At 45.7% G+C, this 43,045-nt stretch carries 31 protein-coding genes, 1 tRNA gene, 1 pseudogene and 1 CRISPR repeat array; of the genes and pseudogenes, 15 read left to right on the top strand and 18 right to left on the bottom strand.

Annotation, left to right across the window (positions count from 1 at the left end):
* Positions 1–606: 606 nt before the first annotated feature.
* Positions 607–2,718, bottom strand: coding sequence for a CRISPR-associated endonuclease Cas3'' (locus RIE73_RS36460; protein ID WP_446405815.1), 2,112 nt, complete (start codon positions 2,716–2,718; stop codon positions 607–609).
* A gap of 124 nt (positions 2,719–2,842) precedes the next feature.
* Between RIE73_RS36460 and cas5c the strand changes: the two genes are divergently transcribed.
* The 3 genes and pseudogenes from cas5c to cas7c all read left to right on the top strand — a co-directional run.
* Complete coding sequence (gene cas5c / locus RIE73_RS36455; RefSeq protein WP_446405814.1) at positions 2,843–3,460, top strand: type I-C CRISPR-associated protein Cas5c; 618 nt, start codon at positions 2,843–2,845, stop codon at positions 3,458–3,460.
* A gap of 426 nt (positions 3,461–3,886) precedes the next feature.
* A complete protein-coding gene (gene cas8c / locus RIE73_RS36450; RefSeq protein ID WP_446405813.1) occupies positions 3,887–5,527 on the top strand; it encodes a type I-C CRISPR-associated protein Cas8c/Csd1 in 1,641 nt (546 codons plus the stop codon).
* A gap of 22 nt (positions 5,528–5,549) precedes the next feature.
* Positions 5,550–6,383, top strand: a pseudogene (gene cas7c / locus RIE73_RS36445) (type I-C CRISPR-associated protein Cas7/Csd2); the annotation flags it as partial.
* Positions 6,384–6,418: 35 nt separating this feature from the next.
* Positions 6,419–6,959: direct repeats of the CRISPR family, unit length 37 nt; unit sequence GTTTCAATCCTCAATCCCCCCGAAGGGGAATTGTTAG.
* Positions 6,960–7,511: 552 nt separating this feature from the next.
* On the opposite strand, the gene RIE73_RS36440 reads toward cas7c, so the two are convergent.
* From RIE73_RS36440 to RIE73_RS36425, 4 genes are all read right to left on the bottom strand, one after another.
* Positions 7,512–7,922, bottom strand: a complete 411-nt coding sequence (locus RIE73_RS36440) for a hypothetical protein (RefSeq protein ID WP_446405812.1) — start codon at positions 7,920–7,922, stop codon at positions 7,512–7,514.
* 184 nt (positions 7,923–8,106) lie between these two features.
* Entirely contained in the window at positions 8,107–8,640 is a 534-nt protein-coding gene (locus tag RIE73_RS36435) for a Uma2 family endonuclease (protein ID WP_446405811.1), read from the bottom strand.
* Between the two features lie 247 nt (positions 8,641–8,887).
* Entirely contained in the window at positions 8,888–10,759 is a 1,872-nt protein-coding gene (locus tag RIE73_RS36430; protein ID WP_446405810.1) for a DCC1-like thiol-disulfide oxidoreductase family protein, read from the bottom strand.
* Positions 10,760–10,991: 232 nt separating this feature from the next.
* Positions 10,992–11,936: a hypothetical protein gene (locus tag RIE73_RS36425; RefSeq protein ID WP_446405809.1), complete on the bottom strand. Its 945-nt coding sequence runs from the start codon at positions 11,934–11,936 to the stop codon at positions 10,992–10,994.
* Positions 11,937–12,295: 359 nt separating this feature from the next.
* On the opposite strand from RIE73_RS36425, the gene RIE73_RS36420 reads away from it, so the two are divergent.
* The 3 genes from RIE73_RS36420 (at position 12,296) to RIE73_RS36410 (ending at position 15,805) form a co-directional block, all read left to right on the top strand.
* Complete coding sequence (locus tag RIE73_RS36420; protein ID WP_446405808.1) at positions 12,296–14,104, top strand: LA_3751/LA_3752 family putative glycosyltransferase; 1,809 nt, start codon at positions 12,296–12,298, stop codon at positions 14,102–14,104.
* Positions 14,105–14,185: 81 nt separating this feature from the next.
* Entirely contained in the window at positions 14,186–14,641 is a 456-nt protein-coding gene (locus RIE73_RS36415; RefSeq protein WP_446405807.1) for a hypothetical protein, read from the top strand.
* A gap of 6 nt (positions 14,642–14,647) precedes the next feature.
* A complete protein-coding gene (locus tag RIE73_RS36410; protein ID WP_446405806.1) occupies positions 14,648–15,805 on the top strand; it encodes a DegT/DnrJ/EryC1/StrS family aminotransferase in 1,158 nt (385 codons plus the stop codon).
* Positions 15,806–16,249: 444 nt separating this feature from the next.
* Here the strand turns inward: RIE73_RS36410 and RIE73_RS36405 are convergent, their stop codons facing one another.
* The 5 genes from RIE73_RS36405 to RIE73_RS36385 all read right to left on the bottom strand — a co-directional run bounded on the left by RIE73_RS36405 (position 16,250) and on the right by RIE73_RS36385 (position 21,749).
* The gene (locus RIE73_RS36405; protein WP_446405805.1) at positions 16,250–17,038 is read right to left on the bottom strand and encodes a polyprenol monophosphomannose synthase; all 789 of its coding nucleotides are present in this window, start codon (positions 17,036–17,038) and stop codon (positions 16,250–16,252) included.
* Between the two features lie 394 nt (positions 17,039–17,432).
* Positions 17,433–18,752 carry a DUF2330 domain-containing protein gene (locus tag RIE73_RS36400; protein ID WP_446405817.1) on the bottom strand — a complete coding sequence of 440 codons (1,320 nt, stop codon included), beginning with the start codon at positions 18,750–18,752 and terminating at the stop codon, positions 17,433–17,435.
* Between the two features lie 137 nt (positions 18,753–18,889).
* Entirely contained in the window at positions 18,890–19,744 is an 855-nt protein-coding gene (locus RIE73_RS36395) for an RnfABCDGE type electron transport complex subunit D (protein ID WP_446405804.1), read from the bottom strand.
* A 170-nt stretch (positions 19,745–19,914) separates the two neighbouring features.
* Positions 19,915–20,886: an alpha/beta fold hydrolase gene (locus tag RIE73_RS36390; protein ID WP_446405803.1), complete on the bottom strand. Its 972-nt coding sequence runs from the start codon at positions 20,884–20,886 to the stop codon at positions 19,915–19,917.
* 137 nt (positions 20,887–21,023) lie between these two features.
* Complete coding sequence (locus RIE73_RS36385) at positions 21,024–21,749, bottom strand: hypothetical protein (RefSeq protein WP_446405802.1); 726 nt, start codon at positions 21,747–21,749, stop codon at positions 21,024–21,026.
* A gap of 578 nt (positions 21,750–22,327) precedes the next feature.
* Here RIE73_RS36385 and RIE73_RS36380 point away from each other — a divergent pair.
* The 4 genes from RIE73_RS36380 to prmC all read left to right on the top strand — a co-directional run bounded on the left by RIE73_RS36380 (position 22,328) and on the right by prmC (position 25,142).
* The gene (locus tag RIE73_RS36380; RefSeq protein WP_446405801.1) at positions 22,328–22,864 is read left to right on the top strand and encodes a GNAT family N-acetyltransferase; all 537 of its coding nucleotides are present in this window, start codon (positions 22,328–22,330) and stop codon (positions 22,862–22,864) included.
* Positions 22,865–22,923: 59 nt separating this feature from the next.
* Positions 22,924–22,997, top strand: a tRNA-Pro gene (locus RIE73_RS36375).
* A gap of 442 nt (positions 22,998–23,439) precedes the next feature.
* Entirely contained in the window at positions 23,440–24,174 is a 735-nt protein-coding gene (locus RIE73_RS36370; RefSeq protein WP_446405800.1) for a Tic22 family protein, read from the top strand.
* A 38-nt stretch (positions 24,175–24,212) separates the two neighbouring features.
* Positions 24,213–25,142: a peptide chain release factor N(5)-glutamine methyltransferase gene (prmC, locus tag RIE73_RS36365; protein WP_446405799.1), complete on the top strand. Its 930-nt coding sequence runs from the start codon at positions 24,213–24,215 to the stop codon at positions 25,140–25,142.
* A 328-nt stretch (positions 25,143–25,470) separates the two neighbouring features.
* Here prmC and RIE73_RS36360 read toward each other — a convergent pair whose 3' ends face one another.
* Positions 25,471–26,337, bottom strand: coding sequence for an SWIM zinc finger family protein (locus RIE73_RS36360; RefSeq protein WP_446405798.1), 867 nt, complete (start codon positions 26,335–26,337; stop codon positions 25,471–25,473).
* Between the two features lie 329 nt (positions 26,338–26,666).
* Here RIE73_RS36360 and rsmD point away from each other — a divergent pair, with 329 nt between their 5' ends.
* Entirely contained in the window at positions 26,667–27,305 is a 639-nt protein-coding gene (gene rsmD, locus RIE73_RS36355) for a 16S rRNA (guanine(966)-N(2))-methyltransferase RsmD (RefSeq protein ID WP_446405797.1), read from the top strand.
* Positions 27,306–27,445: 140 nt separating this feature from the next.
* On the opposite strand, the gene petG is transcribed toward rsmD, so the two are convergent.
* Positions 27,446–27,559, bottom strand: coding sequence for a cytochrome b6-f complex subunit V (gene petG, locus RIE73_RS36350; RefSeq protein ID WP_006106132.1), 114 nt, complete (start codon positions 27,557–27,559; stop codon positions 27,446–27,448).
* A gap of 295 nt (positions 27,560–27,854) precedes the next feature.
* Here petG and RIE73_RS36345 point away from each other — a divergent pair, with 295 nt between their 5' ends.
* Positions 27,855–28,229: a c-type cytochrome gene (locus tag RIE73_RS36345; protein ID WP_446405816.1), complete on the top strand. Its 375-nt coding sequence runs from the start codon at positions 27,855–27,857 to the stop codon at positions 28,227–28,229.
* A 22-nt stretch (positions 28,230–28,251) separates the two neighbouring features.
* Here RIE73_RS36345 and RIE73_RS36340 read toward each other — a convergent pair whose 3' ends face one another.
* The 3 genes from RIE73_RS36340 to RIE73_RS36330 all read right to left on the bottom strand — a co-directional run bounded on the left by RIE73_RS36340 (position 28,252) and on the right by RIE73_RS36330 (position 37,278).
* A complete protein-coding gene (locus RIE73_RS36340) occupies positions 28,252–29,601 on the bottom strand; it encodes an O-antigen ligase family protein (RefSeq protein WP_446405796.1) in 1,350 nt (449 codons plus the stop codon).
* A 141-nt stretch (positions 29,602–29,742) separates the two neighbouring features.
* Complete coding sequence (locus tag RIE73_RS36335) at positions 29,743–35,841, bottom strand: CHAT domain-containing protein (RefSeq protein WP_446405795.1); 6,099 nt, start codon at positions 35,839–35,841, stop codon at positions 29,743–29,745.
* A gap of 225 nt (positions 35,842–36,066) precedes the next feature.
* The gene (locus tag RIE73_RS36330; RefSeq protein WP_446405794.1) at positions 36,067–37,278 is read right to left on the bottom strand and encodes a M20 family metallopeptidase; all 1,212 of its coding nucleotides are present in this window, start codon (positions 37,276–37,278) and stop codon (positions 36,067–36,069) included.
* Positions 37,279–37,441: 163 nt separating this feature from the next.
* Here RIE73_RS36330 and RIE73_RS36325 point away from each other — a divergent pair, with 163 nt between their 5' ends.
* Positions 37,442–38,518, top strand: a complete 1,077-nt coding sequence (locus RIE73_RS36325) for a LamG domain-containing protein (protein WP_446405793.1) — start codon at positions 37,442–37,444, stop codon at positions 38,516–38,518.
* A 393-nt stretch (positions 38,519–38,911) separates the two neighbouring features.
* Complete coding sequence (locus RIE73_RS36320; protein WP_446405792.1) at positions 38,912–40,102, top strand: WD40 domain-containing protein; 1,191 nt, start codon at positions 38,912–38,914, stop codon at positions 40,100–40,102.
* A 73-nt stretch (positions 40,103–40,175) separates the two neighbouring features.
* Here the strand turns inward: RIE73_RS36320 and RIE73_RS36315 are convergent, their stop codons facing one another.
* Both RIE73_RS36315 and RIE73_RS36310 read right to left on the bottom strand, forming a co-directional pair.
* Positions 40,176–40,778 carry a hypothetical protein gene (locus RIE73_RS36315; protein WP_446405791.1) on the bottom strand — a complete coding sequence of 201 codons (603 nt, stop codon included), beginning with the start codon at positions 40,776–40,778 and terminating at the stop codon, positions 40,176–40,178.
* A 184-nt stretch (positions 40,779–40,962) separates the two neighbouring features.
* On the bottom strand, positions 40,963–41,337 hold the full coding sequence (locus tag RIE73_RS36310; RefSeq protein WP_446405790.1) for a DUF1257 domain-containing protein: 375 nt from the start codon (positions 41,335–41,337) through the stop codon (positions 40,963–40,965).
* Between the two features lie 342 nt (positions 41,338–41,679).
* Between RIE73_RS36310 and RIE73_RS36305 the strand changes: the two genes are divergently transcribed.
* Positions 41,680–42,156: a hypothetical protein gene (locus RIE73_RS36305; protein WP_446405789.1), complete on the top strand. Its 477-nt coding sequence runs from the start codon at positions 41,680–41,682 to the stop codon at positions 42,154–42,156.
* Here RIE73_RS36305 and RIE73_RS36300 read toward each other — a convergent pair.
* A complete protein-coding gene (locus RIE73_RS36300) occupies positions 42,142–42,780 on the bottom strand; it encodes a response regulator (RefSeq protein ID WP_446405788.1) in 639 nt (212 codons plus the stop codon). The genes RIE73_RS36305 and RIE73_RS36300 overlap by 15 nt on opposite strands.
* Positions 42,781–43,045 lie beyond the last annotated feature (265 nt).

The following is a 43,045-nucleotide window of genomic DNA, read 5'->3' as shown; positions in this document are numbered from 1 at the left end:
CAATCCCCAATTTATCCCGACCGATTTGGGATGCGATCGCGCCTAAAAATCGCCTAGGTTTTGTTGTCCAGTTTAAGCTTAATCTATAAATCTGATATTGGCACAATAAATCCAATGTAGGGGCGGGTTTAGGGATAAAATTAACCCAGAAACCAATAACCTTTCAACAAAACCCGCCCTTCCCCACCATCTCAGCCAACGGATTACCTCAATCCCCAATTTACCCCGACCGATTTGGGATGCGATCGCGCCTAACAATCGGCTAGGTTTTATTGTCCAGTTTAAGCTTAATCTATAAATCTGATATTGGCACAATAAATCCAATGTAGGGGCGGGTTTAGGGACAAATTAACCCAGAAACCAATAACCTTTCAACAAAACCCGCCCTTCTCCAACCGTTCACCTCAATCCCCAATTTACCCCGACCGATTTGGGATGCGATCGCGCCTAAAAATCGCCTAGGTTTTATTGTCCAGTTTAAGCTTAATCTATAAATCTGATATTGGCACAATAAATCCAATGTAGGGGCGGGTTTAGGGATAAAATTAACCCAGAAACCAATCCAATAACCTTTCAACAAAACCCGCCCTTCCCCACCATCATCGCCTATTCGGTAACAATACCAAAATTAGGATTATAGTCGCCGATCCAAACTCGTAAGCCGGGGAATATTTCTTGAGAGTAAGCATTGGCTAGCTTGGGAGTGACGCCGACGGCATAGTGCAGCAGGAGTCGCCATTCTTTTTGACTCAATCTCTGTTGCTTTTGCGCTAATTCAATCAGTTGTTTGGCGGTGTCTTCTAGGGGGATAATCACATTGACGTTATTATCCTCAATCATTTGGAAGTGAGTATCGATATCTTTGAACATAAAGCCTTCTCTTCGCTTTTGAATATCCCGCTGATCTAAATTAACCGCAGGATTGGCTAAAAAGCTTTTGAAATAGTCTTGACAACTGGCTTCATCGTGTAAAGATTGACCCGCTTTGAGTAAATTGCGGGTGATTTGAATTTTGTCCCTGTCTTGCTGCGGAAACCCTTGATTTTTGAGTTCAAATATAGTAAGATAAGCGTGATTTAATATATGATTCCGGTTCACTCGTCCTGCGGTTTGAACGATAGAATCTAAACCCGCGATCGCACGATACCCAGCCGCGAAGTCTATATCTACTCCGGCTTCGATTAACTGGGTGCTGATCAGATAAACAGGCAAATCCTGATTCAAGCGATCGCGCACTTGGCTGAGTACCCGGCGACGGTGGGCGGCGTACATATTCGTACTCAGGTGAAAGGTATTTCCCAGTTCCGATAATACCTCAAATCCCTGACGGGCATCGATTTTAGCACTAACAACGACAAGGGCATTCTTCAGGGAACGTTGGCGGATATCCTGGAGTAAATCACGCCAATCCCAGGCTTGTGGCTGATAGTGATACTCGACTCGCTGGAGTGTTTTGGCGTGGTTTTGACGCTGATTTAACGGTACAATATCGCGAATTTCTGGCAGATCAAGAATCCCATACCAGGGTTGAGTTGCTGAACAGAATACCACAGAACAATTCCACTTGTCCACCAATCCCCGTAACATGGACATGATTGGATTGAGGTAGTTTGTCGGTAATGCCTGAACTTCATCTAAAATAATCACACTATTGGTGATGCGATGCACTTTCCGGCATTGGCTGGGGCGGCGACTAAACAGACTTTCAAACAGTTGAACGGTTGTGGATACAATAATCGGATAATCCCAACGTTGGGCGGCGAATTGGTAATGGTGTAATTCGTCAGTATGGGTATCGAATACCACACCACTATGATGTTCTAATACCGCATTTTCCGAGAAACTCTCTCGATAAACTTGGGCGGCTTGTTCAATAATACTGGTGAACGGTGGACAGTAAATAATTCGTTTTTGCTGGTAGTTTTGGGCATGATGGAGGGCAAATGCCATGACACTTAGGGTTTTCCCTCCACCCGTGGGCGTGGTGAGGCGAAAAAATCCTGGTTTTAGGGTGGCGGCGGCTTGACAATGGTGATAAATGTCCCGGCGAATGGCGTTGATGGGGGTATCTGCTGCATTTTGGATCAGATGGTGATAGTGGGTTTCAAATTGGGGGATTAATTGGTCTAGAGTTGGAGGGGTAACGGTATCCCCGTCACCCAAAAATCGGGCAGCACTTTCTCGATCTGCATCAACTAACGCCGAGAAAATAATCCGAATTAATAACTCTTCGGTGAGAGGATGTTCCGGATGATGGGAAGGACAAGTAAAGAAATTATCGCCTAATTCATCTTTAGCGATCGCCTGGATAGATTGCCAATGCTGATCCCCTTTCAGCTTCTGCTGGATACCACCTGCGCCACCGAGATTATGTAATCCAGAATGATGTCCTAAAATGGCAAATGCTACGCCATGAAGTCCTTTTTTCCAGGCTAACTCTGCACCATGAATAGCATGTCCAGGAGATTTACATTTATTCCCAGCAATACTAGCTTGTAAATACTGCTGCCAAGCGGGGTCAAATTTACCTAAATCATGCCATTTTCCAGCGATTTCAGCTAGGGGGTGAACAGAAGCCGCGATCACGCCTGTTTCTTCTAAATGTTCTTTAACCGTTTGAACAGTTCCATCTTGACGAGGAGGGCGAGAAATCCGGATGTTAGACTGAGGCGATTGATCAGGCATTATAGAATGAGTTTGTGGAGAATCTGAAGTCATGGTTGGGTATTTCTAATTCATTCTTACTCCCCTCTCCCCTGGTGGGAGAGGGGCTGGGGGTGAGGGGGTTTTCATTTATAAATGCTATAAAGGTAATCATACTGAATCCTCAACGGAACAGGAGATGAGTAGCCAAGCCAACGAAATCACCTTCAAAATTTGGGGCGATCGCGCTTTATTTACCCGCCCCGAATTTAAAACTGAACAAGTCAGCTATGATGTAATTACCCCCTCCGCCGCCAAAGGAATCGCCGAGTCTATTTTCTGGAAACCTGAAATTCAGTATCAGGTGATTCAGATTAGTATTCTCAAATCCATTCAGAAAGCTTCGATTCTACGGAATAGCCTAAAATCGCGCCAATCTTATCGTACTGCCCAAAGTGGAGGAATCCTAGAAATTGAGCGCGATCGCACCCAGCGACATGCCCTAATTTTAAACGATGTCGCCTATTTAGTCACGATTCAGATGCAGCGTCAGTCTCATGCAACTGATCCCTTAACCAAATATCTGGAAATATTTAAACGCCGATTAGCCAAGGGGCAATGTTTTCAGCAACCCTATTTAGGCTGTCGAGAATTCGTGGCGTATTTTAGTCAGCCAACGGATAATGAACAGCCCATTGATTTAACTACCGATTTAGGATTAATGCTGCATCATATTGAGTTTACATCAGAAGGAGTAAAACCGATATTTTTTCGCGCCTCGATTCAAAAGGGTGTGATGGATTGTCGGGTAGGTTGATGAATCTGGCGACTGGAAGTCGCAGCTACACAAACCAAGTCCGCCTGCGCGGACTGGATTAGAAAGTCCCCCTTATAGATCCCCCTTCCGTCCCCCTTCAAAAGGGGGAGACCAGATGTTGCTTCGCATTTTTTGCATGGGGATTTAGGGCGATCGAACAGTGACATTGAGACAATCCAACTGACAACAAAACAATGACAATACTCCCGGAATCAGTCCAACTCTATCACAGCATTCAAAGTCCCCCTTTTTAGATCCCCCTCCCGTCCCCCAACCCCCCTCATTCCCCCCGACAAGAGGGGGGAGACCAGATGTTGCTTCGCTTTTTGTTTCATGGGGGAGACCAGATGTTGCTTCGCATTTTTTGCATGGGGATTTAGGGCGATCGAACAGTGACATTGACAAACTCCAACTTATAATAAAACTATGACCATACTCGCTGAATTAGTTAAACTCTCCCACACCCTTAACCTTCCCGCCAAAGCCTACGCCGAATCGACAATTTACTGGCAAATTATTCTCAATTCCGATGGCAGTTTTAATCGTCTTATTGAACTCACTACCCCCCAATATGACCGCAAAGGTAAAGCCAAAAAGCCGAAATCGGGTCAAAAAATATCCTGTCCCCATATTCGCCGCAATGCGATTCAGCCTAAATTAATTACCGATACCGTTGACTATATTTTCGGTGATGGAGAAAAAGCTCAAGCCTATCGCGCCCTCTTACAACGCTGTTATCAAGCCACACAAGAACCAGCGGTTCAGGCTATCTTAACCTTCCTCAATTCTCATCCTCAACTCGAAGAACTTCAACCCAAGCAAACCGTCACTTTTACTATCGATCAAGTCCCTGGCTATATTCATGATTTACCCGCCGTGCAACAATTTTGGGCGCGATATATAGATGAACTCACCGCCAGCGATCGCCCGGTGATGCAGTGTTTAGTGACGGGGGAAGAATTACCCGTAACCACGAAGTTTTCCTTGCAGATTAAAGGCGTACCGGGGACAAATTCGGCGGGGGCTTCTTTAATTAGTGCCTATGATAAATCCTGTTCGTCTTACGGGTTATCGGGTGCATTAGTTTCACCAATTAGCGCCGAAGCTGATGAACAATTTTCCCAAGCCCTGAGTTATCTGTTACGGGACGACAATCATCATATTAATATTGGCAACACAACCTTTGTTTTCTGGGCAGATTCTGGGGGAATGACGCGGCATTTATTTGAAACGCCAAGTGTAGAAACCGTGCGAGATTATCTGAATCTATTCCACAAACCGCAACAAATCAACCCGGATTGGGAGTTTAATATTTTGGCATTATCCGGTTATACCAGTCGATTAGTGGTTCGGGATTGGATTCATGGTAAAGAACCGGAGTTTGTTAATCACTATGAACAATGGTTAAAGCGTCAAGAAGTGATTGGCTGGAATCAGTTTGATCATCGCGGATATTTGGGCGTCTGGCGGTTGGCGGCGGCGGGGTATCGGGAAGCGAAAGAAATCCAAAGTCGCACGGTAACTGCATTGATGCGAAATGCGGTTTATGGTGAAGCTTTGCCCATGGATTTAATCCAACGAGTTTGTAGTCGAAATCGCATTGAGCAAACCGTGAGTTATCCCCGTGCGGTGCTATTAAATATGTATAGTGAAGGAGTGAAACAAGTGAGGAAACAGCAAGGGAAAAAGGTGATCACAGAAGAAGAAGCGATCGCGTTTCAGTATGGGCGACTTTTAGCCACCTACGCCAAGTTACAACGGGCGGCTCAAAAAAGCGATTTAGCTAATACCAATGCGGTTAAATGTTATGCCACAGCCGGATTTTCTCCCGTTCCCATGAGTCATCGCCTCGCATCGGGGGCAAAAAATCATTTAGCTGTATTAGAGGGTGGATTAGCCCAGTGGTTTGTCTCCCAGCTTGCCCAGATTAATGGCGCGATCGCAGAATTGGCTCAAACTACAGCTATTCCCACTACGTTTAGTATTGGCGCTCAAGCTTATTTTGATTTAGGCTTTTGGAGTGAGTTGAATACGAAGAAAAGCAAAGCGGAAACAACCGATGAATGATGTCACAAATGACCAATAACCAATGACGAAGGACAAAGAACCAATGACGACTCACCTTGACCCCAGCAAAAAACATGACTTTATCTGGCTATTTGACTGCACCAATGGCAATCCCAATGGTGATCCCGATGCCGATAATACACCCCGAACCGACTTACAAACCGGACATGGATTAGTCACCGATGCTTGTCTAAAACGCAAGATTCGCAACTTTGTCACCCTGGCATCAGATCAGCGGATTTTTGTCAGTGAAGGCGCTATTTTAAATGAGGCAATTGATGAAGCGGTTTCGGCTAAAGGGTTGACCGATAAAGTGGATGCCAAGAAAAAAAGGCTAACCAATCCCAAAGATGTTGACGAAGCACGGGATTGGATGTGTCAGAATTTCTATGACATTCGTATGTTTGGCGCGGTTTTATCTACGGGGAAAAATGCCGGACAAGTGCGTGGTGCGGTACAATTAACCTTTGGGGAATCTCTTGATCCGGTGCTACCGATGAATTTATCAATTACCCGGTGTGCCGCAACGGATAGCAATGAACAGGGGAAAGAGAATAAAACCATGGGGCGGAAAAATATTATTCCCTACGGATTGTATAAAGCCCATGGGTTTTATTGTCCCCAATTTGCCAAACAAACCGGGGTAACGGAGGCGGATTTAGCGTTATTTTGGCAAGCATTAGTCAAGTGTTTTGAGTTTGATCGTTCCTCCGCCAGGGGAATGATGGCAACTCGTGGGGTATGGGTGTTTAGTCACGAGTCGGCGTTGGGAAATTATCCGACTCATAAACTGTTTGAGTTATTGAAGATTGAAAACCGCACACCGGAAAAACCACCACGAGTATATAGTGATTATGATGTGCGGATTGTGGGTGATATTCCAGAAAATGTGTTTCAATCCTCATTCCCCCCGAAGGGGAATTGTTAGTGGGCGATCGCGCCTGGATAATCCCGGTGTATTTGTTTCAATCCTCAATCCCCCCGAAGGGGAATTGTTAGATTTGGCGTACTTCTTTCTCGGTTATATTTGACATGTTTCAATCCTCAATCCCCCCGAAGGGGAATTGTTAGTGTACGGTCAAAATCAAGCCTGAAACCTTCTGGTGTTTCAATCCTCAATCCCCCCGAAGGGGAATTGTTAGCTCCCATTCTGGATGTTCGCAGCTTTGATACTCTAGTTTCAATCCTCAATCCCCCCGAAGGGGAATTGTTAGGTATCGTCGATATTTTGTCCTAGATTAGATGTTGTTTCAATCCTCAATCCCCCCGAAGGGGAATTGTTAGCTTAGGTGACGGCAACGTAATGTCGCGGATATTGGTTTCAATCCTCAATCCCCCCGAAGGGGAATTGTTAGCAAGGACAGCCGTCACTCTTGCCGCTACCGTATAAATATCGTTTCAATCCTCAATCCCCCCGAAGGGGAATTGTTAGAGCCGCATCCTGAAAACTGCTCTGGGTAAAGATTCCAGTTCACGAATGCGCGGCTGACCTATTTTACCTATCATATCTACCCCTGTCAAAGAATGAAAATCGCTGAAACCCTTACCCTGTAAGGAGCGCGGCTGCCCTTCACCGTCAAAACCTGCCAAAGCCTTACCCCCACTGCATTACAGCCAAAAATTTGGGTTCGCTCAAAAAAACACCTACCCCTTCGCGCAAAATCCGGCTCCAACACCCTTTATTCTCCGAGAGTGAATTATATTGAGTAAGTAGTCGGACTGGCATAAAACAGTACTGTATTAAGTGCAAGTAAATCGTCCTCAAACCCTTGCTGTTCCCTGTTCCCTGATCTTAACTTTTAACTTTGATGAAAGTCCACCTACTTACAGCGCTTTTCAAGTAAGTGAGGTACACAGACAGATCCCCGACTTCTCCAAGAAGTCGGGGATCTTGCTTAAGGCTGTACCTCATCAACCTGAAATCTGCTGTATAACTCTTGCATTAATTAGATATCGATAAATCAGCGCTAATAACTGTACTTAATTACGCTCTGCCAAATGCTCGTTTCACACTTGTTTGATTCAGGTAATATAAAATCACTCCAGCAATGATGATGGAGATAATCGAACCCACAATATTACCTTCTGCAAATCGCCCATAGAGAGCGTTAATGATGCTAGTGATTTGGAATACAATCGTGAAACTCCACGCCCATTGTTTTAAAGTAAACAAGCCATAAGCCACCACTAGATACAGTACGCCAAGGATAAGCGCTATAATAACACCAAAGATCACCACGCCTGCACCAACAACTTCTGCTTGCGCCTCACCCTCCACATTACTCACGAATCCGCCAAGCACAGTCGCTCCCAATCCGGCGAGAATATACAGGATACCTCCAATGATACTGAGAACAGCGAGAATCGTCACCCCAGTCGGTCGTCCATTCGCCATGACAATTTCTACTCTGATTCTATTGTTGATGTTTTTAACAATCTCATTACTGGGCTGAGTCGTCAAGGGATACGCGATGGTGTGCGTTGGAAAATTCCCATGTCTTCATTGATTAACGAAGTTGGCGCTCGATTCTGTTGAGTTTCCTTACGTCAACCCAACCGACACCCTGACAGCTTGCCCATTATAAGCGGCGAGTCATTGCCATGACAGCATCAACAGTCAATTGAGGCAAATTACCCAAAATAGGCAAAGCCTCTGAACCTGAACAGATGGTTGGTAAATTATCTCCCTGCCATACCCAAACCTGTTCACTTCCGGAGTCAATTAACCAAGCTAATTGTGTACCATTGCTGAGACAATGGAGAATCTTTTTCTGTAAATCTAACGTACTTTGGTCAGGTGAGCGAATTTCAATCAACCAATCGGGTGCGCCATCAAAAGGTCCATCCTCTTCCGACAGACGATCAATCCTAATAATAGAGATATCTGGGACTGGAGAATAGGGCGGAACTAAACAACGTAGTTCTTGTACCGCTTCAAACCTATCCGTATGACGGTTAATATAATTAACCAGATTGCGTTGTAGCCGCGAGTGAAAAAGGGTTGGCATCGGCTTTTGTATCGCACACCCATTGATCAATTCCCACGCTGGAGACGACTCAATATTAGGTTGAGACAGAAATTCAGTGAGTGGGGTAGTTAGGATTGAACTCATTAGGGTTGGCTGAATCAGTATTGTGGTGAAGGGAGGGAACAGGAAACAGGGAACAGGGAACAGGGAACAGTAAGGATTTGAGGTTGATTTACTTGCACTTAATACAGTACCGTTTTATGCCAGTCCGACTACTTAACTTACCCTTAATACCAAATCCGGGTTAGCCACCCCTATTATAATTCAGTCCGCGTAGGCGGACTTTGCTTGTGTAGCAGCGATTTCAATCGCCCTGGCAAAAAAAGGGTAACTAATCCGAACAAGATTGCTCAAATCTCTTAACCTTCTCTACATCTTGAGGTTCACCAGGCGGTACAGTTCTCTCATCCATAAAATACATCTCAAAACTCTCCAATTCCTTACCGCCTTCATGGGTAGCATTCCACGTCCGACAGAGATACTGTCCATAATAAGGATAAAGCTTTTTCCCGATCGCTCGATTTAAATTGATGAAATAAACCCGCCATTGCTGATTCCCATAAATAGCCTTTAGCTGCTTAGGAGTCGGCTTTTCCCAATTCACCGCACCCCCACCGAGAAGAACATCGATTTCACTGCCATTCTTCAGTTTACCTTCAATCACATGCCAACCATCATCGAGAGGCGGTGACGGCGCAAAAATACTCCACGACTGATCCAATCGCGTCAAACGACTCACCGGATCAATGCGCTGAAATGTCCGGCGATTCAAAAACTTATGCGTCGCACTAATCCAGTCATCTTTCTCAACCGGTCGTCGGGTAAAGGTTTGAGCCGCAAAACTGCGAAGATTCCAAATAAATGTAAACATTAGTAAAATTAACGCGATCGCATTCAGCAGCCGTGAAGGACGCACCTCAATCGGGCGAAACTTGAGCGGCTTCGTCAACATCCCCGCCGTGCGTCGATTAGATGCTATTGTCTCATAAAACCTTGTCCCTGCTGCCATGACTGGACGCCATCTCAACACCCTAGCCAAGAACCCAAATAACGGCGACAGACTAACCACATAGGCGATAGCTTCAAACTTAAAATGTCGATTATCTTGCCAATCCACAACCACCCAAGAATTTTGGGCTTCCATATCCGCACAAATCGACGCATCATCTTGAGCCATTCGTAACGGAGTTCTCGGCAAAATTAAGACCGTGCGAATTAGGTGGACAACCTTCTTACAAAAGCCACAATCGGCATCATAATAAATCCTTAACCCGCGACGTTTATCGGTATTCAACCGCTTAGCCAGTCCATCCCAAACCGGACTCGGAAGCAGCGCTAGCCACGTCGCCATACTCAGAAACGATAAAACCCCCAGTTCAAAACTTAACTCAAACCCAACATGTAACAGAATAAACGAAACAATCGCCACGCAGCGGAAAAAGCTATTCCGGAAGGGAATAAATATCATCAACGGTCCAATCCATTCAAACCAGAGGGCGCTGAATGTAATTGCTTTTAACAGGAGTGGCGGAAAGCTCAGTAAAAATAGACCAAATCCCGATACATACTGATCGAAACTTAAAGAATAATAAACCGCATCGCCTTGGGGCCACCAAATCTCACTCTGGGTTTTATATGCCGCCGACCACATATAAATAAAGCAGAGTTGTACCATCAAGGCAAACGTCGCACCAGAGACAACCCGCTTCGGTAACGGTTGGGTTGATGTATTCAGCGCACTATCCACCGAATAACAGGCACCCAAGGGTAAAAACATAGCCCAAAATAGGATGGCTCTCAGCACATCATCGGCGGCAAAAATTAAAGCCGGATTACGGTTTTGTAGAGAGATAACTAACGCCCACGTCGCAATTGTTGCGAGTCGGGTGCGATATCCCACCAACATCGCCAAGGCGATAAAAAATGCCAATAAAAAAAGTAGCCCTTGGACAAAAGGCTGACCGCTAATTAAATGGATCGAAAAGTACCAGGAATTGAGGAATTCGTCAATTAGGGCGCTACGCGGGAGAATCCCATAATCCGTATAATGAGCATTTAACCCTTTAACCCGGATGATTAAATCCCAAATCACCATCAACGCCAGACCGATGCGAAAAACTGCTAGCGATCGCAGGTCAAGCCCAAACACTTCCTCTATCTTAGCGGCTAAAGGACGTTTAGTTTTTACTTTATCACCAACCATAATCAAATAAGTAGGTGGACACAATTAAAGTTAGCGGTGGAGATTAGGGAACAGGGAACAGGGAACAGGGAACAGTAAGGGTTTGAGGCTTGTTTACATAACTTAATCTAGTTAAATTTATTTCCACCAACCTACTTACACCTTCTTTGGTATCGAGAAAACCCGTTCAGCACTTGAACCCGTTTTAAGTTAGCCCGATGAACTCCGAAAATTCGACATTTCCTGACTTGACTTACTTCGCCCCGGTGCGGTCTTTCTTAACAAAGGGTTCTAATCCTTCAGCCAGTTCTCTCGCTCTAATTTTCCGACTGTCCGGTAAAAGGTGGTGGTGCGTATCCGCAAACAAACTCGAATCACTTTTTAAGTTAAACGTTTCTTGATCATAGGCGATTACAGGGGCAATTTTTTCTAACTCCGTCGCAATCTTTCTCATATTCGCGATCGACTCTTGCTCGGTACTCGCATAGACCCACGGTAAGGATAAAACTAAAGTAGCGCCTTTGGCTTCCACCTGCTCCCGAAATTCCGTGATTCGGTCTATGGCATGAGCAGAAATCGGTTGCTTAATTTTCCATTTCCACCACTTACCATGGCGGACTTTTGTCACTGTGGGGTCTCCTCGGTCAGTAAAGGGATCGGAATAATATCCCGTCATTTCGCCTTTTTCAATCAAATCTATTGTCGATTTCGTCAATCCTCGTAGAGTCGGTGTCCCCACCAGCAATAGGTTTTCAGCAAGCTGCTGAGGCGGAACATCACCCAAACCTGGTCGTCCAATGGCAATCCCAAATGGCACCGAACGGTCTAACAATCCATCATCATCTAAAAGAATTAAATCTTCAGGAATCAGTAAAACAATATCTCCAGGGCGCACTTGCTCTAACGTACTAGGCAGGATTACATTCAGCCCCACCGGTCCATCCAATCCCAGGTTGAACACCGGAATACCCAGTTCCGCTTCTATCGCCGCCGCACTCGTGGCATAATTCGCTCCTGACCCCCCCACAATCAGCACTCTCGTTGGTGCTTGTACTTGTTCAGCAACTGCCATCTTGTGTTCATACATTTTTCGCAGGAAGCTTAATTCACCGCCATGGTGGACGTTATAAATGTAACCGAGTGACCAAGCGACACCCGCCGTGATTAACCAAGATCCGAGCTTAAAGGGTTTCCACATAAAATTAAAACTATATAACTATACAACCGTTAATTGTAAAGGTTAGGTGAAGGATACGCCATCAACGTGCCGGAGTATTTTACGTTTTGTAAATAAATATGAATATAATCCTCTAAAGACTACCAGGGTTATCAAGCTGTATTGGTCAAAAACAATGGTTTTCCTAGAATAAACGAAATTTTCGGTGGTTGCCACAGATTTTTAAATAAATGTAAAATAAATGGCAGCCATTGCAAATCACGACGCTGCCAAGGAACTCAGTTATATAATGATCAAGTTGTTGCTTGACGCCACGTCGCCTAAACGACTCTGCTAGAGACAATGTTCGGGTTGATGATTAATCGCCACCATACACACTCATGAAAATCAAGCTTGAGCCGATTCCTCTAGGGATCATTGTCATTGGAGTTTTATTTTCACTCTATTTACAATTTCAAATTCCCGAAGATACCTATTTTAGCGGCGATGCTGCGCTCAAATCCTTACTAGCACAGCAGTTAAGTACGGGTGAATGGCGCTTTGATCTTTGGCAACCCACAGAAGCCTGGGTGCGAAATCTTTGGCAGGATGGATTATATCCTTATGCACCACCGTTTGTCTACAATGTAACGGGGCGCTATTACATTACCTTTCCCTTTACGTTTCCCCTAGTCACCGCACCATTTTATGCACTTTTTGGCTTCAGAGGTCTTTATCTGGTTCCGTTAGTTGCTACATGGGCAATCTGGGGTACTTTCTATCTTACCTGTAAACGTTTAAAGGTTAGCGCATTTCATACCTCAATTGCCTTAATTAGTCTGATCTTTGCCTCCCACTTAACCCTGTATAGTGCCATGTATTGGGAGCATAGCCTTGCCGTTGCGCTTTGCTTTGCAGGTATGGCAATGCTGCTAATGCTCGGATATCCATCGGGTTTATCGAAACCCAGTGCTGTAGTCAGTGGCGGTTTAATCGGTTTATCGGCTTGGTTTAGACCCGAGTTTTTGTCTATGGTGGCGACGTTATCCGCTGTGGTAATTATTGCTGCCTTGGCTAAGAGTAATTTTTTGAATTTATTTAACAAGTTTAATTTCAAATCTATCCATTATTTAGCCAAAAATAAGGTAACTTTTATCGCGAGTATGTTTGCGGCAGTTAGCCTATTTTTTGTCGCCAACAAACTGGTTTACGGTCTTTTTCTGGGAATGCATGCGGTAGAAATTGTCGAGGAGTTCTCTTGGACTCGCCGCCTTGCCGAGGCTTGGGGCAATTTCCAGGAACTCAGTGTCGTCGGATTTGAGTATTTCCCGATCGCCTTTTTTCCGCTACTTTACTTGCTCTTGTATGGCTTGAAGAAACTAGAAGCTAAACTGAACCTGAAAATCATTACTCTGGGTATAATCGGTCTATTAATTGCCGCTGCTGGGTATCTGTTTCTGACCGGAGGTGCGGCTGAGTTAAAGACAGCGATTAAGCAATATAGTCTGCCAATCTTTCTCGCGATCGCGTGGCTGTATGTGTTCAGAAAAATTGAGGTAAAATTCAATGCTAGGATAGGGGTAATTTATCTAATCTGTGTGATGTTCACTGCTGGTGCTTGTTTATTGTTAGATTCTGGTGCAGACGAGATTGCGGTTGGGGGTAAGCAGTGGGGACCGCGATACTTATTGTCTCTTATCCCCCTAGTCACCTGGGTAACGATAGAGGAGTTAAATTTCATCAAGGACAGATCACGTCCCCTTTTCCGATACATCAGCATTTTTACTGTTGTTGTCCTTTTAGCCATTGGTATCCACAAAAACACCTACTTAGGCACAGTGGCGTTGCAGAAAGCGCATCAAGGAGTTCCTCCCGCCACCCAACTCTTGGAAGAAAGTCCAGAACGGGTGATTGCAGTGTCTCATCAATACGCGGCTCAATTGCTAGAACCCCCTCTGAGAGGCAAAAAGTTCTTTTTTCAAGCTGAAACTAGCAATGATTTAGTTAAATTGAGTAAAGTATTAGTGGAGCAGAATCAGGATCAATTTATTTATGTATGCTATCCTTATCGAAAATGCCAGCCACCCGAAGATAGCCAGGATAATCTCCAATTCACTAAAGGTGAGCAGCGCTTTCAGATTGAATTGTCTAATTTAGGTCAGTTTGGCAAATATCCCATCTACGAAGCCTCGATTAAGCAACCCTTGTAGACGAGTAATCGTTGAGCTATACTTTAAGTCTTAGTTAGAGCGCCAATGTCGTCTTGATTTACCCCTACTTTGAGAACCCCAATGTTAATAAAACCTCGCAAAAAGCAACTACAAGAAATTGTTCATCACCAAGAAGTATTTGCCATTATTATTACCACTGAATTTAACCAACCTGGTATTCACTTTTTTACCCCCGACAGCTTTTCGCAACAACTAGCCTACATGAGGCATCCGACGGGAAAAACGATTACTCCTCACATCCACAATCAAGTCCGTCGAGAAGTCTTTTATACTCAGGAAGTTCTGTTTATTAAACAAGGAAAACTCCGAGTCGATTTTTATGACGAACAGCAACAGTATTTAGAGAGTCATATTCTAGAAGCGGGGGATGTCATTCTCCTGATTAAAGGAGGACATGGCTTTGAAGTCTTAGAAGAAGTAGAAATGATTGAAGTCAAGCAAGGTCCTTATGTGGGGAATGAGGACAAGACTCGTTTCCCCGGCGTTGAGAGCAAACAGGTCAAGATAACGGATTAACCAACTATGGGAGAACCAATTCCGGTCAATGAACCTCTGTTAGACGGCAAAGAAAAGCAATATCTCAATGAATGTATAGACACCGGATGGATTTCGTCTGAAGGACCATTCGTCAAGCAATTTGAAGCCGAATTTGCCACTCGTGTGGAACGAAAACATGGCATAGCCGTGAGTAATGGTTCCATGGCTCTAGATGCGGCTATCGTTGCTCTGGGAATTGGTGCAGGGGATGAAGTCATTCTGCCCACATTCACAATTATCTCCTGTGCCACTGCGATTGTGAGGGCGGGAGCGATTCCAGTGGTTGTGGACAGCAATCCTGACACCTGGAATATGGATGTTGAGCAGATAGAAGCAAAGATTACCCCCAAAACCAAAGCCATTATGGTTGTCCATATTTACGGCTTACCTGTAGAGATGGACGCCATCCAAGCGTTAGCCCAAAACTATAACTTATTGGTGATTGAAGATGCGGCTGAAATGCATGGTCAAACCTATAAGGGGAAACCTTGTGGCAGCTTAGGTGATATTAGTACATTTAGCTTTTATCCCAATAAACACATTACTACAGGTGAAGGGGGAATGATCGTCACCGATGACGACAACCTAGCTCAACGCTGTCGTTCTCTGCGAAATCTGTGTTTTCAACCCCAGCAACGTTTTGTCCATGAAGACTTAGGCTGGAACCTACGCATGACCAACTTACAAGCCGCCGTCGGACTGGCTCAGTTAGAACGGTTGGATGAATTTGTAAGTCGTAAACGCCAGATGGGACACCGTTACACAGAACTTCTTGGGAATGTAGCAGGTTTAGAGTTACCCCTTCCCCGCACCGATTATGCGGAAAACATTTACTGGGTGTATGGTGTCGTCTTAACCGATGACGTGCCTTTTGATGCGAAAGAGGCAATGAAACGATTAAGAGAGCATAAAATTGGCAGTCGCCCCTTCTTTTGGCCCATGCACGAACAGCCTGTATTTCATAAGATGGGACTGTTCAAAGGGGAGTCTTGCCCTGTCGCTGAACGTTTAGCCCGCCGAGGCTTCTATATTCCCAGTGGTATGGCGTTAACCCCTGAACAGATAGAACGAGTCGCTGTCACCGTTAAAGAGGTTTTACAGATAAGCGATGGTGAAAGCCCTCGCGATTCATCCGAGGGATGAAACTGGAAGCGGGGCAATAACGCAGAACCAGATTCCCAACATTTCTAGGGGATTAGAAACCGTAACCTAATCCCTACTCACACCGCTAAAATTGTGGAATAGGTTAGGTTCGTAGTAGGGGCTTTAGCCCCTGATTTTAAATGAATTAAGCTGAAGTTCCCCCATACAGATGTACTGCACCCAGGTTAAAGCCTTTTACGGTAATGGTTTGAGAGCTCAAACCCCTCAAAAATCGTACCCATGTAGGGCGGCTAAAAAATCGCTCAAAGCCGCACGGTGAGGCAGTTTTGATTTTTTGGCTGGGGGAACTTCAGATTAAGGCTGGTGGGCAATGCCCACCCTACGGTAGCATTTTGGAGGAGGCGCTCATACAATCTTCCCTCAACTATTGCCTGTTGCCTGTTCCCTCCCCTTACCACAACACTTATTCAGCAACCTCTAAGTTCAGGATTTTTTCCGAGAAAGCTGCCAGATAGTTGACACATATTTGCGTCCTTTGACCAAGTAATCCCACAAGTTTAAACCCGTTTTGCTCTCGCCCGCTGTACGAGGTACGCAGATGTAAGGGACTTCCACGAGTTGGTAGCCCAGTCGTTTGGCACGGTATAACAAATCGATGCAGTATTCACCATAACCCCCACGCAGCTTGATGCGCTCCAAGACTTCGGCACGGGCGGCGATGAAGCCACTGGTGTAATCATGTATCCGGCTGTATAGCATCACTCTGGCGAAGGAATTGATAATCCAACTCAGGGTGCGAGCCATTAAACCGTGAGCTCTATCCGTTCCCCCCGGAACCCACCGGGAACCAAAGGCAACATCGGCTTCGTTTTTCTGGATAGCTTGCACCAGCCGGGGTACGTCTTCAGGGGGCATAGAGAGGTCACAATCCATCCAAGTGACGATTCCAGCATTATAGGTGTGAATCGCCTCATCAATGCCACGCTGGATAGCCGAGGTTAGCCCTTTTTCACCAATACGCCGGACTAAGGCAACTCCTACCGTGTTGCCATCCTCTGGTGAAGTAGAGGAAATAGGATAGCGATCGGCAAACTGTTCTACAATCTCCCATGTGCCATCAGGGGAGTTGTCATCAACCACAAGCACCAGGTAAGGTGCCGCGTTACTCGCCAGCAGGCGCTCAATCAGCGCACTAATATTGTCACGCTCGTCGTAAGTCGGCAAGACTGTACAAACCAGTTGATTGGGTGATGCATCTTGAACGTCGGACATTTATCCTCTCCAGATTAGCCATTACCAGAGGAAAGGAGCAGCCGAGAGTAACGTTTTCCCCTTTCTTCTGTTCATAAACATACTCTGAGAGTAAATCCTTGGTCAATTCCCCATCCTTCTAAAACCAAAATCCATAAAACCTTGTAAATTCCCTGAGTTACCGCAAGTCCGGCGAGAGCCGTTATCCCAAAACTTAATCCAGGAGGACTATCGTTAGAATCGTTAGTTCTTGATGTTCAGTCATATAGGATAGCTGACTCCGATGAAATTGCTCAATATTAAACTGTTGCCTGTTGCCTATCCTCACCACAACGCTGATTCAGCAAGCCCTATTGAGACACTGATTATCTATTTATCCTGAATCAAAACCCTATAGATAACCATCACGCTCTTGTCAATTCCAAATCCTGCGCCACCACCGACTCGGTTGAGTTTCCGGAATATCCATTTTCTGACGAATATCGCCAATTTGCCATCCCGTCAGCTTGGCTAACGTCTGCGCCTCCTGTTCAAATCGTTGATTCAACGTGCGTTTATACTCATCGGCGGCGGGGCAATTCATTTCCCCGGTGTAAGGATGTCGCAAGACATATCGACCTTGAAAGTTTTGCCGACTCCCTGTTGCTTGGAACATTAAATCTTCGGGAAAGGTATCACGAGTGTAGCGAACGTGTAAACGGCTAATAAAGACATTATTTGCTGCATTAGGATTTAACCAAAACACACCCGCTTGCTCTAATTCATCTCGGCTTAAGGGGTCAGCCGCACAGGGATCGCACCATCCCATATCCCAGGCATATTCTAAAAACGCCACTTTTTTCTGTTCTTGCTCATACGCCCTCTGAAACATGGCTTTATAGAATTGATCAAACTCATCCTTAACAAATAGAGGAAGTCCCACATTAGACGGGATTTGAACCGTGCGATAATTAGTCACCTCTGCTTGACCGTTGGGGGATAAAATATAAACAATTAAATCTTGCTCAGTTGTGGCATTAATCATTCCTAAACGAATCGGTAACATAAAACGCGGTGATTCATAAGCCATCTGTAAAGGGCGGAGCAATTGAGAACCCCCTGATTCAAATTCTTTCAGATTAACTTTCGCCACGAAAAACTTCATATTTTGGCGAATATACGGTTGTAGTAGCCGACTAGCACCACGCGGGATGCGATAATTATTACGCCTCAGCCAGGTTTCCAACCCATCCGATTCTTTAGCACTGAGAATTAAAATATCGTATTCGCCAACTGAAAAACGCGATTCTACCGTAACACCTAAAGCACTGTCTCCCCGATTTCCTGCACTATTATCTGCTGATGATGTTACTCCTCCCGATAAAGATCGAAGTTCCCTTGGTGCAGGAGGCATACAGGGATTTGGATCAAAATATTCGACTAATCGCGGCGCACTAAACCCATCGAGTCGTTCGATAATCTTGGGATTTCCTACCTGTACTTGTTCTTGCTCTAACACCACCGGAACAGGCACAACCACGGCAAAATCTTGAACATCTCCTTGATAGTCATTCGCCATCGTCAAAATCGTGCGATCGCCATCCCGTGCGATAATCACTTGAGAGGCTTGGTTGTAAAGCTGTGTATCTGCTTTTGCCACATAAAATCCACAAAAGGCTAAGGCTTTTGGCGCAAATATCATGATGGCAAAAACTGCCAAAGCTAACGCAATTAATACCTGTAATAGCTTTTTCATCATCGGCTCACATTTTCGTCATTGGTCATTGGTCATTGGTCATTTGTCATTCCCAAGAGATTAGGGTATAGTTAAACAACTTAATGGGAATGAAATCAACTCCATTAACTTACTTCCTGACTTTTTCTATTTACCAATCAACCGTCACCTGAAAACTTCCAAACAAATCTTGGTGATGCCCAAATCCAATCTAAAAGCAGTGTTAGAGGAGAAAGGGCAAATAATGCCCAGAAAACGGCTGTAGACATAAAGAAATGATTTCGCAGAATAAAGGTTAAAATCGCAATACTGACAGCCCAGAGTAAACGACTCACCCTAGCATTGGGAATCGAGCGAGGATCAGTTAACATAAACAGGGCAAACAACAAAAACGAGCCACTCATCAACCGATGCGCCCAGACATCCCATGTCCAGCCCAACCAAAGATTGCGAACGGCTTCGAGTAACGCATAAGCACCGAAAAAAGCCGCCGTTGTATCCCAACGCCCCACTCGTTTTAAAATCATGCCCCCAGTTCCGGCAAATAATAGGACATACCAACCCCCCTCTCCCCACTGTCCTGGAGAAATCCAGGCATCCTTTGTCAGGATTAAAACTGAAATTATGCCAAAATTAGCCGGATTAAAAAAATGTTTACCTTGGAATCGAAACAGAAATTTACTTAAAATCGCCAGTACCCCTGCCAAGATCATCGTGCTGTACTGATCGACTCGCAGGAGTAAACTTAACCCTAATGCCGTAATCATGGCACTTTTGAGGGATATTAGGGATTGAGGATTGGGGATTAGTAAACATTCCTGCTTGTCTCTCCAGACGCGCCATGTAGAGACGTAGCATGCTACGTCTCTACTGATATACTGGGTCAGCAAACAAGTCGCGATCGCAACACCGATAAACTGAGGCTGTAATGTCCAATCTCTCGTACCAATACCCAATACCAGGAACAGTGAGAGAAACAGAATCTGATAGTCTCTGGGATCATGTTGCTGCATTTGAGAACAGGAATAGAGAAAGGGAAAGGAATTCAGACGCCAGCCCGGTTCTGAACCTCCAATCCCTGTTTGCGATCGTGTACTGAGTTGTGCCTGTAATCCTTTTGCCAGTATGCCCCACCCCCATCTTTACCCCTGAGTTGTTACCGTTTTTGTAACTGTACTTAAGCTCAACTCACAGACTCCGCCAAAATCCTGCGAATTTGAGTATCCACAATATCGGGTTGTTCCACCATTGCCAGGTGACCACAATTAGGAATTTCAATCACATTAGCACCGCCATTTTGAAAAAGCTTATGGAAGCTCGCCAGATGGCGCACATATTTAGGAGCCATTACCGTATCATTCGCACCTGCTAAAAAATAAACAGGCTGCTGAAGCTGTGAGACCATTTGAGGCAAACGGTGAACCTCAGCCTCGGTTGTCGAATCCAAGAGACTCCTCAGTGCTGCTTCTGGGTGAGCCACAACAAAATCAATCACCCGTTGTCGTCCCCAACGCCGTGCTAGGGGACGCGCCACCTGCGCTCGTGTAAACAGTACATCAATCAAGGGCAGATAACATAACCACTGAGGGCGGCGTTTGACCAACTGTTTCCCGACATTGCGAAATCGTTCAAACTCTTCTTTTAAATAAATGCCGCCCCCCGCATTCAGACAAATCACCCCCTTGACCCGTTCTGATGCCACTGATGCTCCCCACAAGGCAATGCTGCCACCCAGAGAGTGACCAATCAGCCAAGCGTTATCGATATCCAGCTTTTCGAGTAGAATACCTAAATCCCTGGCATAAGCCGCAAGGGTGTAGTTGCTGGTCGATAAATGAGTGGCATCAACGCCAGTCGATGAACATTGAGCTGATGTCAATGCAGCACTATCGTTAGCCGCCGCCTCGCCACAGGTAGTAGTTCCCAAACCCGATTTAGGGTTGGGTGTTTTATCAGTTGGGGATTGAGAATCACCAAATCCCCGCAAATCATAGACTAAACATTGATAATCATTATCTAATCGGTCAATCAGTGGTTGCCAATAGTTACGACTTAACAGCCAGCCATGGATAAAGACCAAAACTGGGGACGAGGATGCCCTAGGAGGTGTTAATTCGTAGGCGTGGGTAGCCCCTAGAATCTCAATCGTTGCCATACATCCATCCTATCCGAGAATTGGGACAGGTGGTCAAGAGGGTGATGGGGTGAGGGGGTGATGGGGAGACGCACAAAGCACCATATCATCAACAGCTTGGGCGAAAGTTCCTCAACCCGCCTCGACACACTCAACACTCAAAACCGACGCCCTAGTAATCGCTGTCGAACACTTTCGGCAATTTTCTGACCTAAATATTCAGGAATCAAGTTTTCATTGGGACCGAGCAAGTAGAGAATGAGGCGGGTACGCCCACGCCAGACGAGTAAGTTAGCGTTGACGACGAGTAAGTCTTCTTGCCAGACAGCGTACATTACCTTATAAAATAATCCCGGCTGGTTATCGGCTTCGATTAACAGGGCGGGTAGATGAAATACGGGATCGACATAGAACTCAGTTTCGACTTGTTCTAAGCCAGCATCTAGATTAAATTCTACTGCTAGCATTTCTTCGACTTCAAAACGTCCTGCCAATGCCTCCCGAATGGCACGGCAGACGTTATCGGCTGTTTTGGAGGTCAGGGCTTTGCTACCACGAGATACGACTAGCTTGATGAACACCAACATGGGGGGACTGATTTGACCATGAAGACTCAAGCTGTGAATCGTCAATCCATAAGCCGCTAAAACCCCAAAAATATCGCTAAGGAGAAAAGACTGGTTACGGTAGGCAAAATGTAGAGCGCTTTTCGAGCCTTCGGGTTTGATCTCAATCACGACGCGCCGAGTTTTGTAGAGTTTATAAGCCAGTCTCAGGTTTTGTAATTGGATCTCACTACTGACAAACTGCTCATAAAATTCTGGAAACGCCCGGTTGAAGCGCTTCAGCAGTTCTAGTGTTGATGATTTCAGACCCGCAGCCATAAGTAGGGGGAGAAGGCGTTCGCTTTGGTTAAAAGCTTTTAGGATAGCCCAGCAAGTTCAACCTCAAGGCAAAAACCTGCCGTATCTGGTTAATCTCTCACAAATTCGGCACAATAGCCTCAGTCTAGCTAAAGAAGGTCTTGCCTTGAGTCACAATTTGCCACTGATCGCCAAACTTTAAGTGTAGGCGATTAACGGAGGGGTAGGGTCAATGGCATCCGGAGCAACTTAAGCCACAACCCTTGCCAATTCTGGTTTACAGCCATTCAAGGCAGACCTAGCCTCGCTCCGAGTCATTTCCTGATGCGTATTGCTCCAATTGTGATACGATAAGCATGTCAGGTGAGAGTTGTCCTACTGGAGGTCACTCATGATCACAGACAACTCCACACACTGACTTGATGGAGTGCAGTGTGGGGCTTCTGAAAGCCTTTGTCATTAGCCTGAGTGCTACTGTTCAAAACGTCAACGTTTTGAATAATCGTCAAGCTAACCCGTTAGATACATCTAGCCGTAAGTAGCTGGGGCTAGGTCTTGTGTAACGGATAACCAGTATAAAATGCTATAGCCACATCGGCATGGGTTTTTGGAAGAGCTTTTTTGGCAGTGCTGACACTGCTTCGACATCGACAAAATTTGAAGGGGATGCCGTTTCCAATTTCAGCGAGTCTCCAGCGTCTGGCGATCGCTCTGACCATGGGCGTATCCTGTTTAGTACGGATCGAGAATTCGATCTGTATGAATTAGAGGAGCTTTGCGACGCCGTGGGTTGGTCACGACGACCGATGCGAAAAGTGCGTAAAGCCATTCAGTATAGTTTCCTAGTGGTGTCCATGTGGCAGCAGCGAGGGAACACTCGGCGTTTGATTGGCTTTGCCCGGGCGACATCTGACCATGCCTTTAATGCCACAATTTGGGATGTGGTGGTTCACCCCCAATTCCAAGGCAAGGGGCTGGGTAAGGCGTTGATGAAGTACACCATTAAGAAACTTCGCAGTGAAGATATCAGCAATATCACTCTCTTTGCCGATCCCCAAGTGGTCAATTTTTATCGGCAAATGGGATTTATGGCTGATCCTGAAGGCATCAAAGGTATGTTCTGGTATCCTGACTAAATTTTGTGCGGTTGAGACTGGGCAAATTGGACGCGAAGGTATACTATCAAGATAGGCATCGGGATGTAGCGCAGCTTGGTAGCGCGCCTGCTTTGGGAGCAGGATGTCGCAGGTTCAAATCCTGTCATCCCGATTTTTTAGTACAAACCGATTTTTTGGTACAAATTTTTTGGTACAAAGGGAGTGGTGTGGAAGCTTAGAGGCTTCAGTTAGATAGACGCGCCACTTTCTTTTAATCCTTAATGGTAACATTAACCAAAATATTGAACAAGTGGAACTCTAGGAGATTAAACCTAGTCAGTTTTCTTAACTCAGATATGACTAGGAAGGCTCAGGGTTACCTGACTTCAACTCTCGTCACTCATGAAAGCTAGATATAAATCGGAACTATCGGAACTATCGTAACTATCGTAACTGTCGATAGTGCCAGGAAAACAGTCTAGATCAGAATGACTAGACTTTCCCTGACGGTTTCAACCGATTTATTCGATTCATTAGAGAGATGTCATCATCAAGTGAGAGCGGTATCCTAGTTTTCATGAGGTCGCTAAACTGGAACTCAAGAGGCAATTGTTATGAAATCATTAGTTCGCTGGAGTGCAACATTAGGCTTAGTGGGGACTACTCTCCTCGGCTCCTTTTTTGGAGGAAATCTGCGGGCGCTGGCTTTGACCGAACAGCAGGTGATGGAAAAGTTACAAACCGTACCTGTATTTACAGTCACTGATGGAGAAGGCTCACCCTTAGTCGCCTCTATTCCTAATCAGAACAATCAGAATGAAGCAGTTGCAGGCGTCTTTATTAGCCAGAGGGATGCAGAAGCCTTTGTGGAACGATTGAAGCGGGAAAAGCCTGAGTTGGGTAACCAAGTCCGGGTCGTACCTGTATCATTAGCAGAAGTCTACCAACTCGATCAACAGAGTCAAAACCAACCCAATGGTCTAGATTTTGCCTATATTCCCGTGCAGCAGCAAGTGCAGTCAGCACAGCAACTTTTGCCTCAAGGGCAAGAATTTCGGGGTGTCCCTCTGTTTGTGGCAAAAGGAGGACAAGAGGGAGGATATCTGACGATTCAACAGGAGGGTCAGCAAGTCATTCCCTTTTTCTTTGACAAAGAGCAGTTACAGAACTTGGTCAACCGCTTTAAGGAACAACAGCCTAACCTGGCTTCGAGTGTTCAGATCCAGGTTGTGCCGCTAGAGGGTATTATTAATACCTTGCAGACTCAGGATAACCCTCAACTTGAGCAAATCCTACTCATTCCTTCGCAAGAATCTCTACAATTTTTGCGTCAATCCTCTGCTCAATAGATCTAAATTAGTCTAAAGGGTAATCAGGTTAATTACTCATGGCTACAACGCCAGAGCCATCTTCTAGGACATTGGCTGTAGTATCGGGTCAAGACCTCTGGCTGTGGCGAGAAGACGCCCGTCGGTTAGCTTTAAAGGCTGGTATCCCTGTCGCTGAAGTCGATTGGTTGCTTCAAGAAGTCGCAGGACTTGACCCTCTATCGCTGCGCCTAGAGTCGTTTAAGGCGCGATCGCACATCGAATTACGTTATCCGCTGTCAGTGCTGACTCAACTCTGGCAGCGGCGTCTTTGTGACCGTTTGCCTGTACAGTATTTAGTGGGGATCACTCCTTGGCGGCGTTTTTCGCTGAATGTTTCACCTGCGGTTCTGATTCCTCGACCGGAAACGGAGTATTTAATTGATTTAGCAGTTAGTGCGGCGGGACAAAGTGCAACACCCCAACTCGATGCTGGACAGTGGGCAGATTTAGGCACAGGGAGTGGTGCGATCGCCTTAGGATTAGCGGAGGCGTTTCCTGATGCGACAATTCACGCCGTTGATTACAGTCGCGATGCTCTCGCTATTGCCCAACTGAATGCTCAACAGCTAGGATTTGAGTCAAGAATTCAATTTTATCAAGGGTCATGGTTTTCCCCCTTGGCAGCACTTAAAGGTCAATTGAGTGGTATAGTCTCCAACCCTCCCTATATCCCCAAAGATGAGCTAAAACGGTTACAGCCAGAAGTCCGGGATCATGAACCGCTTATGGCACTAGATGGGGGAATTGATGGTCTAGACTGCATTCGCCACCTGATTAATACTTCTCCCGATTATCTGTGTCCTGGAGGCGTTTGGATGATAGAAATGATGGCAGGACAAGGTAATACTGTTGCTCAGTTGTTGCATCAACAGGGACGTTATTGTCAGATTCAGATTATCCCCGATTTAGCCGGAATTGACCGTTTCGCTTTGGCTTATCGACAGTGACTTGATCAGTAGGTGGATTTTCATTAAAGTTAACGGTTGAGATTAGGGAACAGGGAACAGGGAACAGGGAATAGGGAATAGGGAACAGGGAATAGGCAATGGGCAATGGGCAATGGGCAATGGGCAATGGGCAATGGGCAATGGGCAATGGGCAATGGGCAATAGGTAAGGTAGAGTTTTGAGTTAACCTCCTCATCTCCCCTATCTCCCCTATCTCCCCCAGCTTCCCCAGCTTCCCCAGCTTCCCCAGCTTCCCCTGCTCCCCCAGCTCCCTCAGCTTCCCCTGCTTCCCCTGCTCCCTACCCCCACCACAAGAAGCAGCCCCTCTTTAGGTTTCCCGATTCAGGGCTGACATCATTGCCTGTTGACTAACCAATTGATAAACTTCACGAAAATATTGCATGACCCGACTATCAGCCGCTGCTAAGGGGATTGTTCCTAAGACATCCAATACAGTGCGGTTGTCTGGAGGAGGAGTAATCACAACCAGAGAGGGATCAAGAGGTTCTTCGTATTGCCAAAATTGCTCAAGTTTGATCGGGCTATCAACAGCAGGTTCTCTCTGTTTTTCCTGCTTATCCTCTAATCGACTGGAGGTAGCGGTTGATGGAGTGGATTGAGACTCAACCTCTGCTTTCGCCTCAGATTTTGGTTCTACACCCGCCGTACTGCGTAAGCGACGCAAATCATCCAGAATTTGGGATTTGGTGCGTCCCCGTAACTGGAATAGGACAAAGGGATCTTCACTAAAGCGATCGCCTAATTGATAGTAAATTGCCCCAATATGCTTACAGGGGTTTTTGGGATCAGGACAACTGCATTTTGAATGAATATCCCCAAGGGTGAAGGGAAATAGACTCAACCCATTAGCCGTGAAAACTTTCTCAATATTTTCCGGCATTTCTCCCGCTAATAGTTGAGCCGAATAAATCGCTTCTTGCGCCATCGTTTCCACCACATACCCCCAGTCTTCCTCGGTAAATGGGTCAATTGATAGGGAAACTTGATAGGGTTCGGGTTCTGTTCCTTGTACCCGTGCTAATACCTGAGGACCTTCAAATTCAATACTGAGGACATTTCCTTCTTTCGCATATTTGCGGGCGCGTTCCAAACGCTTTTTAAAGCGATAGGAATTGAGTAAGTCAATCCAGCGTTGTACCCACCAGGGAGGAGCTTCAATTTCGTAGGACTGCATAAGTTACTTATAAATAGCGATTCCGTTTGTGTCGTTTTTCTATGATAAGTAGTTGGACTTTCATTAAACTTAACGGTTGAGATAAGGGAATAGGGAACAGGGAACAGGGAACAGTAAGGGTTTGAGGCTTGTTAACATGTCTTAGTGCAGTGGACAGAACTTAGGTGCAGGTACTTACCTTTTCCTCCTATATAGCATTACGGGCATACGTTAGGACATTACTCTGTTGCCTATTGCCTATTCCCTATTGCCTTTTCACCTAATTTTATTGTCCTAACCTCAATGCGTAGTGCTATACATAACCGATGTTACCAGACTTGGTATGATTGATGAGAATTTATGGCAACCGACAGATAAAAACGTTACCTGGATTAGAAACCCGTCCAACACCAGCACGGGTACGGGAGGCGGTATTTAACATCTGGCAAGGTGCGATCGCCCAATGTCGTTGGCTGGATCTCTGTGCAGGTACGGGTGCAATGGGGGCTGAAGCACTCTGTCGCGGCGCATCTTTAGTGATAGGGATTGATAAGTGGGGCAAAGCCTGTTCCATTATGCAACAAAATTGGCAGCAGGTGGCTCAGCCAGAGCAAACCTTTCAGGTGATGCGGGGAGATGTGGTGGGACGACTAAAAACGCTGGCTGGTCAGAAATTTGACCGGATTTACTTTGATCCCCCTTATGCCAGTGATTTGTACAATCCGGTTCTAGATGCGATCGCCCATTATCAACTCCTGGCTGATCAGGGTGAATTAGCGGTAGAGTATAGTCCTAACCATTGGACACCTCAACCCTTGAAGGCAGAGGACAGAAGGCAGCAGGCAGAAGGGAAGGAGGACGGTGGCAAGGTAAAAGGAAATGATGACTATAGAGATTCCTCATGCTACGTCTCTACACTAGAAATTTGTCGTCAGAAAGTTTACGGTAACACAGCCTTAGTGTTTTACCGCCTCACACAGAAGTTTTAACCTTCACTTCGCTCAGGGAACCTGGTTGGTTGGGGCGGGTTTAGGGCATTACGTGCAAGCTATTGATGATAACTATACCTGTTATCAACCTCAAACTCGCCGTGAGTGTAGAGACGTAGCATGCTACGTCTCTACTACAATTACAATTCTAATTGGTTCCCCCGCTTATATTGCAGGTACGCCGCGACAAATAATCCAGCTAATGTAACAGGGATTAAGCCCAGGACAATTCCCGACAGCAGTGGTTCAACCATGATCGTTCTCCAAAGACTAAGTTTTTTTACTTGTTTCTCATCCTACTAGGTGAGATGACCTAATTGCTACTCAATGCCAGCAAGACCAGGGACTCAGCATTTTCTGTATTGCTGGCTACACGACATCCATGATTCCACCTTGCTTACTTAGTCCATAAATTTTAAGCTATGTTTATTAATCGACATACTTCTTTCTAATCTGTTACACTAATACCCTCCTGGGTAACTCCACCTGTGTTGCAGTGTGAGTCCAGTTCAACTTTGTTCAAATATTCTCAACTTGGCAGGAGATCCCTTGGAGAACCAGCTTGACCAACCTCAAGTCCTAGTTCGGCGGATTACCACTGTGGTACTTGCGCTACTACTGGTGATTGGCATCGGCATCTTCGGATTTCAGATGCTGCAAGTTTCCGATCCCTATATCCAGAACGTTTTGTCACTAAACGGTGATCCAGTTCGAGGACAGGCTATTTTTGAAATCAATTGTGCCGATTGCCATGGTATGCACGCCGACGGCAAAGTCGGACCTAGCTTACAACATATTTCTAAACACAGATCCCCAACGGGTCTGATTGAACAAGTGATTAGTGGTCAAACCCCGCCGATGCCAAAGTTCCAGCCTAGTCCTCAGGAAATGGCAGACTTGTTAAGCTATTTGGAAAAACTGTAGAAATTCCCTTGTCTGTTGTGTACTACGCCTGTACGGATGTATTACCTTTGTGTTGATGACCTCCAGAAGCAGTCACCCCCGCGATCGCGGATAGAAGTAGCCACCCCAACGTATTCACCCGTAAGTCAAAGAGCGTGACATCCAACATATTGAATAGGATACAGCCGCCGAATGCGACTAAATAACTGAAGACGATTAATTGATCGCGACTTGAGAGCGATCGCGCTTTGTTGATCCAGAGAACGCCTTGCCAGAAAATCCAGCCCACTATGCCATAAAATAGGATTGTCGCCGGAATACCCGTTTCAGCCGCCAACATCAGGATAAGATTATGGGGATGACCGAGCCACAGATCCATCTGCTGTTCGTAAAGCGGCGTAAAGTTCCGCAATCCCCAACCAGTCCAAGGACGTTGCTGAGTCAGCGATAAAGCAAAGCGCCATTGGGTTATCCGCATCAACGCTACCGGGCGATCAGGATGAAGCTGATCAGTAAGTCGCGCCCAAAAATAAGCCGGAACAATCATTCGCAATCCCTCTCGTAACGGAGAAGGACTAAACGCCGCCCCTAATACCGCCACAGCCGCAGCAACTACTGTTCCTATCAACCAACGCCATCCCTGATAAAGAGCAAAAGCCAAACCCGCGACAATCACCCCACCCCAAGCATTTCGGGAATGAGTCAGGATGAGCGCGATCGCATTAGCAATTTCCACCCCCGTTAAAAATAGGAGGACTCCCCCTGAGTTCGAGACGTGCCATTGTTCCCCTGCTTCCTGCTGTCGCCAAGCTTGAAATGTGTCAATCCATAGTCCTAATCCCAAAGTAAAGACAATTTGCAGATAAGCCGCCAGAATATTGGCGTACATGAATACTGAAGCCATCCGCCCCGGCGGATTTCCCTTGGCTTCTAATACCCAACCCAATAAAGCTGGTAACTGTGGCGGGTGCGCCCAACCCAAAAATAACTGCCCGAAGCCAAGGATGACAACCAGTACAGACGGAATCACCAAAATCCAGGCGAGACGCCGTAGCTGGGCGGGTGTTTGAATTAAGGCACTGAATGCTGCCAAAAAAGCAAAGAATGGCAGGAAATTTGCTAAACCCAGGAATGCTTCCGTGGAGTTATAGGCTTGCGTCGCGCTGAAAATTAGCCAAAGGCTCAAGATTCCCAGTCCCCAGTTTAGAGGACGCCGAATAATCCGGCGATAGTCTTGCCACCAGGTTCCGATTAAAGCCAAACCCACACCCACAGCCCCCAAAGCGGGAAACCAGGGAAAGATAAAGAATCCGACTTGGGCGCAATTCCAAGCGCCCTGCAAGCGGGGTTGAGGGTGGCGACTGAATAGATATTTCTTAGTTTTTTCCAACACAAGCCAGAGGGCAGACAGCACAAGAGTTGAAAACAGATAGGGAATTAGCCAAATAAGCTTACTGTAGCAAAATGTAAGGCGGACTTTGTTTATATCGCCGCGATTTCTAATCGCCAGGGCTTAAGGGTTACGGGATAATGTTTACCACGGATTCCCCACCATAGTGAAAGACGCCCAATAATAGGGATGGGTTAAATCTTGCGATTGAGGCAGTTCCGAGGGTAACAAAATCGTTCCCGCCGACGTAATCAGTTGACCATTTTTCAGTTGAACTTGCCCCTTCAGCATATCGACTTGCACCTGTCGTAAGGCTTCGGCTTTAATGGGGGCGGTTTTTAACTGATCATAAAATTGGGTCATTAGTGCCAATGTACCTTCATCGCTGACGTACCACAAACTGGCTAAGGTTGATTTGACTCCCGCTTGCACTGCTAATCCAGCAAAGCCTAACTCGGCATTTTCATCCCCTAATGCAGTTCGACAAGCGCTGAGTACCAGTAATTCGACGGGGGGATCATTCCATCCTAATTCTGGCAATTGATCCAGGCGTAGCTTACTATTCCATAACTGGATATAGGAATTGTTAATCGCACCGGGACGAAAATCGGCATGGGTGGCGAGGTGAACAATGCCAAAGGGTTGTTTTTCCCGTTGGGCTTTCAGATTATCTAAAGTAAAGCCTTCATCTAGGAAAAATTGACCTTGCCATAATTTCTGAGTAATGGCTTCTAATTCCACCGGAACGGCAGGTAACGGCTTTTTATCGTTAAATTTTTCTGCCCCCATCGCCAATACTGTGGTATCTTTCACACTTTGGAAGCGGGTATCGGTGATGCTTAAACTGGGCATGATTCCGACACTATAGTTCTCGATCAAGAATTGTTGTTCGTTGTGTAGGGCGGCGACGGGAATGGAACGTAATCCTCTGTCCATCACAAAGACCAAGTTTTGAATGCCTTGGGCTTGCAAGTCCGCTTCTAATGGCGTAATTAACCAGTCGTAGAGTTGTTTTCCTGGGGCTAAGTAACCCGTAGCATCTCGGACATTAGTTACCGTTCGTTGAAACTGTTGCGCCACTTTTAAAACTTCAGCGCGGGTGATGGGGATGGATTTGTGAATGGTTTCTCCTTGGGCGGTAACTAAAACGAGATCAAGTTGATCATTGTCCTGGGGGGTAGCCGTTGCAGAAGACAGGCTACTGGGGACAAACATGACATAAATTAATGCCGGTTTAACGCCTGTTTCTTGGGCAATATCCTGCAAAAGTTGACGCGCCTCAGTTAGGGTGAGAATTTGAGTGCCGGATTTGTCCAGATAGGCTTCAAATTCTTGGGTATACGCCGCATCAATTGTGCCAAATACGGTGTCAATAGTAACAGATGGCACGCTGGTTTCTACCTGAGGTTGTGAGGGGGACTCTTTTTGCAGAATCAGCGGATTTTCGGCGGACGATTCACGGCTGGTTTCCGGTGTAATCAGTTGAATCTGACTCGGGGCGATTCCCTGAGTATAGGGATTGGGATAGGAACCCTCGGTAATTTGATTATCGCTTCCGGTGGCGATCGCGCCTCGGGTTCCATTCAGGTTATTGTAGTCTTGCCCGACGGTGAAGGGGATAAATTGCCCTCCTTGATGGCGGATGATCACTGATCCACCGCCATTCCCACCTGCGGTGGAGATACTGGTTGTTGTACCCGTGCGATCGCTAAATGTCTCGGTAGCACGGAAAAATTGTTCTGTGGTAATATCTACGTTACCGCCTCTGCCATTGCTGCCACCTTGAGCGTTAATCGAATCCACTTCGATATCCCCTTCTGGATCTAAGGTGACATTCCCTCCATTACCCTGCATGGCACTAGAATTAATTGCACCTGTTTGAATCTCAGTTTGGGCTTGTACGGTAATATCTCCGCCTTGATTCACTCCCGATGTATTCAGATTTCCGGTAGTGATAGCCTCTTGATTACTGGTGAGAGAGATTCCCGCATTAGCCGTAATATTGTTGACGTTAATCCCTTGATTTGCCAGTAGGTTAATTGTGGCATTATCCAATCCGGTAATTGTACCTGTGGCGGTGATCGAACCTGAATCAGTTGGTGATAGGATGGTTACCGGATCACTGAAGGTGAGATTGCCATTGAGTGCGATCGCGCCACTACCATTCTCTCTTCCAATCCTGATACTCTGGAACCCGTCTTCAAACACGCCTGCGGTGAGGGTAAACTTTTGAGTGGGATTAAGCGGTTGCAAAACCAGATTGGTATTTGATCCCGTTACCATTGCACCCAAGGTAATCTCTGATGCAGTTAGGGATAAATCCGATAAGACGGCGAGGGAATCTTGGATGCTCAAACGATTCGCGGTAACATTTCCGCCAAATTGGGTGGTTCCTCCGGCGTCAGTGGTGAGACTATTTAACGGTGTGACACTACCCACAGCACCAGAGAATGTAGTGGTTCCGGTACTGAAGATACGTAAAGTGCGATCGCCCTCTACGATGCCATCAAATCTGATATTACCATTTACCGTATTCAGGTCAACATCAGCCCCTAAATTAACCCTGTCTCCTAAGAACGCGAGATTACTACCTGAGGTGAGGATATTAGAATTAAGCGTTGTCGTAGCAGCATCTAGAGTAATCGTCCCATTTTTTCCACCTGTCAGGATACCATTGAGAACAATTTCTGTAGCGGTTAGGGATAAATTTGACTGCACCTGCACCTGATCTTGTAAATTCAAACGAGTCGCCGTCACATCCCCATTAAATTGAGTTTTCCCTCCAGAAGCTGTGGTGAGAGTATCGAGTGGGGTAAAACTGCCAACTGCGCCGCCAAAGGTAGTTGTATCTGAACTCAATACTGTCAAATCATGATTGCCATCAACCGTACCTTGAAAGCGAATCGGATTACTACCACTGTTGAGAGTAACATCATTACCCAGTACAACGCTGTCTGCATTAAACGCTATACTACCATCTTCCGTCGTGATATTGGCATTTAAGTTAGTGGTGGCACTGTTGAGTGTAATTGAAGCATCATCTGTACCCGTAATCTTACCATTAATCGCGATCACACCATCAGGCATTTGAATCGTTACGGGATCACTGAACGTGAGATTGCTTAAATTAATTTGTCCGCCGCTATTCGTACTGCGAATCGTCAGACTCTCGAAACCATTTTGGAATCCAGCGTCATTTGGGGAATTTTCTGATCCGGCTAGGCTAAAGATATCAGCGGTATTTGACGATTGAACAATCAGATTATAACCTGTTCCCGTAATCGTTGAACCGAAATCAATGTTATCCGCCGTTAACGATAAGTCGGACAGCACCTCGACTGCATCTTGGATGTCGAGTTGATTAGCAGTAATATTGTTATTGATTTGGGTTGTTCCCGCTTCATCTGTCCTAAGGGTATTCAAACGGCTGATGCTGCCAACTTCACCTGTAAAGGTCGTTTCTCCTAAATTTAATACGGTCAAATCATAAGTCCCATCAACCGTGCTATTAAAGTTAATTTGACTATTTCTAATCGTGCTTATCGTCAGATCAGCCTTTAATTCAACACTTTCCATAAAGTCGATTGCTGGAGGAGGCTGCATTCCGCTTTGGGTCAACGTTAATGTTGAATTCGACAGCACTTCTACCATGTTGTTAAATTCTAACTGGTTGGCAGTTATATCACGATTGATGATCGTTTTTCCGTTAGCGTCCGTGCTGATAATATTTAATGAATTTAGACTGCCAACAACTCCATTGAACGTAGCTGTACCATTACCTGTATTTAAAATTAAATCTTGACTGTTCTCTGGATTACTATCAACCGTGCCGTCAAAGCTTATGTTCTTGCCGTTCGTATTGAAGTTCACATCGGTTCCTAGCTGTAAAACTCCATCAATAATAATGTTTGTAATATTCGACCCTGTTGCTGTTACAGTATTGCTATCGAGACGAATAACTCCTGTAGCACCAACAGAACCATCTTTAGTTAATTCAACACTGTCACTCGCTAGGGTAATATTCTCTCCTCTTAGAATACCTGTTACCGCATTACCTCCTAAGATAATTTCATCAGCCGCTTCCAGACGGATATCACCCTGACTACCACTAGCGCAAAATTCACCAGTAATCTTACAGGAAATTATTCCTCCGTCTCCTCCGTTTTGTGCAAACTGCGTCGTATTAATCGTGCCATCACTGGTTACTGTAATATTACCTCCATCATCTGTTCCTCTCGTCCGAATGTCATCACCAAGTACATTTCCACCAGCATTAACGACAATTTCACCACCAGTACCATTTTTTCCATCTGATATGATATCACGGAAACTAATAGTTCCAACCGCATCAAGAATGATATTGCCACCATTCCCGTTGTCACCTATTGAGCGAAAACTAGCATTTTGCTGCGCGTCTAATATAATGTCACCACCAGCGTTCAAAGTACCAGCATTAATAGTAATATTTCCACCATTCCCGACCGAACTATCAGCGTGAACGAAAAACCCGTTAACATTGCCACGAGAGTCTATATAAACTGAACCAGCATTTCCTGTATTGCTACTTGTATTAAGTTGATTAAATTGAATATTTCCACCTGACAAAGACCCATTAGGGTTGTACTGATTAGTTAATAATACAACTCCATCCGGTTGGTTAATGATAATATTGCCAACTCTAATATCAGCATTAGTGGCAGGGGAGAATGTGGGAGTTGGTATCCCTGTCCCAATCGTTGTATCTCCTGGATCTCCGCCTAAAACTCCCCAATTAATGCCTGCTCTAATATCTAATGTTGGGTTAGTACTACCATCAATTTGTAGAGTTGTTCCATCGGACAACGGAACACTGGCTAAACTCGCAAGAAACGGATTAGGGTTATTCGGATTAATCGTACTATTGTCTGAATCTGTCCCCGTGATCGTAACATTTCTTATCCTGACTCGACCTCCTGCTAAAATATGTAGCGAAGCCCCGGTATAGTTTCCTAATCTGACATCACCTGACGCTAAAATAATTGGATCATTAGGACTCTCCAAATCTCCTTCACTACCATCCAATTGTTCAATTTTAAAATTGCCGCCTGCCGAGTAGTGAGCATCTCCGCCTATGGTATTACTAGAACGGAATACCATATCCCCACCAGAGTAGAAACCACTAGCGGAATGATTCAAGGCAAAGATATCAACACCTTGGTTTCCTTGAACAATTAAATCATTTCCCGCATCAGCAATAAATGGATTCGCCACACTATCCCGCACCCGTACCGTATCCTGCGCCAATAGCTGCAAATCCCCAGTTGTAGTTAACTGACTCTCCACCAACGTGAGATTATTCTCTGCTGAAAGTAACGCTGTTCCCCCCGTTACCGTCTTGGCAACCAGATCACCATTATCAATCGCAATCCCTGAACCCGTAAGCGCAACGTCACCCTGTTCATTCACCGACAAACCTGTGGCGTTACCAACGTTTCCTCCCGTTAGCAATTGGGGAAGAGAAAGGGGAGTAAACGGCACTTCCGTCGCCGCCGCAGGAACCTCTAAACTCAGCAAATGTCCCGCTTGACTAATCCGCACCCATTGATTACCAGGAACCGTGGCGACGGTAATTTGACCCCCTGGGGCGACTAATTCACCCGTACTCACAACCGTACCGCCAATTAAACTGAGATTTTGTTCAGAATTGACTTCGAGTGTGCCTGTATTAACGATAGAACCGGGTTCTGGTGTATTAAAGACAAAGCCGTTGGGTGTTCCTACCAGAGACGTGTAGTCATTGATCCCGGTAGCATTAAACAGGTTATCGCCAAAACTAATCCCTGTCGCGGTTGTGGCGGTAAAGGCGGCGGGGACATTTAATTGAGCCTCACTGCCAAAGATAATACCCGCTGGATTCATCAAAAACAGATTAGAAGTGCCGCCACTAACTTGAATTAACCCATTAATAACCGATGGATCACCACCAGTAATTCGTGAGAGAATAGTCTGTATCGATGGGTTGGATAAAAAATTGGCAATTTGTCCCGAATCTAAACCAAACTCACTAAAACTGTGAAAGAGATTCGCGCCATCTCCTGACAATTCCCCCCCCTCAATATCGAAGCGGTTTCCCTCTTGATTCACCGTCGTATCGGTACTGTCATCGGAAACAATAGGTTGGGTTAACCCCGATGACATGAACCCCAATGTGGTTAGGCATAAGGTTAGGGTTGACAGTAGTTTCAGGTAGATGGGGACTGACATAGACTTCTCCTGAGGGAGGTAATTCCTCTATAATTTTCTAGGATTTGAGATAGCCGATCGCGAGACTCGTTTGGTACAACTACACCCATCCTTTGCGAATTGACGCGAGGGAAAGGATGAAAGGCAAAGCCGTACAAGCTTTGAACTCGTTACCTTACCCTGGTTTCGCGTTTCGTTGATCTGGCAGGCACACCCTAGATTGTCAGGTTTCCCGAATATCGAGAATTACTGGCAGAATTTTTCCACACAGCGAACAAATAGTTCTACTCCCATTGCTAACACAGTTTCATCAAAATCAAACCGGGGGTGGTGATGGGGATAGGCTAAATCTTTACTGGGGTTCGCTGATCCCAAAAAGAAATAGCAACCCGGTACAGCCTCTAGGAAAAATGACATATCTTCCCCGCCCATGGTTTGGCATTCGGGTACGATTCCTGTAGGGGTTTCGACGACTTCTTCAGCTACGGATCGAACCAATTCGGCTATCTGTGAGTTGTTGATTACAGGCGGATAAAGCGGCTGGTAGTCGAGTTCATACTGCGCCCCGTGACTCTGACAAATACCTGCAATCACTTGCTCGATACGCTGGCTGAAATACCCTGCCAATTGCGGATTAAAATAGCGCACTGTGCCGCTCATTTTGGCGCTATCCGCAATGACATTAAACGCTGTACCAGCTTGAAACATTCCCACCGTAACCACGGCTGATTCAATTGGGTCAACATTACGAGCCACAATGGTTTGCAAGGCGTTGACCACTTGAGTGCCAATGACGATCGCGTCTAGGGTTTGATGTGGCATTGCCCCATGTCCCCCCTTGCCTAAAATTTTACACTGAAATCGCTCGCTTGCTGCCATTAAAGCACCACTGCGAACGCCAACCGTTCCCAGGGGCAAATTGTTCCACAAATGTAGCCCAATAATAGCATCCACATCCGGATTTTTTAAGACGCCAGCTTCAATCATCGGTTTAGCGCCGCCGGGTCCTTCTTCAGCAGGTTGGAAGATGAACTTGATCGTACCCGCAAAGTCTTGGCGGTGTTGGGAAAGATAGAAGGCTGTACCTAATGCGATCGCGGTATGTCCATCATGACCGCAAGCGTGCATAATTCCCTCATGTTGCGATCGGTAGGGAACCTGGTTTTCCTCCCGAATTGGCAAAGCATCTATATCCGCCCGAATCGCTAACACCGGACCTTTGCGATCGCCCTCGATTGTAGCCACGATTCCGGTTTGGGCAATACCCGTTTGATGCTCAATTCCCCACTCCTGTAACTTTTGAGCAACAAATCCAGCCGTCAGGTGTTCTGTAAACCCTAACTCCGGGCGTTGGTGAAAGCGCCGACGCCACTCAACTAGCTGAGATTCCAAGGCGCGAATCTCACCTCGGATCTCAGAACCGTTAACGGTAGGGGGGATAGAAGGGGTAACAACCATGATTGCTTCACAACTCGTAATACTATACCTAAAATCAAAAGATGCCTCCGGAGCAAATCTGGAGGTATCTTCACTTCAATAGTAAATGGCGGTTACCTTCTGCCTTCTGCCCTGGAGCCCTCTGCCTTTTGCTATAAGTAAAGAGGATAGGGAAATAGGGGCGATGGCAAAAGAGTCTCAGCGACCAAAAAAGGATGACGCCGTTCTCGGTGGAAACAATCCACCCCCGACTAAAGGCGTCGTCTTAGGAGGTATTGCTGGTATGAGGATGCGTTTAACCTCTCCTATCGTGGAACAACGTTTAGCCGCTATTAGCGAAGCCATAACCTATGGGGATGCGGGGTTAAGTTTAGTGCAGGACGCTTTTGTGCAAGATAAATCCCCACGGGTACGACAAGCAGCACTCTTAATCCTGTGGAATCAGCAACAACCATGGGTTCAACAAGCCATTCAACATTATGTCCCAGCTAATCGGGTAGCCTGGTGGCGGTTAGATGAAAAAGAAGGGGACATCGCGGCGGATAGTGTGGGGGGAAATGATGGTACGATTAAGGGTGCTACTCCAGTGACAATTGTTCCGGGTCGAATGCCGGGATTAGGCGGTGCGGGACATCCGGATGAGGTGAATCCAGAATCCTATCGCTTTGTGGAATATGTTCTACCTCAAGGGTTAGGGAGTGCGCTGCAATTTGATGGCGATGACTATGTGGAAATTCCCCACGGATCAGCGTTGAATTTTGGCGTTGGGGATTTCTCCATTGGTGTGGGCGTTAAAAGTCGTAGTCGCGGACTTGAAGTGATTTTGGATAAGCGCGTGGAAACCTCGGGTTCGGTGCAAGGATATTGTTTATATCTGCATAAAGGTCGGTTGGGTTTACAATTAGCGGATGGAATCGAGTCAGCTTGGACGAATTATGATAGTCAGCGCTTAATTGCTGATGATCTCTGGCATTATCTGATGGTTACCGTTGACCGAGATGCGACGGATGGGGGACGATGGTATGTTGATGGAATGGAGTTGAAACATCGGTTTAATCCGACGGGACAACCAGGTTCGCTGAATAATTTTAAACCCTTGCGATTGGGACGGCGTTCGGATCATCCGAGTTCACCGGGATTCTTTCAGGGTAGGATGAGTGATGTACAACTCTTTAATCGATCGCTAGCCGCACCGGAGATTCTAGCGGTTTATCACAAGGTTGGGGTAAAGGGGACGCGATCGGGATTTATTCATAAGTAATATCATGTCCGGTTGAAGACCCATAATTACGGTGATAGGGAGTAGGGGCTTGGTAACCAGGTCTCTACATTTTTAGTAGGGGTGATGAGTCCGGACATCATATAATTAGTAGTTTGTAATATCCAATCTTGTAATATCCAATCTGATGTTTTTTTAACGCAGAGGAACGCAGAGGTTTTCGCAGAGGGACGCAGAGAAAATGGTAGTATTGGGGGGATGTTTTATAGAATTGGAGAAATAAAGGGAAATGATAAGTAGGTGGGGACAATTAAAGTGAACGGTGGAGATCGTCATTTGTCATTCGTCATTCGTCATTTGTAAGGGTTTGAGGGGTGTTTACATCACTTAATATGGTTGAGTGTATTTTCACCAACCTACTTATCATAAACGATTATGGTCGAACAGTTTAATCAACCTAGAGACAATGACGCGGTTCTTGGTTCGTCTTATGCTGCACCTCGGGGTGCGGTTATTTTAGGCGGAGTTGCAGGGGTAAAGCGGCGTCTGGCAAGTGACGATGAGACGGTGAGAATTGCTGCACTTAAACAGGCGTCCAAGTATGGAGAATCGGGTTTAGGGTTAATTATCCCCGCCTTGCAGGATGAATCAGAACAAGTGCAGCGAATTGCCTATTTACTGTTGCGCGATCGCAGCGAACGAGAGGCGAAACGGGCGGTTAATGCGTATCTCCCGTATCACCTGTTTGAGGATATCGCCACCTATAAGCTAGGTCAAGCCATTGCCATTAGTCCCGATGGGACAAGGATTGCCTATTTACGCGGGAAAACCATTCGAGTGTACCATTGGCAGACGGAACAAGTCCTCTACAAGATTCCCAAATATCCCAAAGCCAAAGAATTTTTGGCGTTAACTGAGGATGTGAAAATAGTGGTGCGAGTTAGAAATGGTGCAAGTCAGGTGATCGAGATTTGGGATCAGGGAGAACTTCGCCACAGTCTCTATGGACATCAAGATATCATTCGGGCGATCGCGATTCATCCCCATGGTCAAATTATCGCCAGTGGTAGTCAGGATACCACGATTAAACTGTGGCATCTGGAGACAGGTAAACTGATTTGTACGTTTAGTAATCAATTAACTCTAGGGGCGCATACGGATGAAATTTGGAGTCTAGCTTTTAGTGCGGATGGTAATACCTTGGTGAGTAGCAGTCGGGATGGCAAGATTAAGCTGTGGGATTGGCGGACAAGGGATCGACCTCGGACGTTGAAAAGTTATGCCAATCAAGTGGCGATGAATCCTGATGGGTTGACCTTAGCGAGTACCACTTGGCAAGGACAAATCCAACTCTGGAATCTGGCGACTCACCAGGTTGAACATACGTTGGAGGGCTATTATTTTGCGGTACAAACATTGCTTTTTAGTCGATATGGACGAGTTTTAATCAGTGGGGGGAATGATCAAGCGATCAAGTTTTGGGATGTGGCGACTGGGAAACAAATTCAGACATTAACGGGACATAAGCAGGCTGTCACCTGTTTAGCTTTTTGTCAGGATGGGCAATATTTAGTCAGTGGAAGTTTGGATAAGACGATTAAAATATGGGGCTGTATGAATAATTAGGGGTCTTGTGGTGGGGTAGGGAGCAGGGGAAGCCGGGGGAACTGAGATCAAGATATAATTATCAATATAATTATTAATGGTCTTGAACAGCATTTATCAAAATCCCTAAAATTTTATTGATATCATTCAGATAATACTCATTCAAATCAATTTCGATAACGTTTTCTTTAAGGCGCAAAAACTTCCAGTTGGTTCCTGAGGTAACTGCGCCATAAATTTCGGATATCCCATTTCCCTCGCGGTCATTGAATATCTGAGCCGCTACCATTTCTGCTACACACTGTCCCAATCCCCCAATCAGATTTTCCTTCTTGGCTTCTACCAGTGTAATCACTGGTGCATTGACAAATAACTGTTCTGGAGACTGGCTAATCAGAAAATCGCACACTCCATTCAATCCGCGTGCTTTATCAATATTAAATTCGATTCCCGAAAATAAGTTTATCTGTTCATGTAATTGTCTTCTGATATCAATTAAAATTGGGGCGATAATCATTTCAGATCGAGCTTTTTCACTATTGCTGGCTAAGGCTAAGGGAATATTATAGTGTAAAGTCTCTGTCAGGAATGAACTGGGTGCAAACTCAGTAACCTGACTAAACGTATTCATTTCTTCTACAGTGATTAAGTCAAAGTCTTTTTTGACTTTGGCTAGCGTAAAGTCACTATATGACATGTGAATTAAATATGAAAAGCTGTAGGTTGGATTGACGCGCCGAAACCCAACAAGATTTAAGCGTCAATTGAGAGATGCCAGGTTACTACCTCTTGCGGAGGGCGGGTTTTGTTGATGCATTATTGGAGATCAACCGAGGGACTCAACCCGCCTTGACGATAAGAAAGGGGAATGGGGAGGTTTTTTATTGCCAGCGTCCCACAACTACCCGCACTGTACCGTCTTCTAATACGTCTTCTGCTTCGACATTAAATCCTTGTTCTTGCACGGAATGCATTAACATTTTATGGGCGTACTTTTGATTCACGGAATTGACGAATTCTGTTTGATTAATTCTCGCCCCCCAGAAATCTGCCACGAGTTCATACGCCTCCCCATTTTGACGGAATCCTAAATCGTAACCATTAGACTGGCGAATCACGTATTCGGCTTCGGTAGTATTTCCGTGATAGCCGCGTACCGAGGTATTGCATTCGACGTGATACCCCAACTCCTGCAACGTTTGATGCAGAATCTCGCCGTTTTTTATCTGAACGTTGATGGTGGTGAAGTGAGACATAGGTTTAGAGGTTAGTAAATAGAATTAAGACAATGTTACTAAGTTAAGCATTGGTAGTGGCGTGGACACCTAATTTAGTGGATGACGCTTACGCCCGGAAACCGTAGGGGCGCACGAAGCGTGCGCCCGATTCAATGGTAAAATCTATTCCACCATTTTAGCTGTGTCACGCCAATAGTCGGTGATACAGGCGTTTATGGCGCTAAAGCGCAACTACGAACCTAGATTAAGGAGTGGTAAATTTCTCTCTAGGGAAGGATGTGGGAGTGAGACTCTAGCCAGACGCGATCGCACGTCTATTCTGTTTAGTGTAAAGCATAACCGCAGTTAGGAGGGTTCTCAATGGTATTTCGGAAAATGATGGGTTTGGGGCTGGTGATGGTACTTTTGTCAGCTTGTAGTATTTTCCATGAACAGGAAGTGGCTATACCGCCAGAGGAGACAGTAGATGAGACAGCCATCGATAATGCTTCTACCTTAGGCGATGTCTCTGAGAATAGGGAGGAGTTGACGGGTGAGATGGTTACAGTGGATGGTAAGGTGGGCGAGGTTATCGATTCGAGTACATTTAAGCTGGAACAGGAAGAACCCCTGTTAGACAAACAAGTCTTGGTGATGAATGCTAATCCTGATACGCCGATTACAGAGGACAACTGGGTGAGAGTTACAGGGGAAGTGAGTCGGTTTGTCAGTAAGGAGGAATTGGAGAAGGATTACGATTTGACTTGGGATTTAGATGTGGAACAAAGCATAGAAGCCGAATATGAAAATAAACCGATAATTTTGGCTGAGTCTGTGGAACTCCTAGCCGTGGATTGAATGGGAGTTTGCCCAGATTGCGGCTTGGGTGCGATCGCGTAGGTTCAATCGGCTTAAGATATTGGTAATGTGGTTCTTCACGGTCTTCTGGGAAATATAGAGAGTTTGGGCAATTTCTCGGTTATTGGCACCGGTGGCGATTAAGCGGAGGATTTCCTGTTCTCTGGGGGTGAGTTCATCCCAAGCGGTGGAGGAATTGGAGACAGAAGCAGGGATTTGCGTCATAATCTTTTGACCAATTCCCGGTCCGAGTTGAGTATACCCTTTATGCACCGCCCGAATCGCTTGGGCTAATTCGTCGGGGGGTGTATCTTTGAGTAAATAGCCTGATGCACCATAATGCAAGGCTTGGGTAACATACTCATCATCATCGAATGTGGTTAAAACCAATAGTTTGATGTGGGGAAACCGTTGAGTGATTTGCCGAGTAGCAGCAACACCATCCATAACAGGCATACGCACATCCATGAGGATAATATCAGGGTTCAAGGTCTCAAGTTGAGCGATCGCGGTTTCTCCATTATCTGCTTCGCCGATAACCTCTAAATCCGCTTCAAACTGTAATAAGGCTTTTAAACCGCGTCGGACTAGATTTTGATCATCAACCAGTAGGATTTTAATCATAAAAACTCCACTCCACACTCAACCTTAAATCAGGGCGGGTTTTGTACAAAGTTTACCATCAATAGCCAAGCCGAAAGTCCCTAAACCCGCCCCTACACACCTCATAAGGGTAGGTTTTTTAAGATTGGGGTGGAGGTAAGACAAGGGAGACAGGTAGACCAGTAGACAAGGAAGAGTGAGAACGAAAAATCGGGCGTTTCGGCTTTTAGAAGTGAGTTTGACATAAGACATAAGACATAAGACAAATCACCACTCAACAATAACT

Source organism: Coleofasciculus sp. C1-SOL-03, assembly GCF_040220555.1.
Taxonomy (GTDB): Bacteria; Cyanobacteriota; Cyanobacteriia; order Cyanobacteriales; family Coleofasciculaceae; genus Coleofasciculus.
The sequence above is the reverse complement of the archived record's forward strand: the minus strand, read 5'-3'. Positions and strand labels throughout refer to the sequence as shown.

What these genes read in the sequence shown, in the direction of transcription:
- RIE73_RS36460 (WP_446405815.1), bottom strand. Translation starts at nt 2,718, where the DNA reads ATGACTTCAGATTCTCCACAAACTCATTCTATAATGCCTGATCAATCG.
- cas5c (WP_446405814.1), top strand. Translation starts at nt 2,843, where the DNA reads ATGAGTAGCCAAGCCAACGAAATCACCTTCAAAATTTGGGGCGATCGC.
- cas8c (WP_446405813.1), top strand. Translation starts at nt 3,887, where the DNA reads ATGACCATACTCGCTGAATTAGTTAAACTCTCCCACACCCTTAACCTT.
- RIE73_RS36440 (WP_446405812.1), bottom strand. Translation starts at nt 7,922, where the DNA reads ATGGCGAATGGACGACCGACTGGGGTGACGATTCTCGCTGTTCTCAGT.
- RIE73_RS36435 (WP_446405811.1), bottom strand. Translation starts at nt 8,640, where the DNA reads ATGAGTTCAATCCTAACTACCCCACTCACTGAATTTCTGTCTCAACCT.
- RIE73_RS36430 (WP_446405810.1), bottom strand. Translation starts at nt 10,759, where the DNA reads ATGGTTGGTGATAAAGTAAAAACTAAACGTCCTTTAGCCGCTAAGATA.
- RIE73_RS36425 (WP_446405809.1), bottom strand. Translation starts at nt 11,936, where the DNA reads ATGTGGAAACCCTTTAAGCTCGGATCTTGGTTAATCACGGCGGGTGTC.
- RIE73_RS36420 (WP_446405808.1), top strand. Translation starts at nt 12,296, where the DNA reads ATGAAAATCAAGCTTGAGCCGATTCCTCTAGGGATCATTGTCATTGGA.
- RIE73_RS36415 (WP_446405807.1), top strand. Translation starts at nt 14,186, where the DNA reads ATGTTAATAAAACCTCGCAAAAAGCAACTACAAGAAATTGTTCATCAC.
- RIE73_RS36410 (WP_446405806.1), top strand. Translation starts at nt 14,648, where the DNA reads ATGGGAGAACCAATTCCGGTCAATGAACCTCTGTTAGACGGCAAAGAA.
- RIE73_RS36405 (WP_446405805.1), bottom strand. Translation starts at nt 17,038, where the DNA reads ATGTCCGACGTTCAAGATGCATCACCCAATCAACTGGTTTGTACAGTC.
- RIE73_RS36400 (WP_446405817.1), bottom strand. Translation starts at nt 18,752, where the DNA reads ATGAAAAAGCTATTACAGGTATTAATTGCGTTAGCTTTGGCAGTTTTT.
- RIE73_RS36395 (WP_446405804.1), bottom strand. Translation starts at nt 19,744, where the DNA reads ATGCAGCAACATGATCCCAGAGACTATCAGATTCTGTTTCTCTCACTG.
- RIE73_RS36390 (WP_446405803.1), bottom strand. Translation starts at nt 20,886, where the DNA reads ATGGCAACGATTGAGATTCTAGGGGCTACCCACGCCTACGAATTAACA.
- RIE73_RS36385 (WP_446405802.1), bottom strand. Translation starts at nt 21,749, where the DNA reads ATGGCTGCGGGTCTGAAATCATCAACACTAGAACTGCTGAAGCGCTTC.
- RIE73_RS36380 (WP_446405801.1), top strand. Translation starts at nt 22,328, where the DNA reads ATGGGTTTTTGGAAGAGCTTTTTTGGCAGTGCTGACACTGCTTCGACA.
- RIE73_RS36370 (WP_446405800.1), top strand. Translation starts at nt 23,440, where the DNA reads ATGAAATCATTAGTTCGCTGGAGTGCAACATTAGGCTTAGTGGGGACT.
- prmC (WP_446405799.1), top strand. Translation starts at nt 24,213, where the DNA reads ATGGCTACAACGCCAGAGCCATCTTCTAGGACATTGGCTGTAGTATCG.
- RIE73_RS36360 (WP_446405798.1), bottom strand. Translation starts at nt 26,337, where the DNA reads ATGCAGTCCTACGAAATTGAAGCTCCTCCCTGGTGGGTACAACGCTGG.
- rsmD (WP_446405797.1), top strand. Translation starts at nt 26,667, where the DNA reads ATGAGAATTTATGGCAACCGACAGATAAAAACGTTACCTGGATTAGAA.
- petG (WP_006106132.1), bottom strand. Translation starts at nt 27,559, where the DNA reads ATGGTTGAACCACTGCTGTCGGGAATTGTCCTGGGCTTAATCCCTGTT.
- RIE73_RS36335 (WP_446405795.1), bottom strand. Translation starts at nt 35,841, where the DNA reads ATGTCAGTCCCCATCTACCTGAAACTACTGTCAACCCTAACCTTATGC.
- RIE73_RS36330 (WP_446405794.1), bottom strand. Translation starts at nt 37,278, where the DNA reads ATGGTTGTTACCCCTTCTATCCCCCCTACCGTTAACGGTTCTGAGATC.
- RIE73_RS36325 (WP_446405793.1), top strand. Translation starts at nt 37,442, where the DNA reads ATGGCAAAAGAGTCTCAGCGACCAAAAAAGGATGACGCCGTTCTCGGT.
- RIE73_RS36320 (WP_446405792.1), top strand. Translation starts at nt 38,912, where the DNA reads ATGGTCGAACAGTTTAATCAACCTAGAGACAATGACGCGGTTCTTGGT.
- RIE73_RS36315 (WP_446405791.1), bottom strand. Translation starts at nt 40,778, where the DNA reads ATGTCATATAGTGACTTTACGCTAGCCAAAGTCAAAAAAGACTTTGAC.
- RIE73_RS36310 (WP_446405790.1), bottom strand. Translation starts at nt 41,337, where the DNA reads ATGTCTCACTTCACCACCATCAACGTTCAGATAAAAAACGGCGAGATT.
- RIE73_RS36305 (WP_446405789.1), top strand. Translation starts at nt 41,680, where the DNA reads ATGGTATTTCGGAAAATGATGGGTTTGGGGCTGGTGATGGTACTTTTG.
- RIE73_RS36300 (WP_446405788.1), bottom strand. Translation starts at nt 42,780, where the DNA reads ATGATTAAAATCCTACTGGTTGATGATCAAAATCTAGTCCGACGCGGT.